This window comes from Variovorax sp. P2_H12 (assembly GCF_056403395.1).
The window spans coordinates 1-55553 of sequence record NZ_JBFUFO010000014.1 but is presented as its reverse complement, the minus strand read 5'-3'; the positions used below and the strand labels follow the sequence as shown (position 1 = coordinate 55553).

Genomic DNA, 55553 nt, shown 5'->3' with positions numbered 1-55553 from the left:
CGTCGCGATGTGCAGCCGCACACAGCGCTGGCCTTCGCGTTCGAATTTCTCGGCGATCCTGCCGGTGCAGGTGATGCGCTCGCCCACGCGGGTGATGGAGGCGAAGCGCACGTCCAGCGACCGGATGGCCGATTGCGCAACCCAGTGCGTCAGCAGCCGCCCCAGCCAGGCGGCCGACAGCATGCCGTGCGCGAAGACGTCCGGCATGCCCGCGGAACGTGCGAAGTCGGTGTCGACGTGAATCGGGTTGTGGTCGCCGGAGGCGCCGCAGTACAGCGCGAGCGCGAGCCGGCTGATCGCCGGCAGCTCCAGCGCAGGCAGCATGTCGCCCGGCTCCAGCGCGTTCCAATCCGGCAGGGTCGTGGTGGTCATGGGCAGGGTCTCTCTCATGTGTTGCGCACCACGGTCACGCAGCGCAGATCGGCCACCGGTTCGTCGCGCTGGTTGGTCACACGGGTCGTCCGCACGACGAATTCGAGCGCGCCGTTCTTCTTGTCGTAGATGTCTGCAATGCGCTGCTGGAAGGTCAACGTATCGCCGGCATAAGCCATCGCGTGATAGGTGAAGCCCTGCTCACCGTGCAGCAGGCTGCGGTAGTCCATGCCCAGCAGCTCGCGGATGGCGGCGGGATCGGGCGCCTCCATCTCCAGGCAGAACAGGAAGGTCGGCGGCACCGGCAGGCCGGGATGTCCCGCCGCGCGCGCGGCGGCTTCGTCGATGTAGACGGGGTCGGTCTGGCCCGTGGCCTTGGCGAAGAAGCGCAGGCGGCCCTTTTCGACCTCCACCTGGAAAGGCGGGAGCGTGTGGCCGATGTGGCGGCGATCGATCATTGGTCTCAAGCTGCCTGATAGAGCGTGATGACGCAAGCGCCGCCGAGGCCCAGGTTGTGCTGCAGCGCAAGGCGCGCGCCTTCCACCTGCCGTTGCCCGGCCTGGCCGCGCAGTTGCCACACCAGTTCGGCGCATTGCGCGAGCCCGGTGGCGCCCAGCGGATGGCCCTTGGACAGCAAGCCGCCGGAAGGATTGGTCACCACGCGGCCGCCGTAGGTGTTGTCGCCCTCGACGATGAAGCGCTCCGCCGTGCCCTCGGGCGTGAGGCCCAGCGCCTCATAGGTGATCAGCTCGTTGGCGGTGAAGCAGTCGTGCAGTTCCACGACGTCCAGTTCTTCCGGGCCGATGCCCGAGTCGTCGTACACCTGCCGGGCCGCGGCGGCGGTCATGTCGTAGCCGACCAGCTTGCGCATGTCCTTGCTGTCGAAGGTGGTCGAGGTGTCGGTGGTCATCGCCTGCGCCGCGATCACGACGCGCATGTCCAGTCCGTGCTTCTTCGCGAAGTCGGCCGAGCAGACGATCGCCGCGGCCGCGCCGCAGGTGGGTGGGCAGCACTGGAAGCGCGTGAGCGGGTCGAACACGGGCGCCGAGGCCATCACCTCGTCCAGCGTCAGCGTCTGGCGGAACACCGCCAGCGGATTGCGCGCCGCATGCTGCCGCGCCTTCACCGCGATGCGGCCGAAGGTGTCGCGACGGATGCCGTGCTGCGCCATGTAGTCGCGGCCGGCGCCACCGAAGAACTGCGCCGCACGGGGCGCTTCGGGGACGAAGCCCTGCTTCTGCGTCATCACGTCGGCGAATCGCGCCATGGGCGACGGCCGGTCGTCGTAGGCGCCCTTGAGCGCGCCGGGCTGCATCTGCTCGAAGCCGAGCGCGATGGCGCATTCGACCATCCCGCTTTCGACCGCCTGGCGCGCGAGGAACAATGCGCTGGACCCGGTGGAGCAGTTGTTGTTGAGATTGAAGACCGGAATGCCGGTCAGGCCGACGCCGTAGATGGCCGCCTGGCCGGCGGTCGAATCGCCGTAGACGTAGCCGACGTAGGCCTGCTGCACCAGGCTGTAGTCGACACCTGCGTCGTCGAGCGCGAGTTGCGCGGCGCGCGCACCCATCACGGTGTACGGGTCGCTGGCACCTGGCTTGGTGAAGGGGATCATGCCCACGCCGACCACGTGGACGGGGCGATGCATACGCGTCATGGAAACTCCTGTGGGTACTCGTTGCGATGGAATCAAGTCTCGGCCGGGGCCGGCGCTTCAACAATCGCGGATTGGGCCAAAACGATTGGCCGAAACGCTCACGCGGGATCGCGGTAGCGGAAGGTGCCCATCGCGCGCGCCGCCACCTCGCCGCTGACGTCGGTGACGGTCGCCTCGCAGAAGCACACCGAGCGCCCGCCGCCCGTGGCACGCCCGTCCGCGAGCAGGCGCCCGCTGGTGGGCCGCATGAAGGCGATGTGCATGTCGACCGTGACGACCTCCCGGGCATAGGCCACGCGCGAGAGCGCGGCATGCGCCATCGCGCTGTCGAGCAGCGTCATCAGCACGCCGCCGTGGCCGCTGTCGTGGTTGTTCAGCAGTTCGGGTCGCAGTTCCACCGACACCACGGATTCGCCTGCGTCGGCGCGCTCGACACGCAGGCCGATGTGCTCGGAGAAAGGGACGTAGCGCTGCGGGCCGCTGCGCGGCTTGTCCCTTTCCTGCGTTGTCGTGCTGGCGAGATGCAGGCTCATGCCGTCTCCCGCTTCGATGCGGCCGCCGCCGCGGTGAAGTCGCGCGGGCCGGTCAACGCGAGTCCGCCGTCGACCGGAATGATCGCGCCGGTGATGTACGAGCCCCAGTCGCTCGCCAGCAGCATCGCCATGCGGCTGATGTCTTCGATGCGGCCCAGCCGCTTCAGCGGCACGCGCTGCGCCATCGCCTGCATCGTTTCGTCGGTGGGCGCGAGGCGCTTCAATCCCTCGGTGTCCGCGATCGGTCCGGGGACGATGGAGTTGATGCGGATGCCCTGCGAACCCCACTCCAGCGCGAGCACCTTCGTCAGCATGTCGACACCCGCCTTGGCCGCGCAGACGTGGGCCTGGAAGGGCGTGGGGATGAAAGCCTGCCCGGCGGAAATCTGCACCACGCACGCGCCCGGCTTGCGCAGGTGCGTGTGCGCCAGACGCGCCACGTTGAAGCTGCCCAGCAGGTCGATGTCGACCACCGTCTTGAAGGCGTTGGGCGACATGTCGAGCGCAGCGGCGAGGAAGTTGCCCGCTGCGCCCGAGACCAGCACGTCGATGGGGCCGAAGCGTTCGGTGGCCTGCCCGAAGGCGCGTTGCAGCGCCTCTGGCTGGCGCACATCCGCCGGGATGCCCATGGCCTCGGTCCCGAGGGATTCGAGCTGCTGCGCAGCCGTCGCCACCTTGTCGGGCGACCGGCTCAGCACCGTGATGCGGGCACCGGCGCGGGCGAAGGCCTGCGCGATGCCGAAGTTGATGCCGCTGGAACCACCGGCCACGAACAGGTGGCGGCCCTTGAAGTCGAAAGCTGAGAAGTCCATGGTGTTCATCACTCCGGTTTGAAGCCGAGTTCGCCCAGCATCCGGGCGTCGCGCTCGAACTGCGCCTTCGCGTAGGCGGCGTAGGCGTGGCCGTCGATCCACTTCGGCTGCATGTCGAACTGCTCGAGCTGGTTGAGGTAGGCCGGGTCGGCCGATGCCTTGCGAAAGGCCGCGGCCAGGCGCGCGGCGATCTTCGGGTCGAGGTTCTTCGGCGCCACGAGGCCGACGGGCGACTCGATGACGAGGTCGTGGCCGAGCTCCTTCACGGTCGGCACGCCGGGGTAGCGCTTCAGGCGCTCGGCGGTGAAGGTGGCCAGGAGCTTCACCTTGCCGCCTTGCACCTGCGGGCCGAAGCCGGGGTCGCCGTACACGTCGAGGTGGTGGCCGATCAGCGCCGTGAAGGCTTCGCCGCCGCCCTTGAAGGGCACCATGTTGAAGGTCGTGCCGTTCATGCGCGCGAGCCGTTCGCCATAGATGCGGTTGATGCTGGTGGCGCCCACGGTGCCCCAGCTGATCGCGCCGGGGCGCTTGCGCGCATCGGCGAGCAGTTCGTCGAGCGTCCTCCACGGTGCGTCGCTCGCCACCGCGACGCCGGTGGCCATGCCGAAGAGGCCGGCCAGGTAGGTGAAGTCGCGCAGCGGGTCCCAGTTGACCTTGTGCAGCAGCGGCGCGCGGATCACCGAGTTGTGCATCACGGCCAGCGTGTAGCCGTCGGATTCGTTCATCAGCGCCACCGAGCCCGGGCCGGTGATGCCGCCGGCGCCCGGCCTGTGCATCAGCACGATCGGTTGCCCGAGATCGCGCGAAGCCACGTCGGCCAGCGCGCGGAACATCGGATCGAAGGAGCCGCCCGCCGGAAAAGGCATCACCAGCGTGATCGGCTTGCTGGGGAACGGCTCGGCCGCGAAAGCGGCGCCTGCTGCCGCGGCGGCGCCGAGCGCGAGCAGCGCGCCGACGGCGGTGCGCCGCTGCAATGAGCGGATGGGTGGTTTCATGTCGTCTCCTGGAGTTCGGGTTGGCGGTTCAAGGGACCTGCGGCAGCGGCAGGTAGCGGAAGGAGCCCTGGGCCTGCGCGACGACGCGCCCGCCCGCATCCGTGACCGAGGCGCGGCACCACGCGACGCTCGCGTCGTGCTGCACGACTTCACCGTCCGCGGTGAGCCGGCCGCGGCCCGGTTCGATGAAGCTCGTGTTGAGATTGAGCGTGACAGCCGTGCGCGCGAAGTCGAACAGCGACACGGCGGCACTGGCCATGACCACATCGAGCAGCGTGACCACCACGCCGCCGTGCACCGCGCCGATGACGTTGCCGAGTTCCGGCCGCTCGTCGATGACGAGCCTGGCGCGGCCGGCCTCGGAGAACTCGCGGCGAGCCTCCAGAAGCCGCATGAAGGGCACTCGGCCGAACAGTTGGCGGCGGTCTTCGCCCGTGACCGGCGTCACGCGCGCACCCGCTCGCGCAGCACGTTCTTCAGCACCTTGCCGGCCGCCGACATCGGCAGCTCGCGCAGGAAGGTGATGGCGCGCGGACACTTGTAGCCCGCCAGGCGCTCGCGGCACCAGGCGCGGAGCTCGTCGGCGGCGGCCGTGGCGTCGTCGCGCATCACCACCGCCGCATGCACCGCCTCGCCCCAACGCGCATCGGGCACGCCGACCACCGCTGCCTGCACGACCTGGGGATGGCTGCGCAGGGCGGCCTCCACCTCGGCGCAGTACACGTTCTCGCCGCCGGTGATGATCATGTCCTTGAGGCGGTCGACGATGAAGAGATGGCCGTCGGGCAGCATGCGGCCCGCATCGCCGGTGTTCAGCCAGCCGTCGCGCAAGGCCGAGGCGGTCGCTTCGGGCTGGCGCCAGTAGCCTTGCATGACCATCGGTCCTCGCACGAGGACCTCGCCCACTTCGCCGCGCGGCAGTTCGTGCCCGCTCTCGTCGGCGACGATGATCTCGGCGCCGAGGCCTGCGCGGCCGACGGCATTCAGCAGGCCGAGCGCACGCGCCTCCGGGCGGTGGTTCGCCGGCAGGTTGATGCACACGGCGCCCGCGGTTTCGGTGAGCCCGTAGGCCTGGAAGAACTCGGCATGCGCCCAAGCGGCCAGCGCGCGATCCAGAAGATCCGGCGGCATCGGGGCCGCACCGAAGGCAACGCGGTCCAGGCTGCGCACGCGCTCGGGCGTGAACGAGGGATCGTCGAGCAGCGACTGCAGCATGCTCGGCACGACGATGATGTCGCTGATGCGGTGCTCCTCGATCGCGTCGATCACCGCTGCGGGACGGAACTGCGCCATCGTCACGCAACTGCCGCCGACGATCATCTGGCCCACCAGGCGGCCCAGCCCGGCCACATGGAACAGCGGCGCCACCAGGAGCGACACCGAGTCCGGCGCGTTGTTGAGCTCTGCGCCCCGTGTCATCGACGCGGTCCAGAAGTTCGCATGGCTGAGCATCACCCCCTTGGAACGGCCGGTGGTTCCGCCGGTGTAGAGGATGGCGGCCAACGCGTCGCCACCGGTGCGCGTGTCGGGCATCGGATCGAGGCCGGCGCCCTCTTCTTCCAACGCGTGCAGGCGCACCGGCGCGAGCCCGTCGGTGGGCGCGAGCGACGCCAGCGATTCATCGACGAGCAGCAGCGACGCTCCGCTGTCCTGCAGTGCGTGCGCCAGTTCGGGCGTGCTCCAGCGGATGTTCAGCGGGCAGGCGACGGCGCCCATCCACCAGCACGCGAGCATGGCCCGCACCAGCAGGTCGCCGTTGGGCGCGAGCAGCGCCACGCGGTCGCCGGGATGGATGCCGCGCTTCGCCAACGCCGCGGCCAGACGGGCCACGCCGTCCACGACCTGCGCATGCGAATGGCGGCGCACCGTGGTGTCGCCGACGTGGGTGAGCGCCGTCCTGGCGGGGTTGCGCTGCAGCGCACGATGCAAGCCTTGGGTGAGGTACATGCGCCACAGCTTAGGCCGCGACACCCCGCGGATGAATGGCGGGAAGCGCCAAAGGGCTTGGCGAAACCGCTCAGCGTTCCGGGCCGTGCGAGAGGCGGTACTCGCCCGGGGCCACGCCGGTCCACTGCTTGAAGGCGCGATGGAAGGTGCTGGCTTCCGAGAAGCCGACGCGGTTGGCGATATCGAGCAGCGGCAGCGGCGTGTGCAGCAGGTATTCGATGGCGGCATCGCGCCGCAGCTCGTCCTTGATCTGCTGGAAGCCGCGCCCTTCGTCGCGCAGCCGGCGGCGCAGCGTCTGCGGCGTCACCGCGAGTGCCTCGCCCACTTCTTCCAGCGAAGGCAGGTCATCGCCCAGCCGCTTGCGCAGCAGCCGGCGAATGCGCTCGGTGAGGCTGCTCGTGTCGCGGTACTTCACGATCAGGTTAGCGGGCGAACCGGCGAGGAATTCGCGCAGGCTCTGCGGCGATTGCACCACCGGCAGCGCCAGCCAGCCCGCATCGAAGGACAGGCCGACGTGAGGCTGGCCGTGGCGGACCGGCACCTGGTACACGCGCGATATGTCGGTGGCCGTCTGCTGCGCCGTGTAGTCCACCGCCAGCACCGGGATGCGGCGCGCCACCAGCCAGGAAAAGGCATTGAAGGCCAGCAACATGAAGGCCTTCACCGCATAGTCCAGCCGCGCATCCGAGGCCCGCTGCAGCACGAACTGGACGTGCGCGCTGCCCTCGCGCAGCGACAGGCGCGGCACGAAGTCATGCAGGAACAGGTGGTACCAGGCGAAGCCTTCGCGCAGCGCCTCGCCGAGCGTGGCGCAGCGCACCAGTTGGCGCATGCACTGGCCGAAACTGCCGGGCGGCAGCGGATGGCTCAGCAGGCCCCACATCTCGTCGCGCAGCTCGCGCCGGAGGGCGCGGATCAGCATGGCGTACTGGCGCTGCGAGATGCGCGCCAGCGGCGACTCCAGCAGCGAGGCAGCGATGCCTGCCCGTGCCAGCACCGGGGCCACCTCGCGCTCGCGATGCCGCATCCCCATCAGGATGCTGTGGACTTGCTGGATGGCAATGGTGTGGTGGGTGAGCGTCATCGGTATCGGCAGCCGCAGGCCGGCCGATGATCAGCCGACGACTCCTGCGTCCCGGAGTATCGCCACGGCTGACGCGTCGAGTCCAGCCTGTCGCAGGATTTCGTCGGTGTGCTCGCCGGCGTGTGGTGCGGGCCGCGGCGCGGCTGGCTCGAAGCCGGTCATCTTGAAGGGGCAGCCGAGTTGCACCGGCGCCGCACCGTCGGCAGCGACGCGCATGCCGCGCGCGCGAAAGTGGGCGTGCTCCAGCGCCTCGTCGACGCGCAGCACCGGCGTCACGCATCCGACGCCATCGCGAAACAGGCTGCGCCAGTGCGCGAGCGGCCGTGCGCCGAAGATGGCGGCCAGCTCCGCGCGCAGTGCCGCCTCGGTGGCCGGGTCGCCACTGCGATGCAGGGGCGCGAGGTCCGGGCGCTCCAGCGTGCGGCACAGGTCGTGCCAGAACTTCGGCTCCAGCGCGCCGACCGAGACCTCGCGACCGTCCGCAGTGCGATAGAAGCCGTAGCAAGCGAGTGCACCGGTCAGCGCGCTGCCGCCGGTCCTCGGGACCTGGCCGTGCTCGTGCAGCGCGGCCAGCGGCAGCACCGCATGCGCGAGCACGCCGTCGGCCATGGCGATGTCCACGTGCCGCCCGCGGCCGGTGCGCGAGGCGTCGAACAGCGCTGCGAGGATGCCCGCCACCGCCGTCATGGTGCCGCCCAGCAGATCGGCCACGGGCAGGTTCGACAGGGCCGGGCCGGCGGCGTTGCCGATCTGGTCGGCGACGCCCGCGAGCGACGCATAGTTCAGGTCATGCCCCGGCGTGTCGCGCAGCGGTCCGGTCTGGCCGAAGCCACTGATGCTGCAATAGATGATGCGGGGATTGACGGCCGCCACTGCTTCGTAGCCAGCCCCCAGCCGCTGCATCACGCCGGGCCTGAAGCCCTCGACCAGCACATCGGCCTCGCGGCACAGGCGCAGCAGCGTGGCAACGCCTTCAGCCTGCTTGAGGTCGATGCGGATCGCGCGCTTGTTTCGATTGACGAGCGTACGCACGGCGGGGCTCGCGTAGTCGCCGGCGCCGGTGTCCTCGATCTTGATGACGCTGGCGCCGAGGTCGGCGAGATGCATCGTGCCGAGGGGCCCCGGCAGCAGCCGGGTCAGGTCCAGCACGCGCACGCCTTCAAGCGGTGCGCCGGCGGGCGTGGTGGGTGGGGAGTCGATACGGGGTGTCGTCATGAGGCCCCCAATCTAGTCAGCGCGGCATGGTGCGGCAATGGCGTCAGCGGTCGCATCGATTGGCGAAAAGCGTCAGCGCCCGCGCGAAGAGCCCACGGCGCAGGCAGCACGCATCAGGCTTTTGTAGCGCCGCGGCCCGTCAAGCCCCGTTCCCACGCGCGCAGGCCCCGGCTCCATGCGCGAAGGCGGGCGTCCGAGCTTTGCGCACCGCCCGAGGTCGTGGCCAGAAGCTGGTCGAGCAGGATCTGCTGGTCCGTGCTGAGCGAATCCGGGAATATCGGCAAGAGCGTGATCAACTGGTCGCCGCGCGCACCGCGACGCGTCGCCGGGAAGCCCTGGCCCTTCAGGCAGTAGGACATTTGCTCCCGGTCCAACTGCAGCGCGTGCAGGCCGGTCACGGTCGGCACCTGGATCGACCGGTTGGCGATCCACGCGAAGCCATCGACCGGGACCTCGCACCGAATCGTTCCGTCCGCGTCGAGTCGGAAGAATGCGTGCTCCGTCACCTCGACGCGGATCTCGAGGTCGGCGGGAGGGCTGTCCGGGCGCGAGCGCCGTCCGTCGACATGCAGCAGGTCGCCATGGCGCACGCCATGCGGAATGCGGACCTTGACCTTGTAAGTGCGCGCATCCAGCTTTCCGCTGCCGACGCAGGTCGGGCACGGCTGCCTCGCGATGCCGCCACCCAGGCAGGCATCACACTCGAAATAGCCACTGGGCCATCCGAAGAAGGAACGCTTCGGAATCGCGCCCGAGCCCCCGCACTGCGCACAGTTTCCGCCGAGCACCTGGTGCCCCGCCCCCGCGCAGGTCGAGCAGACGTGGGTGACCTTGCCGCGCAGCACCTTGATGCAACCGACGGCCGCCTCCTCCAGCGTCAACTTGACCTTGCGGGAGATGGGCCGGCGCTGCCGATGCGCGCCGTCGTCGTCGTCGAAACCACGGGCGCTTGCCTGCGCCGCGGGCGGCGTCGCGCTGTCCGTGGCCGATTCATCCGTGCGCACACGCGTTCCGGCGCGGCGGATTTCCTCGAACGCCTGATTGATGCGCTGCATCTTGGCCACCGCATCGGAACTGTCGTTGCGGTCCGGATGCCACTGCGAGACGAGCCGGCGCCATGCCGCCTTCACCTCGCTGTCGGTCGCGTCAGGTGCCAAGCCCAGTTCGGCGAAAGCGTTCTCGGTGCCCAAATCAGTGTCCTCGTCCAGGCACGGCGTTCGGAACGAAGTCCCGATGAACGCGATGGCCAGCCAGTGCGAATGTTAATCGAGGGCCGAGACCGCCATCGACGTCTTTCAGCACCCAGAGGCCCTACTTCGACGCTTCCCCCGCAGCCGGCGCAGTCGCAGGCGCGTGCATCGAGTCCCCGCCATGCTGCTCCCCCGACATATCCACCTTGTCCCCCGCCTTCATCAGCACGAACAACGCGACAGCCGCAAAGATGGCAAACCCAACCCCGATCTTCCACACGACCAATCTCCTGAACTGAAAAGAAAAAGGCCCCGCACCGCAAAGGCGCGAGGCCCAGGAACGCCACCCACCCCATCCGGGAAATACCGCGGAACCGGCTTCGCCGGGCCGCAGGTATTGCCCCCTGCAAGGGGTGGGCGTCTACACGAAGTGAAAAAACCTGGGGGTGTGCCTAGTCATTGGCGTAGATGTCCACGTCCTTCGTCTCGCGAATGAAGATCGTGCCGACCACCAGCGTCATGGCGGCGATGATGATCGGGTACCAGAGGCCGTTGTACATGTTGCCGGTGCTGGCCACGATCGCGAAGGCGGTGGTCGGCAGCAGGCCGCCGAACCAGCCGTTGCCGATGTGGTAGGGCAGGCTCATCGAGGTGTAGCGGATGCGGGTCGGGAACAGTTCGACCAGCATGGCGGCGATCGGGCCGTAGACCATCGTCACCAGCAGCACCAGCCAGAACAGCAGCACCACGGTCATGACCTTGTTGATCTTGGCCGGGTCGGCCTTGGTCGGATAGCCCGCGGTCTTCAACTGTTCGGCCACGCTCTTCTTGAAAGCCGCGATCTCCTTGGCCGAACCCTCGTCGAACTTGTGGTTGACCACCTTGCCCTGGGGTGCCGTGATCGCCACCTCGCCGATCTTGACGACGGCGGGCGAGCCGGCCGGGCCGTCGGCGCGCTCGTAGCTCACGGAGTTCTGCACCAGGTAGCGCTTGGCGATGTCGCAGGAGCTGCTGAAGTCGATCTCGCGTGCCACCGGGTTGCCCTGGAACGAGCAGGAACGCGGATCGGCGGTCACGACGACGCCGGCCGTGGCCTGGGCCCGGGCGAGGTCCGGATTGGCGCTCTCGGTCAGCATCTTGAAGACCGGGAAGTAGGTCACCACGGCCAGCAGGCAGCCGGCCATGATGATCGGCTTGCGGCCGATCTTGTCGGACAGCGTGCCGAAGACGACGAAGAAAGGCGTGCCGATCAGCAGCGCGGCGGCGATCATCAGGTTGGCGGTGGTCGCATCGACCTTGAGCTGCTGCGTCAGGAAGAACAGCGCGTAGAACTGGCCCGAATACCAGACCACGGCCTGGCCGGCGGTGAGGCCGACCAGCGCCAGGATCACGATCTTCAGGTTCTTCCACTGGCCGAAGGATTCGGACAGCGGCGCCTTCGAGGTCTTGCCCTCGGCCTTCATCTTCTGAAACGCGGGAGACTCCGACAGCGACAGCCGGATCCAGACCGAGATGCCGAGCAGCAGGATCGACACCAGGAACGGAAGCCGCCAGGCCCAATCGGCGAAGGCGGCCTCGCCCACGCCTTCGCGCACACCCAGGATCACCAGCAAGCTCAGGAACAGGCCCAGCGTGGCCGTGGTCTGGATCCACGAGGTGTAGGCGCCGCGCTTGCCATGGGGCGAATGCTCGGCCACGTAGGTGGCTGCACCGCCGTACTCGCCGCCGAGCGCGAGGCCCTGCAGCATGCGCAGCGCGATCAGGATCACCGGCGCCGCGACGCCGATGGTCGCGTAGCTGGGCAACAGGCCGACGATGAAGGTCGACAGGCCCATGATCAGGATGGTGACCAGGAAGGTGTACTTGCGGCCGATCATGTCGCCGAGCCGGCCGAACACGATGGCACCGAAGGGGCGCACCAGGAAGCCGGCGGCAAAGGCCAGCAGCGCGAAGATGAAGGCCGCGCCGGCATCGAGGCCGCTGAAGAACTGGCGCGCGATCACGGGCGCCAGCGAGCCGTACAGATAGAAGTCGTACCACTCGAACACGGTCCCCAGCGACGAGGCGAAGATGACCTTCTTCTCCTCCTTGCTCATGGGCCGGGGAGCGTTTGCCGCTCCTCGCGAATCTAGTGTGGCTGCCATGTCGTCTCCTGTAGAAATATCCGCCCACGGCGTGGGACGTGACGCATTCTTGGAGTGGCGACTGACCCGAGGCTGTCGCGAAACTGAACCGTCGCTGACGGTTTAAGGTCAAACCCGCGGCCGACGTTTCAGATCGCAGGAAATCTACCGATTGCTGCGCAGCAGCATGGGCCGCTGGTCGGCGGCGTCCCAGTCCGGGCCGTCGAACCAGGCCTCGCCGTGCAGGCAGGCGCGCAGCATCGCCAGACCGTCGAAGCCCCAGAACAGGCGGCCGTCGACCTCGAAGGCCGGCACCCCGAACACGCCGCGCGCGATCGCTTCGTCGGTGTTGGTCTTGAGCTGTGCCTTGACTTCGTCGCTGCCCGTTTCGCGCAGCAGCCGCAGCGACGCTGCGAGCGCAGCCAGGCGCGCGGGGTCGCCGGGCTCCTCGCCCGTGCGCCAGACGTCCCGGAACACGGTCTCGGCCGCATGGCGATTGATGTCTGCGCCGGTGCTGGTCGCCAGCGCCAGCCGCAGGTGCGGCAACGGGTTGTAGGGATGCGTGGCGGGCATCCGGATCGGAATGCCGTGCGCCTGGCCCAGCCACAGCACATGGCGGTAGGTCCAGCTGCGCTTGGCCGGGATCTCGGCCGGCCCGAGCTGGCCGTGGTGCTTGAGCAGCGCGCCGAGCAGCACCGGCCGGTAGGCGACGCTATAGCTCAGGCCCTCGAGCGCCTGCGGCAGATGCTCGAACGCGAGATAGGCATAGGGCGAGATGAAATCGAGATGGAAGGTGATGTGCTTCATGGCGTGTCTCCGTCGGCCAGCCCGAAGCCGGCTCCGGCGCGCAGCTCGATGGCGCGCCAGACGCCGCGCTTGCCCGCATCGTCCATGCAGCTCCAGGCGGCGATCTCCGGCAGCGTGCGCAGGCAGCCTTCGCAGAAGCCGCTGGCCGGGTCCATGCGGCAGATCGAGATGCAGGGCGACGGCAGGTCACGGGCCATGGCACATGCGGCCGCTGCGCGCTCGGGCAACGACGCCAGCGTGTCGGCGCTCACCAGGAAGCCTCCGTGCTGCGCACTGCGGCGCGAGCTTGCCTGGGGCGGCCCGGCACTGCGCTCACACCACATCCGCGACCGGCGCGCCGGTCAGGCCTTCGAGGTCCTGCGGACGCAGGCGCACCACCGCATGCGGATGGCCGGCCGCGGCCCAGACATCCTCGAAGCGGAACAGTTCGCGGTCGATCAGCATGACCGGTGCCGTGGCATGCGCGAAGGGCGAGACGCCGCCGATCGAGAAACCGGTGCGCGACTTGACGAAGTCGGCATCCGCGCGGCCCAGCTTGCCGACCAGGGCCTCGACCTTCTTCTCGTCCACGCGCTTGTCGCCCGAGGTCACGACCAGCACCGCGCTGTCGTCGGACTTGCGGCGGAACACGATGCTCTTGGCGATCTGGCCCACGGCGATGCCCAGCGCATCGGCCGCCTGCTGCGCGGTGCGCGCGGCGTCGTCGAGCATCTGCGGCGCGTGGGGATGGCCCTTGTCCTGCAACAGGCGGGCGACGCGCTGCACGCCCTCCGGCAGGGAAGTCAGTTCGGCACCGCACATGTCAGGCAGACCTCTTGTTGCGGATCGCCTTGGAGGCGCGCGAATTCGGCTCGCGCCCGAGCGCCTCGCTGATGTAGACGCCGGCGTCGATCAGCAGGTCGAGGTCGATGCCGGTCTCGATGCCCATGCCGTGCAGCATGTAGACCACGTCCTCGGTCGCGACGTTGCCGGTCGCGCCCTTGGCATACGGGCAGCCGCCAAGCCCGGCGGAAGAGGTGTCGTACTGCCACACGCCCATCTCCAGGCTGGCCAGCGTGTTGCCCAGCGCCTGGCCGTAGGTGTCGTGGTAGTGGCCCGAGATGTCGTCGATGCCGTAGTGCTTGAGGGTCGCCTCGATGGCGCGCTGCACCTTCAGCGGCGTGCCGACGCCGATGGTGTCGGCCACGCCCACGTGCTGCACGCCGATCTCCTTCATGAGGCCGGCCAGCAGCTCGACGCGCGTGGGCGCGATCTCGCCCTCATAGGGGCAACCCACGGCGCAAGACATCGCGCCGCGCACGTAGATGCCGTGCTCGCGCGCCGCCGCGACCACCGGCCGGAAGCGCTCGATGCTCTCGGCGATCGAGCAGTTGATGTTGCGCTGGCTGAAGGCCTCGCTGGCGGCGCCGAAGACCACGATCTCGTCGGGCCATTCTTCGCGCGGCGCGGCGATCGCGGCCTCGAAGCCCTTCATGTTCGGCGTCAGGACCGAGTAGCGCACGCCGGGCTTGCGCCGGATGCCGTGCATGACTTCGGCGTTGTCGGCCATCTGCGGCACCCACTTGGGCGAGACGAAGCTGGTGACCTCGATCTCCCTGACGCCGGCCTCCTGCAGGCGGTGCACGAGGCCGATCTTGATCTCGGCCGACACCGGTTGCTTCTCGTTCTGGAGGCCGTCGCGCGGGCCGACGTCGACGATCTTGACTCTGGAGGGAAGTTTCATGGGGCGCTCGTGGTCGATGAAGAAGATGCAGCCGCTATTTTCTACCGCATCTGATCCGTTGAGGACAGAGCAAGAATTGCTGCGCAATTTCTGGGTCTGTCCCGCCATGTCTCAGTAGGACTTGGGCAGGCCCAGGGCCTTTTCGGCAATGAAGTTGAGGATCATCTGCGGGCTGACCGGCGCGATGCGCGGAATGTAGCTCTCGCGCAGCAGGCGCTCGACATGGTATTCCTTCGCGTAGCCCATCCCGCCGAGCGTGAGGATGGCGTTCTGGCAGGCATCGTGCGCGGCTTCGGCCGCCAGGTATTTGGCCGTGTTGGCCTCGATGCCGCAAGGCTCGCCGGCGTCGTACAGCGCGGCCGCCTTGAAGACCATCAGGTCGGCCGCCTCCACGTTGGCCCAGGCGCGCGCGAGCGGATGGGCCACGCCCTGGTTCTGGCCAATCGGCCGGCCGAACACCACCCGCTCCCTGGCGTACTGCGCCGCAATGCGCAGCGCCGCGCGGCCCAGGCCCACGGCTTCGGCCGCGATCAGGATGCGCTCGGGATTCAGGCCGTGCAGGATGTACTCGAAGCCCCTGCCCTCTTCGCCGATGCGGTCGGCCTCGGGCACTTCGAGCCCGTCGATGAACAGCATGTTGGAGTCGACCGCGGCGCGGCCGAGCTTGTGGATCTCGCGCACCTCGACCCGGCTGCGGTCCAGTGAGGTGTAGAACAGCGTCAGGCCCTGGGTTGGCTTCTTCACTTCTTCGAGCGGCGTGGTGCGCGCCAGGATCAACATCCGGTCGGCGACCTGCGCGGTCGAGATCCAGATCTTGCGGCCATGCAGCAGATAGCCGCCATCGGCTTGCCGCAGGGCCTGGGTCTTGAGTCGCGTGGTGTCGAGGCCGGCGTCGGGCTCGGTCACCGCGAAGCAGGCCTTCTGCTCACCCGAAATCAGCGGCGGCAGGAAGCGCTGGCGCTGCTCTTCGCTGCCGAACACCACCACCGGGTTGAGTCCGAAGATGTTCATGTGGATCGCCGAGGCGCCCGACATGCCGGCGCCCGAGGCGCTGATGGCGCGCATCATCAGCGCCGCCTCGGTGATGCCCAGTCCGGCCCCGCCCTGCGCCTCGGGCATCGCGATGCCGAGCCAGCCGCTGGCGGCCACGGCGCGGTGGAATTCATGCGGGAAGGTGGCGCTGTCGTCATGCTCGCGCCAGTAGTCGGCGGGGAAGTCCTGGCACAGCCGTTCGATGGCCGCCACCAGCACGCGCTGGTCGTCGTTCAGGAAGAAATTCATGTCGGGTTTTCGGTGGGATGAGGAACTGCTCGCGCCTGCGGCCGTTGTGTTTTCTGCGCTCATTCGGGCTGGATGCCCGCGGCCTGGATCAGCTTCTTCCACTTGCCCAACTCGGCCAGCGTGAAGCTGCCCAGTTCCTCGGGCGTACTGCCGAAGGCGTCGAAGCCGAGCTTGCCGACGCGCTCGCGAAAGGCCGCACTGTTGGCCATGCCGGCCAGCGCCTGGTTGAGCTTCGCGACGATCTCCTTCGGCATGCCGGCCGGCCCATAGACGCCGTTCCAGGAGGTGATGTCGAAACCCCTGAGCTCGGGCGTGTCGGCCAGCGGCGGCAGCTCGGGGAACAGCTTCGTGCGCTCCTGCGTCGTGACCGCGATGGCGCGCATGCGGCCGGCGTTGACCGTCGCGAGGCCGGCCGCGAGGTCGACCACCATCATCGACACCTGCCCGCCGATCAGGTCGGCGATGGCCGGCGGCGTGCTCTTGTAGGGAACGTGCAGCATCGGGATGCCGCTCATGCGCGACAGCGTGGCGCCGCTCACGATGCCGGTGCTGTTGCCGCTGGCGTAGCTGAGCTTGCCCGGATTCGCGCGGCCCCAGGCCAGCAGTTCTTCCACGCTCTTGACCGGCAGGTCGTTGTTGACCACCAGCATGAAAGGCAGGTTGCCCATGCGGCTGACTGGCGTGAAATCCCTGACCGGGTCGTAGGGCAGGCGCTTGAACAGGCTCGGATTGGCCGAGTGCGTGGTGTTGGTCGTCATGAACAGCGTGTAGCCATCGGGCGCCGCCTTGGCCACCGCCTCGGCCGCGATCACGCCGTTGGCGCCGGCCCGGTTGTCGACGATCACGGAGCCCTTGAGCGCCTCGCCGAGCAGCTGCGCCGTGATGCGCGCCACCGCGTCGGTGCCGCTGCCGGCCGCGAACGGCACCACCAGCCGGATCGGCTGCTTCGGGTAGCCGGCCTCCTGCGCGAAGGCCCATGGCACCGCGACGCCCAGGCCGGCCCCGGCGCCGAGGGCGACGAAGCGGCGGCGCAAACGCCTTGCCGAGTCCTTGTCGATCGTCTGCATGCCTGCCTCCGGTCGGCCTCAGGGCGTCGCCTTGAAGTTGCTGTCCTTCACGAGCCGCGCCCAGCGCGCCGAGTCCTCGGCGATGGTGGCCGCGAACTGCGCGGGGCTGCTGCCGACGGGCTCGTAGTCGATCCGCGCCAGTTGCTCGCGGACCTCCGGCAGCGCCAGGATCCGGACCACTTCGGCGTGCAGGCGCTGGACGATCGCCGGCGGCGTGCCGGCCGGGGCCAGCAAGCCGGCCCACGAGCTGAAGTTCATGCCCTCGACGCCGGCCTCCTGCATCGTCGGCACCTGCGGCAGCGTCGGCGAGCGCTGCGGCGACAGCACGGCCAGCGGGCGCAGCTTGCCGGCACGGATCATCTGCACCGCATTGAAAGGGTCGATCGTCATGTCGACCTCGCCGGCCACCACGGCCTGCATCTGCGGCCCGGTGCCCTTGTACGGCACGTTGACCATGCCGGGCACGCCGATGCTGGCCTTGAACTGCTCGCCGATCAATCCGATCATGCTGCTGCCGGCCGAGAAGCTCATCGGCCGCGTGCCTGTGCGGGCCAGCGCGATGAACTCCTGCAGCGTCGAGGCCGGCACCGAGGGATGCACCACCATCACGAGGCCGATGTTGCTGATCAGGCTGATCGGCGCGAAGCTCGCGAGGGGTTCATAGGGCGCCTTGTAGAGCACCGGGCTCAGCACCTGGGCGCCGGCCGTGTTCAGCAGCAGGGTGTAGCCGTCGGGCGCGGCGCGCGCGACCAGGTCGGTGCCGATGATGCCGTTGGCGCCCGGCTTGTTGTCGATCACCACCGGCTGCTTGAGCCCTTCGGACAATTTCTGCGACAGCATGCGCGCCACGATGTCGCTGGCGCCGCCCGGCGCGAACGGCACCACCAGGCGGATCGATCGGCTCGGATAGGCCTCGTTGCCCCAGGCGGCCGGGCCGGCCAGGCAACCCAGCACGGCCAGGCCCAGCATCAGCCGGCGCCGTGAAAAGCTCTTTTTCATGTTGACTCCCCCTGAAAAGACCGCAGCGGGCGGTCACCGTGTCCTTGACGGCTGCGTGGCGGCGTCGCGGTGCGGGTCCTCGATCGAGCGGCAGGCGGCACGCAGCATCGCGGCGATCTCTTCGATGCGCGGCTCCACGCGGTAGCGCGGGCCGGCGACGGACACCGCATAAGCCTGGCCGCCGATGTGCACCGGCCAGGCAATGCCCGCGAGGTCAGGAATGCTCTCGCCCAGGTTGCCGTACCAGCCACGGGCGGCCGAGCCTTCTATTTCCTTGGCGAGGGCGGCGGCAGAACTCAGCGTCGAGTCGGTGAGGCGCGCGAGCTTCATGCCTTTCAGGGTCTTGCTGCGCGCTTCGGCGGACAGGGTGGACAGCAGCGCGCGGCCCAGCGAGTTCGCATAGGCCGCCCGGGTCTCGCCGGCCGCGGCCGTGTAGCGGATGCTCTGCGGCGCATCGACCACTTCGAGATAGACCACCTGCCCGCCTTCGCGCAGCTTGCCGAACACCACCGTCTCGCGCGCCGCGTCGCGCAGTTCCTGCAGGGCCGGCTTGACGCGGTCGAGCACCGGGTCGTGCGCCGAGATCACCTGTGCCATCGCCAGCAACCGGCTGGTCGGGTAGTAGCCCTGGCGCCGACCGGTTTCGTAGAGATAGCCGCGCTCCTCGAGCGTGCGGAGCAGGCCCAGGCAACTTGACATCGGCATCTCGAGCAGCCGCGCCATCTCCGACAGCGCGAGCGGCTGCTTCTCCTGCGCGAAGGCTTCGATGATCTCGAACACGCGCAATGCCGTCTTCACACCCATGAAGTTATTTTCACGAGCATGAATTCATGGCGTCAACGGGTTTTCCCGCGGCCGAGGGTTCGGCCATGTCGCAAAACCCGCGCGGCCACGTCCTTGGAGAATTTTCCGACGTGCATTCGGATGCGTCCGAGCGACAAGCGAGCGCCTGGTTCGTAGAGTCGACGCGTCGCATCCCTTCGCGCATTTCCGCTCCGCCGAGGTCGAACAGAAGCCAATGAACAGCTACAAGGAAGCGTTTTCGCGGCTCACGTCGGAGTACCGAACAGACGCCGTCGATGCCACTGCGCCCATGATTGGCCCTATGGCCGGGTCGATCCCGCCAGCACCTGCTTCAACCGATCGGACTCCGCACGCGCCTCCGCGAGCAGGCGGTCCCAATCGTCGGGCGGATGGCCCGCCTCCAGCATCTTCCGGAATACGCGATAGGCATCGTCGCTGCTTTCGTAGGCACGCCGCGTGTCGTCGTCGTTCACCCACGCCAGGACGATCACCCGGGTCTGCGCGTGATACCTGAAGAACAGCCGGTACTGCTGGAAGAACTTCGCGCGAAACCAGTGCTTGTATTCGTCGCCGAGCGTGGCGCCTTGCCGGTACTCCGGCCGGGCCGGATCCTGGGGAATCACATCGAAGGCCAGCTTGGCGATCGCCGCCAGACGTTTCGTGGCGTTCTTCTTGAGGAACCCCGTGGCGTCCTTGCGCCGCAATTCATCGACTTGGTGAAGCAACGCCTCCAGCTGGGTCAGGAACAGCGGATGCGCGAAGAGCGTCCACCCGTTGACCACCAGCGCGGGACGTTCATTCATCGTCTGCCGACAGAGGGGCATCGAGGTCCAGATCGGCATCGCCGACCAGCGCTTGAATGCGCTGGACCAGCGCAACGCCCATCGCCTGCACCCGCTCGGGGTGTTCGGCAATGTCGCGCGCCAGAAAGCCCAGGAACCGACCCAGCACAGGGTCTTCTTCCTCGACGGCGGCAGCGCGCGTCAGTACCACCTCGCCATCCGGGCGGATCACGTAGTGGATCTTGTCGCGCTTGCCGAGGCGCAGCGCCCGGCGAACCGTTTCGGGGATCGTGGTTTGATAGCGGTCGGTGAGGGTCGATTCGACTTCAAGCGCGGCGGCCATGACGGACTCCAGGGGCAAAGCAGACCAAGGCGGCTGCAAGCCTCGGATGGTAATGCAATCGCATTACCAAGTCAACCAAGCCGCTTCAGTAGCCCCGCTGAACATCCACCACCCCCGCCACCGCTTCCCCCCGTTCCATCGCCCGGATCTTCCCCGCGATCTGCGCGATCGAAGCGTCGCGCTCGGTGCGTGCCGACCCATGCGGCGTCACCGTGATCTTCGGATGGCTCCAGAACGGATGCCCGGCCGGCAGCGGCTCGACCTCGAAAACATCGAGCGTGGCGCCGGCGAGCTGGCCGCCGTCGAGCAGCGGGATCAGGTCGTCGTCGACCAGGTGGGCGCCACGCGCCACGTTGATCAGGTAGCCACCCGGCCGCCCGCCATTGAGCTTCGAGAGCGTCTCGCGATTCAGGATGCCGCGCGTCCCGGGGGTCAGCGGCAGCAGGTTCACGAGCACGCGGCTGGCGCCGAGGAAGGCATCGAATCCGGCCTCGCCGGCGAAGCAGCGCACGCCGTCGGTGTGCTTGGGTGAACGGCTCCAGCCGTTCACCGGAAACTCGAACTGCGCCACCGCCCTGGCCACGCGTTCGCCGAGCACACCGAGCCCCATCACGCCGACCGCGAAATCGCGGCGCTCGCGCGGCTTGCGGTAGCTCCAGCGGCCCGCGCGGGCCTCGGCCTCGTAGGCGTCGAACTCGCGGAAATGCCGGATCAGCGCATGGCAGACGTACTCGGCCATCTGCACCGACATGCCGGCGTCGTCGAGCCGGACCACTTTCGTCTGCGGCGCCACCTTGAGCTTGAGCAGCGCGTCGACACCGGCGCCGATGTTGAACAGCCCGCGCAGGCCCGGCTGCTCGTCGAGGAACTGCTGCGGCGGCGCCCAGACCACGGCATGGTCGGCGGGCGCGGCGCCCGGCGCCCAGTTCTCCACCTCGGCTTCGGGCAGAGCGGCGCGCAGGCCCTCGATCCAGGGATCAGGGCGGTTGTCGGTCAGACAGACGGTGATTCGAATGGGAGAGGTCATTCCCCAAGCTTAAGCCGCGATGCGCAGCAACTCTGCCCCCTCCGTGACCTGATCGCCCGGCACATACAGCAGCTCTTCGACCGTTCCATCGGCCGGCGCCGCGATCGTGTGCTCCATCTTCATCGCCTCCATCACGGCCAGCGGCTGGCCGCGGCTGACCTTGTCGCCGGCCTTGACCGCGAAGGACACCACCTTGCCGGGCATCGGCGCCGTGAGGCGCCCGCCCTCGGCATGCGTCTCGCCGGCATGGGCCAGCCGGTCGATGGCGACGATCCTGGTCGCGCCCTGCGCGCCGAACACGTAGGCCGTGGCCTCGTCCGGGTAGACGTTGAGCGTGTGGCGCCGGCCGTCGAACTGCAGCTCGAGTTCGCCCGACGGAAAGCTGCCGATCACCAGCGGGCCCGAAACCTCGCCCACCTGCAGCGACAGCGCGCCATCGTGCAGGTAGCGCAGCGTGGCGCTCTTGAGCTCGCCGCGGAACTCGAACTCGAAGGGCCGCACCGCGACGCCGTGCGACTGCCAGCCGTCGCGGCGGCTGAACGGATCGGCGCTGGCCGTCGCGGCCTCGGCCAGCAGCGTGCGCGCGATCGATGCCGCGGCCGCCAGCGGCAGGCCCAGCGGTTCCTGGTCGAACAGCACCGCGCGCTCGCGCTCGATCAGCGCGGTGTCGAGCTTCGCATGCGCGAACGAGTCGGTGCGCAGGATGCCGCGCAGGAACTGCACGTTGGTCGCAACGCCCACGATGTGGGTCTGCGCCAGCGCCAGGTCGAGCCGCGCCAGGGCTTCCTCGCGCGTGGCACCGTGCACGATCAGCTTGGCGATCATCGAGTCGTAGAAGGGCGAGATCACGTCGCCCTCGCGCACCCCGTCGTCGATGCGCACGCGGCTGCGCTGGAAGGCGGTGGACTGCGGCTTGCGATAGACCCGCAGGGTGCCGGTGGCGGGCAGGAAGTTGTTGTCCGGGTTCTCGGCGCAGATGCGCGCCTCGATCGCATGGCCATGGATCTGCAATTGGTCCTGCTTCAGCGGCAGTGCTTCGCCCGAGGCCACGCGCAGCTGCCATTCGACCAGGTCCAGGCCGGTGATGGCCTCGGTCACGGGATGCTCCACCTGCAGCCGGGTGTTCATCTCCATGAAGAAGAAGTTCATCTCGCCGTTCGAACGCTGCTCGACGATGAATTCCACCGTGCCGGCGCCGACGTAGTTCACCGCCCGCGCCGCGGCCACCGCGGCCTCGCCCATCTGCTTGCGCATGGCGTCCGTCATGCCGGGTGCGGGCGCCTCCTCCAGCACCTTCTGGTGCCGCCGCTGCACCGAGCAGTCGCGCTCGAACAGGTAGACGTAGTTGCCGTGCGTGTCGCCGAACACCTGGATCTCGATGTGGCGCGGCCGCTGCACGTACTTCTCGATCAGCACCGCGTCGTCGCCGAAGCTGTTGATCGCCTCGCGCCGGCAGGAGGCCAGCGCGGCGGCGAAATCGCCCGTCTTCTCGACCACGCGCATCCCCTTGCCGCCGCCGCCCGCGCTGGCCTTGATCAGCACCGGATAGCCGATGCTGTCGGCTTCGCGCTGCAGCAGCGCCGGATCCTGGTCGCTGCCGTGGTAGCCGGGCACGAGCGGAACGCCGGCCTTCTCCATCAGCTGCTTCGATTCCGCCTTCAGCCCCATCGCCTTGATCGCCGACGGCGGCGGGCCGACGAAGACCAGGCCGGCATCGGCGCAGGCCTGCGCAAATTCCTCGTTCTCGCTCAGGAAGCCGTAGCCCGGATGCACCGCCTCGGCGCCCGTGGCCTTGGCGGCCTCGAGGATCTTCTCCCAGCGCAGGTAGCTCTCCCTGGGCGCGCTGCCGCCGAGGTACACCGATTCGTCGCAGGCACGCACGTGGTTGGCATGGGCATCGGCGTCGGAATACACGGCGACCGTGCGGATGGCCATGCGGCGCGCGGTCGCGGCCACCCGGCAGGCAATTTCACCGCGGTTGGCGATGAGGATCTTCTTAAACATGGTGCGTCTCCGCGGTGAAATCGCCTTCGCACGCTTCGCGTGCCATGCAATGTGGCTGCGCCGCTGCGCCGCTTCGCGGCTGGTCGCCCCGGTTCGCGATCAGGATCTTCTTAAACATTCGATGAGTCTCCAGGAGGTTTCTTCTTGAGCTGGAAGGCGGGCGCCACGCCGGGGTCGGACCGACCGCTGAAGATGCGCGCCACGCGGCCGAACAAGGATTTGAGGAAGCGCCAGCTCTTTCGGATCAGCCAGACGCTGAGCACCAGCACGACGATGAAGAGGAGGCCGAACACCAGCGGATGCGCGACCGCCAGCCAGAGGCCGGCCGGCACCATCGTGTCTTCGACCAGCGAGGCGCCGACATTGCTGAAGGGTTCGGGCGAAGTGTTGATCGCGGCCCGCGTGGTCGCCTTGGCCGCATGCGCCGTGGCCGCGAAACCGCCGCCGAGCAGAGCCGCCACCAGCGCCATCGCCGCGTGATCGGCGCCGAACACGCCGGCCGCGAGCGCGGCCCCCGCGGGAATGCGGATCGCGGTGTGGACCATGTCCCAGATCGAATCGAGGCCCGGGATCTTGTCGACGAAGAACTCGACGAAGACCATGAAGCCGCTGGCGGCGATCACGACCGGATGCGCCAGCAGCTGAAGGCCGCTCGGCAGCGGCAGCCACCCGAGGTAGCCGGCCAACCCGGTCAGCAGCACGACCAGATAGAGCCGCACGCCGCTGGCCCAGCCCAGCGCGGCGGCCAGCGCGAGCAGTTGCGGCATGTCAAGCGAGGTCATGAGACGATCCGTATCAACCGTTCAACCACGAAGGCTTGCGCTTTTGCAGGAACGACTGGACGCCCTCGCGGCCTTCCTCACTCGCGCGGATGTCGGCGATGCCCTGCACGGTCTTCGCCACCAGCGCATCGTCGATCTCGCGTCCCGCCACGTCGGCGATCAGGGTCTTGCAGGCGCGCACCGCGGCCGGGCTGGCGCTGGTGAGCGCCTTGACGACCTCGGCGACCTTGGCATCGAGCGCATCGGCCGCCACCACCTCGTGCACGAGGCCGATGCGATGCGCCTCGGCCGCCGCGAAGCGCTCGGCCGTGAGGAACCAGCGCTGCGCCGCGCGGGTGCCCATCGCGCGCAGCACGTAGGGGCTGATGGTCGCCGGCACCAGGCCGATCTTGACCTCGCTCAGGCAGTACCAGGCGGTGTCGACGCTGACCGCGATGTCGCAGGCCGCCACCAGGCCCATGCCGCCGGCATAGACGTCGCCCTGTACGCGCGCGATGGTGGGCTTGGGGCACTCGGCGATGGTGCGCAGCATCGCAGCCAGCTTGCCCGCGTCGGCGATGTTCTCGTCGCGCGTGTAGTCGGCCATGCGCCGCATCCAGTTCAGGTTGGCGCCCGCACAGAAGGCCGGGCCGTTCGCGCCGAGCACGATGGCCCTGACCTGCGGCGAAGCGCCGGCTTCGGTGAAGGCCTGCGTCAGCTCGGCGATCACGACGTCGTCGAAGGCATTGCGCGCATCGGGCTGGTCGAGCCAGATGCGCGCGATCGCGCCTTCGATCGACAGGCCGAGCTTGGTGAAGGACGTGCTCATGACGTTCTCGCTTCCTGTTGCAGCAGATAGACCCAGTCCAGCTCGGGCCCGGGTTGGACCATCGCGGTCAGCGCGGCGGTGAGCTGGCCGCGGTGATGGGTCGCATGGTTGAAGACATGGCCGAGCGCCGGCGCGAACGGAATGCGCACCTCCTCGCCGTTGTTGCGCGTGTAGGCCAGATCGCCATCGAAGCGCTCCGGCGCCAGGGTCGAGAGCCAGGGGCTCCAGCGCGTGACGGCCTCGCCGAGCGCCTCGCAGACCTCGACGCGGTCCGTGTGCAGTTCGGTGTCGAGCGGCAGGCGCAGCGACTTGCCTTCGGCGAAGCGCGCGAACCAGATCGTGTCGGTCAGCAGCAGGTGGTTGACCGTGCGGTGCACCGAGCGAAAGTAGAGGCCGCAGTCGCGGTGCCAGTCCGCATCGGACAGGCCCGCGAGGTTCGAAGCGATCAGCTTCTGCGTGGCCCAGACGTGGTAGCGCGCGAGGCTGGAGAAGTAGTTCGGCAGCGTCATGGCGCTCACATGCGGAAGATGCCGAACTTCGGCTCGGGGATCGGCGCATTGCGCGACGCAGCCAGGCCCAGCGCCAGCACGCGGCGCGTGTCGGCCGGGTCGATGATGCCGTCGTCCCACAGCCGCGCGGTGGCGTAGTAGGGATGGCCCTGGACCTCGTACTGCTGGCGGATGGGCGACTTGAAGGCTTCTTCCTCCTCCGCGCTCCACTGCCCGCCCTTGGCCTCGATGCCGTCGCGCTTGACGGTGGCGAGCACGCTCGCGGCCTGCTCGCCGCCCATCACGCTGATGCGCGCGTTGGGCCACATCCAGAGAAAGCGCGGCGAGTACGCGCGGCCGCACATACCGTAGTTGCCGGCGCCGAAGCTGCCGCCGATGATGATGGTGAACTTGGGCACGTTGGCCGTGGCCACCGCGGTCACCATCTTGGCGCCGTGGCGCGCGATGCCCTCGTTCTCGTACTTGCGCCCGACCATGAAGCCCGTGATGTTCTGCAGGAACACCAGCGGCGTCTTGCGCTGGCAGCACAGCTCGATGAAGTGAGCGCCCTTCTGCGCCGACTCGCTGAAGAGAATGCCGTTGTTGGCGACGATGCCCACCGGCATGCCCTCGATCTCGGCGAAGCCGCAGACCAGCGTGCTGCCGAAGCGCGACTTGAACTCGTGGAACTCGCTGTCGTCGACGATGCGGGCAATGATCTCGCGCACATCGAAAGGCTTGCGGGTGTCGGTCGGGATCACGCCATACAGTTCCTCCGCAGGGTAAGCGGGGGCACGGGCCACGGAAGGCCCGGGCGCCTGCGCCCGGTTGTCGCCTAGATTTTTCACGGCCGAGCGCGCCAGCGCCAGAGCATGGAGGTCGTTCTGCGCCAGGTGATCGGCCACGCCCGACAGCCGCGTGTGGACATCGCCGCCGCCCAGGTCCTCGGCGGTGACGACCTCGCCGGTGGCCGCCTTCACCAGCGGCGGGCCGCCCAGGAAGATGGTGCCCTGGTTCTTGACGATGATGCTCTCGTCGCTCATCGCCGGCACGTAGGCGCCGCCGGCGGTGCAGGAACCCATCACGACCGCGATCTGGGCGATGCCCTGCGCGCTCATCTGGGCCTGGTTGTAGAAGATGCGGCCGAAGTGGTCGCGGTCCGGAAACACCTCGTCCTGGTTCGGCAGGTTGGCGCCGCCGGAGTCGACCAGGTAGATGCAGGGCAGGCGGTTCTGCTCGGCGATCTCCTGCGCGCGCAGGTGCTTCTTGACCGTGACCGGGTAGTAGGTGCCGCCCTTCACCGTGGCGTCGTTGCAGACGATCATGCAGTCGACGCCGCTGACCCGGCCGATGCCCGCGATCAGGCCCGCGCCTGGCGCCGCGCCGTGGTACATCGCATGCGCGGCGAGCGGGGCCACTTCGAGGAAGGGCGTGCCCGGGTCGAGCAGTTGCGCCACGCGATCACGCGGCAGCAGCTTGCCGCGCGCCGTGTGCTTGCTGCGCGCGGCCTCGCCGCCGCCGGCCTCGACCTTGGCGAACTGGGCGTGCAGGTCGTCGACCAGCGCGCGCATGGCGCTCGCGTTGGCCTGGAATTCCGCCGAGCGGGCATTGAGTTTCGTGTCCAGCTTCATGCGGTCTTGTCCTCGTCCAGTCCCAGTTGGTGCTTCATTGCTTCGCGAATCTTGAACTTCTGGATCTTGCCCGTGACCGTCATCGGAAACTCGGTCACGAACTCGATGTACCTCGGCACCTTGTAGTGCGCGATCTGCCCCTTGCAGAACTCGCGCACCTCGTCGGCGCTCAGGCTCTGGCCCGGCTTGGCGATGATCCAGGCGCAGAGCTCCTCGCCGTATTTCCTGTCGGGCAGGCCGACCACCTGCACGTCCTGCACCTTTGGGTGGCGGTACAGGAACTCCTCGATCTCGCGCGGGTAGATGTTCTCGCCGCCGCGGATCACCAGGTCCTTGATGCGGCCGACGATGTTGACGTAGCCCTCGGCGTCCATGGTGGCGAGGTCGCCGGTGTGCATCCAGCCGTCTGCATCGATGGCTTCGCGAGTCTTCTCCTCGTCTTCCCAGTAGCCGTGCATGACCGAGTAGCCGCGCGTGCAGAACTCGCCCGTCTCGCCCGGCGCGACGATCTCGCCCGTCACCGGATCGATGACCTTGATTTCCAGATGCGGCTGCACCGTGCCCACGGTCGACACGCGCTTGGCGAGCGGCGTGTCGGTCGAGCTCTGGCAGCTCACCGGACTGGTCTCGGTCATGCCGTAGGCGATGGTGATGTCGCGCAGGTGCATCTGGTCGACCACCCGCTTCATGACCTCGGTCGGACACGGCGATCCGGCCATGATGCCGGTGCGCAAGGTCGAGAAGTCGAACTCCTTGAAGCGCGGGTGGTCGAGTTCGGCGATGAACATGGTCGGCACGCCGTGCAGCCCGGTGCACTTCTCGGCCTGCACCGTCCGCATCACCGCCAGCGGGTCGAAGCCGTCGTTCGGGTAGACGATGGTCGCGCCGTGCGTGAGGCAGGCCAGGTTGCCCAGCACCATGCCGAAGCAGTGGTAGAGCGGCACCGGGATGCAGAGGCGATCGACCGGCGTGAGCTTCATGCACTCGCCGATGAAGAAGCCGTTGTTCAGGATGTTGCGGTGCGTCAGCGTGGCGCCCTTCGGGAAGCCGGTGGTGCCGCTGGTGAACTGGATGTTGATCGGGTCGGTGGCCTTGAGCGTCTTCGCGATCGCGTCGACCTGCGGGTCGTCGGCGCGGCCGCTGTCGTGCAGCGCCGAGAAGCGCAGCAGCCCCGGCAGCTCGCCTTCTTCGCCGGCCGCATCGATCCAGGCCACCGTGCGCAGGTGCGGCAGCCGGGCGGCCTTCAATGCGCCGGGCGCCGCCGCAGCCAGCTCGGGCGCCAGCTCGCGCAGCATGCCGACGTAGTCGCTGGTCTTGAAGCTCTTCATCGTCACCAGCGCCTTGCACGCGACCTTGTTGAGCGCGTACTCGAGCTCCGAGGTGCGATAGGCCGGGTTGATGTTGACCAGGATGATGCCGACCTTGGCGGTGGCCAGCTGCATCAGCACCCAGGGCGCGTTGTTGTGCGACCAGATGCCGACGCGGTCGCCGGGCGCCAGCCCCAGCCCGAGCAGGGCGCTGGCCAGCCGGTCGACCTCGCGCTGCAGCTCGCGGTAGCTGTAGCGCTTGCCCTCGTGCACGCTGACCAACGCCTCGTGGTCGCCCTGCCGCGCGGCCATGTCGTCGAAGAAGTCGCCGAGGGTCTGTTCGATCAACGGCACGTCGGTGGCGCCTTGCGCCAGGCTGCGCGTCAAGGTCATGGCAACTCCTTCAGGCGGTTTCGGCGAACAGCTCGCGGCCGATCAGCATGCGCCGGATCTCGCTGGTGCCGGCGCCGATCTCGTACAGCTTGGCGTCGCGCCACAGCCGGCCGACCGGAAACTCATTGGTGTAGCCCACGCCGCCCAGCGCCTGGATCGCCTCGCCGGCCATCCAGGTCGCCTTCTCGGCCGAATAGAGGATGGCGCCGGCCGCGTCCTTGCGGAAGGTGCGCGCATGGTCGCTGCGGTCGCAGGCCTTGCCGACGGCATAGACGTAGGCGCGCGTGGCCTGCCAGGTCGAATACATGTCGGCCAGCTTGCCCTGCATCAACTGGAATTCGCCGATGCTCTGGCCGAACTGCTGGCGCTCGTGGACGAAAGGCAGCACCGCGTCCATGCAGGCCGCCATGATGCCCAGCGGACCGCCCGACAGCACGGCGCGCTCGAAGTCGAGGCCGCTCATCAGCACCTTGGCGCCCAGGCCCTCGCCACCCAGCACGTTCTCCTCCGGCACCTCGCAGTTGTCGAAGTAGAGCGGGAAGGTGTTGGAGCCACGCATGCCGAGCTTGTCGAGCTTGGTGCCGGCCGAGAAGCCCTTGAAGCCCTTCTCGACGATGAAGGCGGTCATGCCGCGGGCGCCCATCTCGGGCTCGGTCTTGGCGTAGATCACCAGCGTGTCGGCGTCGCCGCCGTTGGTGATCCACATCTTGCCGCCGTTGAGCACGTAGCGGTCGCCCTTCTTCTCGGCGCGCAGCTTCATGCTCACCACGTCGGAGCCGGCATTGGGTTCGCTCATCGCCAGTGCGCCCACGTGCTCGCCGCTCACCAGCTTGGGCAGGTACTTCTTCTTCTGCGCCGCGCTGCCGTTGCGGTGGATCTGGTTGACGCAGAGATTGGAGTGGGCGCCGTAGGAAAGCCCGACCGAGGCCGAGGCGCGCGAGACTTCTTCCATCGCGACGATGTGCGCGAGGTAGCCGAGCTCGGTGCCGCCGTACTCTTCCTTGACGGTCATGCCGTGCAGGCCGAGGTCGCCGAGCTTCTTCCAGAGGTCGGCCGGGAACTGGTTGTCGCGGTCGATGTCCGCCGCACGCGGTGCAATCTCGTCGGCGGCGAAGTTCTGGATCGCGTCGCGCAGGGAATCGATGGTGTCGCCCAGGTCGAAGTTCAGGCCGGGATCGTGCATGGTTTGTCTCCTTGGTCGGTCGGGCCCGCGCGCAACTGTCGCGCGGAAAGGCGCAGCTTACGCCGTGTGCCGGTGCATTTGGCGCCACAATGGTTGCAAATCGCGCCACCTCGACCGCACGCCAGCATGCCTTCGTCACCGCTCCAGAGTATCCGCCGCGCGGCCACGCCGATGGCCTTCGTGCAAGCGATCGTACGGGGCTACGAGCGCTATGGCGTCGACCCTTCGGCGGCCTTGGCCGAGGCACAGATCGCGCCGCATGAAGTCGCCGATCCGGCCGCCCGCGTGACCGCGGCGCAATTCGAGGCGCTGTCCGGCTTCGCGATGCAGCAGCTCGACGACGAGGCGCTCGGCTGGTTCCAGCGCAAGCTGCCCTGGGGCAGCTACGGCATGCTGTGCCGGGCGTCGCTGGGCGCGCCCGACCTGGGCGTGGCGATCAAGCGCTGGTGCCGGCACCTGCGGCTGCTGACCGACGACATCACGCTCGACCTGTCGCTGGCCGGCGGCCTGGCGACGGTGTCGATCACCGAGCACCGATCGCTGGGCGATTTCCGCGAGTTCTGCCTGGTGTCGAACCTGCGCTTCCTCCACGGCTACGCCTGCTGGGCCATCGATTCGCGGGTGTCGCTCGGCGCCACCACCTTTCCGTTCGAGGCGCCGCCGCACCGCGAGGCCTATCCCCTGATGTTCGGCGGCAGCCTGCGCTTCGGGGCCGCCAAGGCCGGCTACAGCTTCGACCCCCGCTACCTGGCGCTGCCGCTGCGGCGCGACGAGGCGGCGCTGCGCACCATGCTGCGGCGCGCCCTGCCGCTCACGGTGCTGCAATACCGCCGCGACCGACTGCTCGGGCAGCGGGTGCGCGAACTGTTGCGCAGCCGCGCCGCCGAAGCCGCCACCGCCGACGCCCTGGCGGCCCTGCTGAACCTGTCGAGCCGCACCCTGCACCGCCAGCTGATGGAAGAGGGCCTGTCGCTGCAGGCGCTCAAGGACGAGATCCGGCACGAAACAGCGGCCGACCAGTTGCGGCGGACCGACCGCCCGATCAAGCAGATCGCGCTGGCGGTCGGATTTCGCAATGAGAAAAGCTTCTCTCGCGCATTCCGTGGCTGGGCCGGCGTCGCCCCCGGCACGTTCCGGCGGCACGGCCTGCCGCCGCGCAGCGGGGCCGGGAATCCGTGAAATAGTGCGCCCGGGAAGGCCAGAAAGGGCAGCGTCCGACGCGCAAGCGGCCCGCCGCAGCCTACGATCGCCGCATGCAGCAGATTCCAGACACCGACAGCTCGGCTTTCGCCGACCTGATGGACTTCATCGCCACCTCGGGGCGGACCCGCAACCAGGGCTTCGTGACCGAAAACGCGGACCAGCTGGTGTCGCGCATGTGGGCCGACCGGGCCCAGGCGATGACGCTCTCGCTCACCACGATGGCCAAGGCCTCGCTGCCGCGCGGCAACGCCTGAGTCTTCAGTCCCGGGCCGAGCCCAGCGATCTCTTCAATGCCTGGAATTCGGGCGAGCGTTGCAGCACGCTGCGCCCCGCCGCGATCAGCCGCGTCACCTCTTCATCGGTGATCGAGAACGCGGTCGGCACCTGCAGCAGCCGCTGACGCAGCTCGCCATCCGCGGCATCGCGCAGGTTGACCTGCACCACGTGGATCTCGGCGTCGGGCGCGAAGGCATCCGAAGCTTCGGGGCTGCGCGACTTGAGGTCTTCACGCCATTGGCGCGCGGTGTCGAGCAGGAACTCCTGCGTTTCGAGGGTCGCGCGCGCGCCGGCACCGAACAACAGGGTGTCGGCCACCGCCCGGAAACCCGGCACGGTATCGCTCTGGTCGATGTTGTTGGCCGGGTCGCGCGCCGAATTCACGCTGATCACGACCAGCTTGCGCACGCTGCCGCGCGGAATGCCGACTTCCTCGAAGCTCTCGCGCAAGCCGCCGCCGACCAGCGCGCGATCGAGCAGCCGCCGCACCGCGAGGTTGTCGGCCACGCCCCCATCGACCAGGTGGATGAAGGGCCGGCTCTGGGCGTCGAGGTAGCTGTTGGCCTGCATGCGGAACATGCGAGCCCGGTAGTTGCCGCCGCCCCGGACGGCCAGCCGCGGCACGATGCCGCGATCGCGGCAGACCTGCGAATGGTTCTTCAGCGTCAGCGGACTCAGCAGGATCGGCACCGCCGACGAGGCCGCGACCGCAAAGGACAACGGCACGCTCTGCAGGTCCGAGCAGATCAGCGCGAACTGGTCGGCGGTGAACTCGAAGGGCGTGCCCAGCGACATGTCGGTGGCGGCGATCACCAGTTGCGGATGGCGCGGGCTGCTCTCGACGTCGGCGTAGGTCTTGCCCTCGTAGATCTCGTCGAGCCGGCGCATCAGCAGATGGCTGCGCCCGTACCAGGGCGAGGTCAGGTCGTACAGGCTGCGGGGCCTCAGCGCCTGCAGGATCAGGCTGTTCTGGAAGTTCTGGCGCAGGAAATCGCGTTCGAAATCGGGCAGCTTCTCGGCGCCGAAGGCCGCATAGTAGGCCGCGAGGATGCTGCCGCCCGAGACGCCGCTGATCACGTCGGTGGCGTCGAGCAGGTCGCTGTGCCGGCCGTTCAGATCGAACTTGGTGCGTCGCAGCTCGGCCAGTACGCCATAGCCGAACGCAGCGGCGCGCGCACCGCCGCCGGACAGCGTGACGGCCACCAGGATCGTCGGATCCCGGCCCGACTCCGGCGCCATGATGACGGACAGCGACGGCGGCCGGTCGGCCAGGGGGTCGTTGAGCCACGGCCTCAACGATGAACAGCCCGCCACGCAGGCAGCGATCAGCAGACCACAGAGCGCGCGCAGGCCGTGCATCGGGGGTTCAGGCGAACGCGGGGCGCCAGTCGGCCAGCAGCGACGGCAGTTGTTCCATGTCCGTGAAGACATGCGCCACGCCGACGGCACGCAGCGCTTCGGGCCCGCTGTGGCCCAGGTCGGTCGGGCTGTAGCCGAACACGGTGGCGCCGGCGGCGATGCCGGCCATCGCCCCGGTCACCGTGTCCTCGACCACGGCGCAACGCGCCGGGTCGATGCCGAGCGCGGCCGCGGCGGCCAGGTAGACGTCGGGGGCGGGCTTGGAACGCGGGGTTTCGTGGCCGCTGAAGATGCGGCCCTCGAAGCAATCGAGCAGCCCGATCTTCTCGAGCTGCAATTCCACCTTGTGGCGATCGGCACCCGAAGCGCAGGCGATGCGGCCGTCCAGCGCCGCATGCAGGGCGCGCACGGCCCGTGCGGCGTTGGGAATGGCCAGCAGGTCGCGCTCGAGCGCCTCGTTGCGGCGGCCGCGGAAGCCGTGCAGCCACTCGGGCGTGATCGCGAAGCCGGTGTTCGCCTCGATCAGCGCGGCCTCGTCCTTGACCGCCTTGCCGGTGAAGATCCGCATCGACTCCTCGGTGCTGAGCTTCCAGCCAAGTTCGCCGAGCATCTCGGCGAGCACGCGGTTGGTGATGGGTTCGGAGTCGACCAGGACGCCGTCGCAGTCGAACAGGACGGCGTCGAAGGGAATGGGATTCATGGCGCCGATCGTAACCAAACACCTCCCGTTCCCGATGTCAAACTCAGGCCGGCTGGATCGGAATGTAGATCTCGCCGCCCGCGGCCTTGAACTCCGCCGACTTGCCGGCCATGCCGTCCAGGGCCGCGTCGCTCGCCTCGATGCCGCGCTGGGCCGCGTACTCGCGCACCTCCTGCGTGATCTTCATCGAGCAGAACTTGGGGCCGCACATCGAGCAGAAGTGCGCCACCTTGCTGCTGTCCTTGGGCAAGGTCTCGTCGTGGAACTCGCGCGCGGTGTCGGGGTCCAGGCCGAGGTTGAACTGGTCCTGCCAGCGGAACTCGAAGCGCGCTTTCGAGAGCGCATCGTCGCGCGAGCGCGCACCGGGGTGCCCCTTGGCCACGTCGGCCGCATGGGCCGCGATCTTGTACGCGATGATGCCCTGCTTGACGTCGTCGCGGTCCGGCAGGCCCAGGTGCTCCTTGGGCGTCACGTAGCACAGCATCGCGGTGCCGGCCCAGCCGATCATCGCGGCGCCGATCGCGCTGGCGATGTGGTCGTAGCCCGGCGCGATATCGATCGTCAGCGGGCCCAGCGTGTAGAACGGCGCCTCGTGACAGTGCTTGAGCTGCTCGTCCATGTTGGCCTGGATCAGGTGCATCGGCACATGGCCCGGACCTTCGATCATGGTCTGGACGTCGTGCTTCCAGGCGATCTGCGTCAGCTCGCCCAGCGTGCGCAGTTCGGCGAACTGGGCCTCGTCGTTGGCGTCCGAGGCGCAGCCGGGGCGCAGGCCGTCGCCCAGCGAGAAGCTCACGTCGTAGGCCTTCATGATCTCGCAGATGTCCTCGAAGTGCGTGTACAGGAAGCTCTCCCTGTGGTGCGAGATGCACCACTTGGCCATGATCGATCCGCCGCGCGAGACGATGCCGGTGCGCCGGTCGGCCGTCAGGTGGATGAAGGGCAGCCGCAGCCCCGCATGGATGGTGAAGTAGTCGACGCCCTGCTCGGCCTGCTCGATCAGCGTGTCGCGGTAGATCTCCCAGGTCAGGTCTTCCGCCACGCCGCCGACCTTCTCCAGCGCCTGGTAGATCGGAACCGTGCCGATCGGCACCGGGCTGTTGCGCACGATCCAGTCGCGCGTGGTGTGGATGTTGCGGCCGGTGGAGAGGTCCATCACGTTGTCGGCGCCCCAGCGGATCGCCCAGACCAGCTTCTCGACCTCTTCCTCGATGCTCGAGGTGACGGCCGAGTTGCCGATGTTGGCGTTGATCTTGACCTTGAAGTTGCGCCCGATCGCCATCGGCTCGACTTCCGGGTGGTTGATGTTGGCCGGGATGATCGCGCGGCCGCGCGCCACTTCCTCGCGCACGAACTCGGGCGTGATGATCTTCGGGATGCGGGCACCCATCGGGTTGCCGGCCAGCCGCTTCTCGCGCGCCTCGTCGGCCATGTACTCGGCCATCCATTCGCGGCGGCCGTTCTCGCGCAGCGCCACGTACTCCATCTCGGGCGTGACGATGCCGCGCCGCGCGTAATGCATCTGCGTCACGTTGGCGCCGGGCTTGGCGCGCCGCGGCGTGCGCTGCAGTGCGGCGGCGCCGGCGCGCAGTTCGGCGATGCGCCGGGCGTCGCGGTCCGCGTGCGTCGCGCCGTCGTCAAGCGCCAGGTGCAGCCGGCCTTCGTAGCTCTCGGTGTCGCCGCGCTCGGCGATCCAGGCGTCGCGCACGCCAGGCAATCCGCGACGCACATCGATGTCGGCGGCCGGATCGGTGTACGGGCCGGAAGTGTCGTAGAGCGAAACCTGTTCGCCGTTGGACAGAGCAACCTCGCGCACCGGCACCCGCAGGTCGGGCCGGCTGCCGGCGATGGCGCCCTTGGTCGAGGCGGGAAAGGGCTCGCGCGTGAGCGTGAGGAGGGAGGCGAACTTGTCGTTGGCATTCATGCGGGGCACTCCGGGTTGTGGATCAACGGGTGCTCCGCGATGCCTCCTTGCGGCACCGCTCGTTCAGGGACGAGAGGGCGCCGGGGAGTCGCAGCTCTTCTTACGCTGGTATGAACCAGATCAAGTTCGCGGGTTTGGCCGCTTGGCCATCTCAGCACGCGTCTGCGTGCACCCCGGAGCGGGGCCGATTCTAGGCCGCCTGCGGCCGCCGGATCAAGCGGTGTGTGCAACCGCCAGCGGAACGACCACCCGCTTCGGCTCGGCGGCGCCGGACGCGTCGGCCGCACTCATCGCCACCCAGGCGTCCAGCCCGCCTGCCAGCACGCGCACCCGCGGCTGGCCGGCGGCCATCAGCACGCGCGCCGCCGCAATCGCCGAGGCGTCGTCGGGGCAGTCGCAGAAAACCACCAGCTCGCGCCCATCGGCGAAGGTGCCCAGCCGCTTCGGCAACTGCTTGAGCCCGATGCCGATCGCGCCGGGGATCGCCCGCGCATCGAGGGCGCGCGCCTCGTCGGAGCGGACATCGATCACCATCGGGCCGGCGCCCGCCGCCAGGGCTTCGCGCAAGGCCTCGACCTGGATGTGCTCGATATCGTCGGCCTGCTGCTGCGCCAGCCGGCGTTGGCGATAGCGCCAGGCGACGAATGCCGCCAGCGCCAGCACGCCGAGCACCAGTGCGGTCAGGCCGATGTTGGAAATCACGGTCAGCACGTCCTGGATCGCGGCGTGGAAGATCCGGCCGACGAACAGGAAGCCCAGCGTCCAGATCAGCGCCGCCACGGTTTCATAGGACAGGAAGCGCAGGTTCGACATGCCGAGCGCACCCGCCATCGGCGGCGCCACCACCGACACCCCCGGCACGAACTTGGCCGCGATCAGCGACAGTCCGCCCCAGCGGCCGAGGATCGATTCGCTGCGCCTGACGCAGGAGTCGGGTGACAGCGAGATGCGGCAGAGCAGCCGCATCACGCGGTATCCCCAGCGGCGCCCGGCCAGGAACCAGACGCCATCGCCGAGGATGTTGCCGAGCACTGCCGCCACCACCACCGCGACGAAGGACACCTGCCCGCCGACCGTCAGCCCGCCGGCGACGATCAGGAAGGGCACCGCCGGCACCGGCGCGCCGAGGCGCGTCGCCAGCGTGGAGGCGAAGACCAGGGCGGCGCCCTGGCTGGCAAGGAGTGCGACAAAGTCGTTCATGGCTTTCGGGACATTGACAGTCGATGAGATGCTGCGCTGTTATTGGCCCTGCGTCGGAGGACGCTCGGCGGGGGCCGGCGCGGCAACCTGGGTCGCCAGGGCGCCGCGCAGGTCCAGGTCTGAAAAATAGGCGAGGCCGTGGCCGTGCGTGTTGTCGGCGTCGGCCGAGATGGCGACCGCCGTCACGTCGGGCAGGAGGTCACCGGCCTCGTCGCCGAAGGCGCGCTTGTAGTCGGTCAGCAGGTTGCGCCGTTCGGCGATCCAGCTGCCCGGCTTGGGCGCCGCGCCCGATTCGAGCACGACCATGCGGATGCGCTTCGTGAACGCGTTGTCGAACGCGTTGCCCTTGGCTTCCTTGTTGTCCCAGACGTAACACAGGGTCTCGGTCGGCACCGCCTCGCCGGTCGCGCGGCGCGCCAGCGACAGACGGGCGCGCTCGCCGACGGACAGCCGGTCGGCCGGAAAATCGAAGAAGACGCAGACCTTGGCGGCGCCATCGTCACCCGAGCGCGTGCGCAGGTCGGCGCCCTCGACGAACGCCTCGACCCGCCAGCGCCAGGCCAGCGTGGCCTGACTGTTGAGCTCCACCCTGACGGGGTGGACCAGGTTGCCGTAGGAGCCATTGGCGTCGACCTTGAGCACGCGCTGGCCCTCGAGTTGCTCGACCTCGAACCGGGTCGGAACCTTGTTGGGCAAGGTGGTGAAGTGCCACGGCGCCGGCGCCTGGGCGCCGGTCGCGCTCGAGAAGGGCGTGAGCAAGGGCTTGTCTTGCGCGCGCGCGTGCGGCGCGGCCATCCAGAGCAGCGCGGCCAGGGCCGGCAGGGCCATCGCGGTGCACGGCCGCCGCCAGTCTCCCGTGCGAAGAAGCGTCCTGCTGCCCATGATTCACCTCTTGGCCCCGTGGCCGGTTGAACGCGCTCACGCTGCGCTTTCGACGCAGCGATCACAAGCTGCGAAGTGTGGAGCAGGAGCGGCGCAAGATAAATAGCCCAAAAGGAATTGGTCTGTCTCCCTGCGGGACACAATCCGCCTCGGACGCTATGAAATCCATAGCAAACATCCAAGGCTGCGCAACAGTCAGTGGCTATTCCTGACTGGATCGGTCAGTGAAGGTCGCCGTCGAGGTAATACCAACGATTTTGCAACGCGTCGTCCTCCTGGCGGACGAAACGGCTGCGCTCGTGCAGCCGGGTCGCCACGCCGGCGCTGCTGCGCTGGCGGGCGACGAACTCGACTTCTGCATGGTCGGCGTCCAGCACGGAGCGCGAGCGCACGTCGAGGCCCAGCCATTTCACGCCGGCTTCGAAGTCCAGGCTGGCCGGGCGGGTCGAGGGATGCCAGGTCGCGAGCAGGTAATCCGCCCTCTCGAGCACGAAGGCCGTGTAGCGCGAGCGCATGAGCGACTCGGCATCGGGTGCCGGCGTGTGGGCGAAATCGTCGATGTAGCGCCCGCAGCACTGGGCGAAAACCAGTGGCAGCTCTCGCCGGTCACGACGCCCGCAAGGACAGGGAACACGGGCGGGGCTGGGGGAGGATGCGGACATTGAGGGGGGCGTGAAAGGGGGAAGTTCCAGGGCGTATTGTGCAGACCCCCGGAAATCACCCCCGGACGCCGCGGCGGGCTCAGGCCAGGGCGCGCTGGATCAACAGCTTCTGGATGTCCGAAGTGCCCTCGTAGATCTGGCACACGCGGACGTCGCGATAGATGCGCTCGAGCGGAAAATCGTTGACGTAGCCATAGCCGCCCAGCGTCTGGATCGCCGCGCTGCAGACGCGCTCGGCCATCTCGCTGGCGAACAGCTTGGCCATGGCGGCTTCCTTGAGGCAGGGCCGCCCGGCATCGCGCAGGCTGGCCGCATGCCAGATCAGCTGGCGCGCGGCTTCGAGCTGAGTCGCGCAGTCGGCCAGCCTGAAGCCCACCGCCTGCTGGTCGAAGATGCTGCCGCCGAAGGCCTGGCGCTCCTTGGCGTAGGCCAGAGCCACCTCGAAGGCGCTGCGCGCCATGCCCACGCTCTGCGCCGCGATGCCGATGCGTCCGCCTTCCAGCGCGCCGAGCGCGATCTTGTAGCCCTCGCCCTCCTGGCCGATCAGGTTTTCAAGCGGAACGCGACAGCCGTCGAAGTTGATCTGCGCGGTGTCGCTCGAATGCTGGCCCAACTTGTCCTCGAGCCGCGCCACGGTGTAGCCGGGTGCATCGGTCGGCACGATGAAGGCGCTCATGCCGCGCTTGCCCGCGCCCTTGTCGGTGACCGCGATCACGATCGCCACCTGGCCGTTCCTGCCGCTGGTGATGAACTGCTTGACGCCGTCGATCACCCAGCCGTCGCCGTCCTTGCGCGCCGTGGTGCGCAGGGACGATGCATCGCTGCCGGCCTGCGGCTCGGTCAGGCAGAAGGCTCCCAGCATGCGGCCCTGCGCCAGCGGCTGCAGCCACTGCTTCTTCTGCTGCGCATTGCCGTAGCGCATCAGGATGGCGTTGACCGGACAGTTGGTCACGCTGATCGCGGTGCTGGTGCCGCCATCGCCGGCCGCGATCTCCTCGAGCACCAGCGCCAGCGTCAGGTAGTCCAGCCCGGCGCCGCCGTCTTCCTCGGGCACGCAGATGCCGTAGGCGCCGAGCGCCGCCAGGCCGGCATGGGCGTCCTTCGGAAAGCTGTGCTCACGGTCCCACAGCGGTGCGTGGGGCCAGAGCTCGGCCTGGGCAAAGGCGCGCACCGCATCGCGGATCGCTTCCTGGTCGGCGCTGAGCAGCATGGCGTGTTCCTTACTTCGATTGACCGAGGTCCATGATCAGCTTGCTGGCCATGTAGAGCCGGCGCGGGATCGCGCTGGTGTCGACGTACTCGGCCTTGTCGCTGTGATAGCCGAAGCCGGGCAGGCCCAGGCTCTCGATGACCGGCTTGCCCGCCAGCGCGGCGTAGGCCGCATCGGTGCCGCCGCCGGTGCGTTCGACGATGCCGAGCTCGCCGCCGGCTTCCTTGTAGTAGGCCACGGCCTTGTCGACCAGCTTGCGGCCTCCCTCGCCCGCGTTGAAGGCCGGACGCCCGCGCGTGATGAGCACCTTGACCTCGGCGTCGGGCAGCTTCTTCTGCTGAGCCTTGGCTTCGAGCGTCTTCATCGCGGCCTCGAAATCCTCGTTCTTCGCATAGCGCACATCGGCGTTCAGCGTCGCGCTGGCCGGAATGATGTTGGAGACCGCGCCGGCCTTGGCGATGGTCCAGTTGAAGCGCAGCCCCTTGGCCTTGTCGTCGATGTCCATGGTACGCAGCACCAGGTCGGACGCCTCGACCAGCGCATTCACGCCGAGCTCGGGTGCGGCGCCCGCATGCGAGGCCTTGCCCGTGATGTTGACCTGCACGTAGGCGATGCCCGAAGTGCCCAGCGACAGGTCTTCCTTGCCGGCGCCGGTCGGCTCGAACGAGAGCACGTAGTCGGCCTTGGCGGCCTCTTCCTGGATCAGGTCGCGCGAGCCGAAGGAGCCCTTTTCCTCGTCGGTGTTGAACAGCACCGTGATGCTGCCGAAGTCCTCGAAGCCGCGCGCCTTGAGCAGGTTGAGCGCATGCAGGATGACCGCATTGCCGCCCTTGTCGTCGGCGATGCCGGGGCCGTAGGCGCGGTCGCCCTCGACCTTGAACGGCGCCTTGGCGAGGATGCCCTTGAGGTAGACGGTGTCCATGTGCGAGAGCAGCAGCAGGTTCTTGCCGCCCTTGCCCTTGAGCTTGCCGACGATGTTGTCGCCGACCACGAGGCCGGCCGACTTGCTGCGCGTGACCGTGAAGCCCAGCGACTTGAGCTGCGCCTCGAGGTAGTTGCCGGCCGACGCGAGGCCCTCGGCGTCACCGGTGCCGGTCTCGATATTGACCAGCGCCTCGAGCGTCTTGATGACGGCGGGCTTCTCGGCGGTGGCGGCGGCGAACAGGGCCTGGTCGCGCGTCTGGCTCCAGGCGGCGGGTGCCATGAAAGCGGTGGCGAGCAGCGCGGCCAGCGCGCTGCGGGGGAAAGCCGAATGAATCAAGGACAACTCCAATGGGGACAATATTTCGATTCTAGGCAGCGCCTCACAGCAGCTCGATCGCCACCGCCGTGCCTTCGCCGCCGCCGATGCACAGCGTCGCAACGCCGCGCTTCTTGCCGCGCTGCTGCAGCGCATGGATCAGCGTGACCATGATGCGCGCACCGCTGGCGCCGATCGGATGGCCCAGCGCGCAGGCGCCGCCATGCACGTTGACGATGTCGTGCGACACCGAGAGCTCGTGCATCAGCGCCATCGGCACCACCGCGAAGGCTTCGTTGACTTCCCAGAGATCGACGTCCTTCACGGTCCAGCCGGTCTTCTTGAACAGCTTGGCGACCGCGCCCACCGGCGCGGTGGAGAACCACTCGGGCTGCTGCGCGTGGGTGGCATGGGCGACGATGCGGGCGATCGGCTTCGCACCGTACTTCTTCGCGCTGCCCTCGGTCATCATGACCAGCGCCGCGGCGCCGTCGTTGATCGACGAGCTCGATGCCGCGGTGATGGTGCCGCCGTCCTTCTTGAACGCCGGCTTGAGCGTCGGGATCTTGTCGAGCTTGACCTTGCCCGGGCCTTCGTCGATCTCGATCACGGTGTCGCCGCCGCGGCCCTTGACCGTGACCGCCGCGATCTCGGCCTTGAAGGCACCCGACGAGGTCGCGGCCTTGGCGCGCTCGACGCTGGCGATCGCGAAGGCGTCTTGCTGCTCGCGCGTGAACTTGTACTTGGCGGCGCAGTCCTCGCCGAAGGTGCCCATCGAGCGGCCCGGCTGGTAGGCGTCCTCGAGGCCGTCGAGCATCATGTGGTCGAAGATCCGGTCGTGGCCCATGCGGTAGCCGCCGCGGCCCTTGAGCATCAGGTAGGGGGCGTTGGTCATGCTCTCCATGCCGCCGGCCACCATCACCTCGTGCGTGCCCGCCAGCAGCATGTCGTGCGCCAGCATCGCGGCCTTCATGGCCGAGCCGCACATCTTGCTGAGCGTGACCGCGCCCGCGCTGTCGGGCAGGCCGCCCTTGTAGGCCGCCTGGCGCGCCGGCGCCTGACCCTGGCCGGCCATCAGGCAGTTGCCGAACAGCACCTCGCCGACGCTGTCGGCGGGGATCCCTGCGCGCTCGACCGCCGCCTTGATGGCGACGCCGCCCAGGTCGTGCGCCGAGAGGGAAGAAAAGTCGCCCTGGAAGCCGCCCATCGGGGTGCGGGCGGCGCCGACGATCACGATCGATTCGCTCATGGAAATTGCTCCTTCAGTGGTTGTCAGAAATACGGCGCGTGGCCGTCGTGCTTGAAGCGCTGGGCCTCGTCATAGGGAAAAACATCGAGCATCTGGCCGGCCTGGATCCGCTGCTTGTGGCTCTGCCAGAAGGCGGCGTCGAGCAGGTCGGCGTGGTGGGCCATGAAGGCCTCGCGCACCGAGGGGTTGCCCAGCAGGAAGGGCTCGAAAGTCTCGGGGAAGACGTCCTTCGGACCGACCGAATACCAGACCTCGCCGCTCATCTCGTCCTCCTCGTTGCGCGGCGTCGGCACCTTGCGGAAATTGCAGTCGGTGAGGTATTCGATCTCGTCATAGTCGTAGAACACCACCTTGCCGCCGCGCGTGACGCCGAAGTTCTTCCACAGCATGTCGCCCGGGAAGATGTTCGCCGCCACCATGTCCTTGATCGCATTGCCGTACTCGATCACCGCATGCTCCAGCTGCTTGCCCGCCCGCTTGGCATGCTCGGGCTGCTCGAGCAGGTCGAAGGACTCCTGCAGGAAGATGTTCAGCGGGATCATGCGGCGCTCGATGTAGACGTGCTTGACCACCACTTCCATCTCCCCGTTGCCGTCGCGGTCGCCGATCTCGAGCTGGCTCGGGGCGAACTTGCGGATCTCCTCGATCAGCTCGGGTTCGAAGCGGTCGAGCGGAAAACCGACATCGCTGTACTCGAGCGTGTCGGCCATCCGGCCCACGCGGTCGTGCTGCTTCACCAGCATGTACTTGCTCTTGATCTGCTCGCGCGTCGTCTCCTTCTGCGGCGGATAGAAGTCCTTGATGACCTTGAACACATAGGGGAACGACGGCAGGTCGAACACCAGCATCACCATGCCCTTGATGCCCGGCGCGATGCGGAACTTGTCGGTCGAGTAGTTCAGGTGGTACAGGAAGTCGCGGTAGAACAGCGTCTTGCCCTGCTTGGCGAGCCCGAGCGCGTTGTAGATCTCGGCCCGGGGCTTGCGCGGCATGAGCGAGCGCAGGAACTGCACATAGGCCGACGGCACCTCCATGTCGACCATGAAATAGGCGCGCGCGAAGCTGAACAGCATCTGCAGGTCGTCCTCGCCGAACAGCGCCGCGTCGACATAGAACTTGCCCGCGGCATCGTGCAGGATCGGCAGCGCGAACGGCAGCTCGACGAAGCCGTTGTTGACCTTGCCGACCACATAGGCGCCCTTGTTGCGGTAGAACAGGCCCGACAGCACCTGCAGCTGGAAGTTGGCGCGCAGCTTGATCTGGTGGAAGCGCCCGAGGATCGCGGCCGCCACCCGCTCGGCATCGCGGCGGCGGTCGGCATAGCCGCCCTGCAGCGCGTAGTCCTCGAGCATCCGCTCGACCGTGTCGGCCAGCGTTTCGCGCTCCGGGTAGTAGGCGCGGTAGGTGGGCGCGTCGCGCGGCTCGATGTATTCGGTGCTGATCGCCGGCCGCACGAAGATGAAGTCGTTCTGGAAGTAGGCGCGGTGCAGGATCTTGGTGGTGACCGAGTTGAAGAAGCTCTCGGCCAGTTCCGGCTGGTGGTGGTCGACCAGAAGGCCGATGAAGTGCAGCTTGATCTGGTGCCAGACGTCCATCGGCTGCTCGCCGGCCTTGAACTCCTTCTCGAGCCGGGCCACCGCCTCGCTGACCCGCAGGTCGTAGAACTCGATGCGCTCGCGCTGCGCGCGCTGCTGGCCATGCCAGTCGGCGGTCTCGAAGCGATGCTTGGCGCGCGCCGACTCGGCGCGGAAGAGCCGGTAGTGCCGATCGAAGCCGTCGCGCATCGCACGCGCGATGTCATAGGCGAGCGGTGAATCGAGGCGCTGCGGAAACATGGTTCAGTCGGCCAGGCCGATCGCATCCGGCAGGCTGGGGGTGCTCTCCGACGGCTTGCTCCACTTGTAGCGGATTCGCTGCACGGCGGCGCGGTACTGCGTCTCGAGCGGCTTGGAGCCGTCGATGGTCATGCCCAGGTCCTGCAGCAGGCCGTCGTTGACGCCGAAGGCCCAGCCGTGGATGGTCACCTCCTGGCCGCGGCTCCAGGCGTCGACCATCACCGTGCTGACGCTGACGTTGACGACCTGCTCGGCCACGTTGAGCTCGCACAGCGCATCGGCGCGCACGGCTTCGGGCAGGCTTTCGAGCATCACGCGGTGCCGGTCGCGCACGTCCTGGATGTGGCGGATCCAGTTGTCGGCGATACCGATGCGCGCGCCCTCGAGCGCCGCCTGCACGCCCGAGCAGCCATAGTGGCCGACCACCATGATGTGCCGCACCTTGAGCCGCTCGACGGCGAACTGGATGGCCGACAGCGCGTTGAGGTCGGAGTGCACCACGATGTTGGCCACGTTGCGATGCACGAAGACCTCGCCCGGCTCGAGGCCGGTGATCTGGTTCGCGGGCACCCGGCTGTCGGAGCAACCGATCCACATGTACTTGGGCGTCTGCTGCTTCACCAGGCTGGTGAAGAAGCCGGGACGATCGCGCTCCATGCGCGCCGACCAGGCGCGGTTGTGGGCGAACAGGTCCTCGAGAGGGTCGGGTGTGTTGTCCATGGGTCTTTCGTGGTGTGTGTTGGGGTGCTGCGGCGGTCGCTCAACGCGTCTTCGGCTTCGTGGTGCGCGCCAGCGCGGCGCGCGCCTGCTTTTCCTGGGCCCGGACTTCCGCCAGGTTGGCCTGCAGCTCGACCAGCTGGCTTTCGAGCTGCTCGCGGTGGCCGCCGAGCACGCCGAGGAAGCGCTCGAGCTGCACCGCGGTGTCGCGCGGACTGTCGTACATGTCGAGTATCTCGCGGGCCTCGGTCAGCTTCAGGCCGAGCCGCTTGGCGCGCAGCGTGAGCGTGAGGCGGGCGCGGTCGCGCGCGGTGTAGATGCGCTGCAGCCCGTCGCGACGCGGCGCCAGCAGTCCCATGTCCTCATAGAAGCGGATCGCCCGCGTGGTGAGGTCGAACTCCTTGGCGAGCTCGCCGATGGTGAAGGTCTGCGAAGGCATGTGGGGGCCGGAAAGCGTGTGCGACAGCAGGTTTGAGCGGCTCTGCATACAATGATGGGTCAAAGCCATGACGTTTACGTTAACGTCAATCGTACATGAACATCCTCGAACGCGAACTCCACTACCCCCTCGGCGACACCCTGCCGGCCCCCGGCGAAACCCTCGAAGTGGCGCCCGGCGTACGCTGGATCCGCATGGCGCTGCCCTTCGCGCTCGACCACATCAACCTCTGGCTGCTGCGCGACACCCTCGACGGCGTCGAGGGCTGGACCGTGGTCGACTGCTGCATCGCGCACGATGCCGCGCGCGCGCAGTGGGAGCAGATCTTCGAGACGCAGCTGCAGGGACTGCCGATCCTGCGCGTCATCGTGACCCACATGCACCCCGACCACATCGGCCTCGCGCACTGGCTGTGCGATCGCTGGAAGGCGCCGCTGTGGATCAGCTCGACCGACTACCACGTGGCGCGCGTGCTCACCTCCGCCGGCGACACGCTGGCCGGCGGCGACGCGGCGGCCGACTTCTTCGCCTCGCACGGACTCACCGACCCCGAGTCGGTCGCCAAGATCCGATCGCGCACCAGCTACTACGCCAACATGGTGCCCTCGGTGCCGGCGAACTTCGTGCGCATGATGGACGGCGACACGGTCGACATCGGCGGCCGCGGCTGGCGCTGCATCAGCGGCTACGGCCACGCGCCGGAACACATCGCGCTGTACTGCGAGGAACTCAACGCGCTGCTGGGCGGCGACATGATGCTGCCGCGCATCTCGACCAATGTGAGCGTGCATGCCGGCGAGCCCGAGGCCAATTCGCTGCGTCTCTTCCTCGACAGCATCGAGCGCTTCAAGGCGCTGCCGGTCGACGCGCTGGGCCTGCCCTCGCACGGCAAGCCGTTCACCGGCATCCACCGCCGTGTCGAGCAGCTCAAGGAGCACCATCGCGACCGCCTGGCCGAACTGCTGGAGGCCTGCACCGCGCGCCCGCACAGCGCGGCCGAGGGCCTGCCGATCCTGTTCAAGCGCCAGCTCGACCTGCACCAGATGACCTTCGCGATGGGCGAGACCGTGGCCCACCTGCACCTGCTGTGGTTCTCGGGGCAGGTACAGCGCCGGCTGGGCGAGGACGGCATTTACCGGTTCGGCGCCTTCTCGTGACGACATTGAGCCGCCTGCGCGCGGGCGAACTGGCCGGGGCGCAGCGGCTCGACCTGTCTGCCGGCCTGAGCGAGTTTCCACGCGAGATCTTCGATCTGGCGGACTCGCTCGAGGTGCTCAACCTTGCGGGCAATGCGCTGAGCGACCTGCCGGACGACCTGCACCGGCTGCACCGCCTGCGCGTGCTCTTCTGCTCCGACAACCAGTTCACCGAGTTGCCCGAGGCGGTCGGGCGATGCGGCCGGCTCGAGATGGTCGCCTTCAAGGCCAACCGCATCGAGCGGGTGCCCGCGCCCGCGTTGCCGCCTGCGCTGCGCTGGCTGATCCTCACGGACAACCGGATCGACGCGCTGCCGGATGCGCTCGGCCAGCGTGCGCGGCTGCAAAAGCTGATGCTCGCGGGCAACCGGCTGCGGGCACTGCCGGAGTCCATGGCCGCCTGCCGCGCGCTCGAACTGCTGCGCATCTCGGCGAATCGCTTCGAGGCGCTGCCGGGCTGGCTCCCGTCGCTGCCGCGCCTGTCGTGGCTCGCCTTTGCGGGCAATCCCCTCGACGAAGCAGCCGAAGCGCAGGCGATGGATGCCCAGCCGACGCCGACCATCGACTGGCATCGGCTCTCGCTGAAGCAGCAACTCGGAGAAGGCGCCTCGGGCGTGATCCACCAGGCCGACTGGCTGCAGCCCGACGGCCGCCCTCGGCCGGTTGCGGTGAAGCTGTTCAAGGGCGCCGTGACCAGCGACGGCTGGCCGCACAGCGAGATGGCGGCCTGCATCGCGGCCGGAACGCATCCCGGCCTGATCCCGGTGCTGGGGCGGATCGAGAACCATCCGGCAGCGAGCGCCGGCCTGGTGCTCGAATTGGTCGACACGACCTTCCGCAACCTGGCCGGGCCGCCGAGCCTGCAATCCTGCACGCGCGACGTCTATGCCGACGACGCCCGCTGGTCGACGGACACCGCGCTGCGCATGGCCCGGGGTATCGCCTCGGCCGTCGCCCGTCTGCACGCGCGCGGCATCCTCCACGGCGATCTCTACGGCCACAACATCCTCTGGAACGGCCAGGGCGACGGCCTGCTCGGCGACTTCGGAGCGGCTTCGTTCCTGCCGCGCGACGATGCCGCGCAGTCGCGGGCACTGCAGCGCATCGAGTCCCGCGCCTTTGGTTGCCTGATCGAAGAACTGCTCGATCGCTGTGCCCCGGCCGATGCGGCCACGCAGGCATTGCTGGGCGGCATCCGGTCGCGCTGTCTCGACGACGACCCCGCCGCGCGCCCGCTGTTCGCCGAGATCGCCGCCGCGCTGGCTGCGCAATGAACGCCCTGCCGCTGCCCGTGCGAGACGGCGTCGGCCCGAGCTGCGCCGCGCTGCCGGTCGGCGACTGGCCGACGATCGCGGAGTTCCTGGTGCAGCGCTTCGCGGCGATTCCGCGCGCGACCTGGGAGGCCCGCATCGAGGCCGGCGACGTGGTCGACGAGCATGGCGTGCGCGTCACCCGCACGCGGCCTTACCAGCCGCGGCTGCGGGTCTACTACTACCGTGCGCTCGACTCGGAGCCCGTCATCCCGTTCGACGAACAGGTCCTGCACCGCGACGCGCACCTGCTGGTGGTCGACAAGCCGCACTTCCTGCCGGTCACGCCGGTCGGCAAGTACGTGCAGCAGAGCCTGCTGGTGCGCCTCAAGCGCAAGCTGGGCCTCGAACACCTGGCGCCGCTGCACCGCATCGACCGCGAAACCGCGGGCATCGTGCTGTTCTCGGTGTTGCCGGCCAGCCGCGGCCCCTACAGCGCGCTGTTCGCCGATCGCGCCATCCACAAGCGCTACGAGGCGATCGTTCCCTGGCAGCCCGGCGGCACGCTGCCGGCCACGCGCCGCAGCCGGCTCGCGCCCGACGACCATTTCATGCGCATGACCGAGGTCGCCGGCGAGCCCAACGCCGAGACGCACTTCGAGCTGCTGGAAGCGCACGAAGGCTGGGCGCGGCTGGGCCTGTCGCCGGTCACCGGCCGCCGGCACCAGCTGCGGGTGCATTGCGCCGCGCTCGGCATGCCGATCCGGAACGACGCGATCTACCCGGCGCTCCTGCCCGAAGGCAGCGACGACTTCGACCGGCCGCTGCAGCTGCTGGCCCGGGAAGTCGCCTTCCTGGATCCGCTGACCGGCGCCGAACGGCGCTTTGCGAGCCTGCGCTCGCTGGCCTGGCCAACCTGAATGGCCCCCACGCTCCCCCACTTCGTGTGGGTCGCTGGCACCAAGGTGACCCCCTCCAGAGGCCGTGCGCACTAAGCTCCGGCAAGCCGCTCGGCCGGCGAAACGCACCGCATACCCAGGAGACACACCGCATGGACACCACCCGACTCTTCTCGCTCAAGGGGCGCACCGCGCTCATCACCGGCGGCTCGCGCGGCATCGGCCGCATGATCGCCGAGGGCTTTCTGGCGCAGGGCGCCCGCGTCTACATCTCGGCGCGCAAGGCCGCGGCCTGCGACCAGACCGCGAAGGAGCTTTCGGCCTTCGGCCACTGCGTCTCGCTGCCGGCCGACGTGTCCACGCTGCAGGGCGCGCAGGGGCTGGTCGACGCCTATGCGAAGCACGAAGGCGCGCTCGACATCCTGGTCAACAACGCCGGCGCGGCCTGGGGCGCACCCTATGACGAGTTCCCCGAAAGCGGCTGGGACAAGGTGGTCGACCTGAACCTCAAGACGCCCTTCTTCCTGACCCAGGCACTGACGCCGATGCTCAGGAAGGCGGCCACCGACCACCTGGCCAAGGTCATCAACATCGCCTCGATCGACGGCATCTCGGTCAACCCGCAGGAAACCTATTCGTATGCGGCGAGCAAGGCCGGGCTGATCCAGCTGACGCGCCGGATGGCGCTGCGGCTGGCACAGGACCGCATCGTGGTCAGCGCGATCGCGCCGGGCGCCTTCGCGTCGGACATGAACAAGGACGCGCGCGATCACGGCGAAGAGGTGAAAGAGCGCATCCCGGCCGGCCGCATCGGCACGCCGGAAGACATGGCGGGCGCCGCGATCTACCTGGCTTCGCGCGCTGGCGACTACGTGATGGGCTCGACGCTGGTGGTCGACGGCGGCGTGACGCACGCGAGGTAGCAGACCGGGCGGCCCGGCGCCGGCCTGGATGGCCCCCACGCTCCTCACTTCGTGTGTCGCTGCCCCCCGAGGGGGCCGCAGGCCGCCTTGGGGCGGCCCGGCGCCGGCCTGAGCGCATCTACCAGCGCGGCACCGGCTCGTCCTTGAGCTGCCTGCGCAACTGCTGGTAGTCGGGCAGCACGCTTTCCACGGTCTCCCAGAAGCGCGGGCTGTGGTCCATCACGCGCAGGTGGCTCAGCTCGTGGGCGACCACGTAGTCGATCACCGACATCCGGAAGTGCACCAGTCGCCAGTGCAGGCGAATGGCACCGTCGGCGCTGGCGCTGCCCCAGCGCGTGGAGGCGTTCGACAGCGACAGCTTGTTCCAGGCGACGCCCAGGCGCGGCGCGAAATGGTCGAGCCGCTCGATGAAGATGCGGCGCGCCTGGCGCATCAGCCAGGCCTGGGCGGCATCGCGGATCTGCGCCGCGCTCGCATTCCTCGCCAGCGCCAGGCGCAGGACAGGGGCCTCGCCGCCGTGGCCCGTACCGGCGTCGAGCACCGCGCCGACGCCATCGAAGGCGTGATGCGGATCGAGCCGCACGCTCACCTGCTGGCCGAGGAAAGGAAAGACGACACCGTCCGCCCACTCGATGCGCGCCGACTCCAGCCGCGCGTGGCGCTGCTGCGTCTCGGCCAGCTTGCGCAGGATCCAGTCGCCCTTCTCCTTCACCGCGGCATCGACGTCGCGCAGCGCCACCCAGCGCGGCGCCCGCACCGACAAGCCTTCGGCCCCGACCACGAAGCCGATGGTGCGGCGCTTGCCGCGCGTGAATTCGTAGGCCACGCGGGCGTCGGCCAGCAGGATCTCGCGCGTGGCACGCGGGTGGATGAAGCTCGCCGGACTCAGCGCGTCGGCCAGCGGGATCGCCGGCACGCGCGGTCCCTCGGTCGGCGGCGGACTCGGCTCGGCCGCAGGCGCGTCGAACAGATCGAGCGTGAACTGCAGCAGGCCGCGCATGGTCGGGATCTCAGGCGGCGGTGGATGCGGCGGCGGCGGCCGGCGCATAGGCCTCGGGATCGAGCCGGCGCATCTCGGCCTCGATCCACGCCTCGACCTCGCGCATCAGCTCGTCGGGCTTGCGGCCGACACTCGAAATGGCCGGCCCGATCGAGACGTCGACCACGCCCGGGCGCTTGATGAAGGCCTTGCGCGGCCAGACCTTGGCCGAAGTCACGGCGATCGGGACCACCGGCACGCCGGTCTCGCAGGCGAGCCGCGAGCCGCCGCTCTTGTAGTTGCCCTTCTGGCCGCGCGGGATGCGCGTGCCTTCGGGAAACATGATGATCCAGATGCCCTGCTCGAGCAGCTTGCGGCCCTGCGCCACGACCTTGTTGAAAGCCTGCGTCTTCTGGCTGCGATCGATGTGGATCATGTCGAGGCGGGCCATGGCCCAGCCGAAGAACGGCACGTAGATCAATTCCTTCTTGAACACGTAGGCCAGCGGATGCGGCATCAGCGTGGGCATCAGGAAGGTCTCGTAGGTCGACTGGTGCTTCACCAGCAGCACGCAACCCGCGAGCTTGTCGGTCGGCAGGTTCTCCATGCCGGAGACGCGGGTGCGGATGCCGAGCAGCACCCGTGCGCCGCCGATGGCCCAGCCGAGCCAGGTCGCGGCCATCCAGTACAGCGGGATGCCGCGCTTCCAGAGCGAGCTGACGCACATGATGATCCCCCACGGGATCACGGTGACGAGCATCCACAGCGCGTGGAGGACGGAACGGACGAAATCCATCAGACAGCTACTTTCAGCGTGGCGCGCTCTTCGCGCTCCAGCAGGAAATCGACGAAGGCCGCGAGGTCCTCGTGGACCTGGGTGTTCGGCGGGTATTCGGGGGGCAGCGGCACGCCGCGCAGAGCCTGGCCCATGCCGGTCAGCAGCAGGTGCGGCTCGCAGCCCGCGGCCGCGCCGGCCTGCAGGTCGCGCAGGCTGTCGCCCGCGGTCGGCACGTGGGACAGATCGACGCCGTAGCGCTCGCCGATCTGCAGGAACAGGCCGGGCTTGGGCTTGCGGCAGTCGCAGCCCTCGTCGGGGCTGTGCGGGCAATAGAACACGGCATCCACCCGGCCACCCACGGCCGCCAGCATCTTGTGCATCTTGGCGTGCATCGCATTGAGCGAGACGACATCGAACAGCCCGCGCCCGAGGCCCGACTGGTTCGAGGCGATGACCACGTGCCAGCCCGCATGGTTGAGCCGCGCCACGGCCTCCAGCGCGCCCGGCAGCGGCGTCCACTCGATGTCGCTCTTGACGAAGTCCTCGCGGTGCGCGTTGAGCGTGCCATTGCGGTCGAGGATGACGAGTTTCATGGTGTCTCTTTTCAGGCGGCCAGCCGTTCGAGCTGCGCCACCCGGTTCATCGCGGCGTGCAGCAGCATCAGCAGCCCGAGGCGGTTGAGACGCAGGTCGGCCTGCTCGGCATTGACCATCACGCCGTCGAAGAAGGCATCGACCGGCTCGCGCAGCGCGGCCAGCGTCTGCAGCGAGGCGGTGTAGTCGCCCTTGTCGAACTGCGCGTCCGCGACCGGCACCACCTGCCGCATCGCGGCATGCAGCGCCTTCTCGGCCGGCTCCTGCAGCAGCAGCTCGCTGACGTGCGCATCGGCCTCGGGCGACTTCTTGAGGATGTTGCCGATGCGCTTGTTGGCCGCGGCCAGCGCGGGCGCCTCGGGCAGCGCGGTGAAGGCGCGGACAGCGTCGAGCCGCCTCGGGATCGTCGCCCACACCCCCAGCTTGCGCACATAGACGGCCGCGTCGATCTCGACCGCCGAGTAGCCTTCGTCCTTGAAATAGCTCTTGAGACGCTCGATGAGGAACTCATCGAGTTCGACGCTCCGGTCCTCCAGAAGGCCCGGCGCAAAGACACCGAACGCCTGTCGCGTGAGCTCATGGAACTGCAGCGGCAACGAACGCTCGATGAGCATGCGCACCACACCCAGGGCATGACGCCGCAGCGCGAACGGGTCACGATCGCCCGTGGGCAGATTTCCAATGCCAAACATGCCGACCAGCGTTTCGAGCTTGTCGGCAAGCGCAACGGCGACGCCCACCATGTCGCGCGGCAAGGCGTCCCCGGCGAAGCGAGGCTTGTAGTGGTCCTCGATGGCATCGGCAACCGTCGCATCGAGCCCGTCGTGCAGCGCGTAGTAGCGGCCCATCGTGCCTTGCAGCTCGGGGAATTCGCCAACCATGTCCGTCACGAGGTCGGCCTTGGCGAGTTGTGCCGCCTGCACAGCATGCGCGGCCAGCTTGGTATCGCCGGACGCAGCGCCCAACTGCTCGCCGATGAGGTGGGCGATCTGCATCACTCGCCGCACCCGCTCGCCCTGGGTGCCGAGCTTGTTGTGATAGACCACCTTGGCCAGCGCCTCGACCCGCGAGGCCAGCGACTTCTTGCGGTCCTGGTCGAAGAAGAACTTGGCGTCGGCCAGCCGCGGGCGCACCACGCGTTCGTTGCCGCCGACGACCGCGCTGGCATCGTCGGGGCTGATGTTGCTGACCACCAGGAACTTGTTGGTGAGCTTGCCCGCCGCGTCGAGCAGCGGGAAGTACTTCTGGTTGGCCTTCATCGTGAGGATCAGGCATTCCTGGGGCACGTCGAGGAACTCGCGCTCGAACTCGCACACCAGCACGTTCGGCCGCTCGACCAGGGCCGTGACCTCGTCCAGCAGCGCGTCGTCATGGATCGGCTGCGTGCCGCCACCGATGTTCACGGCCGCTTCGGCGAGCTGCCGCGCGATCTCGTGGCGGCGGGCCTCGAAGCCGGGGATGACGGCGCCCTGCTCGCTCATCTGGCCGGCATAGCTGTTGGCGTCGCGCAGTTCGATCGGATCGACCGCGGCCTCGAAACGGTGGCCGTGCGTCTGCCGACCGGCCGTGAGTCCGAGCGCTCCGACCGGCACGATCGCGTCGCCGTGCAGCGCCACCAGGCCATGGGCCGGCCGCACGAAGCTCACGCTGCTCCAGCCCGGCAGCTCGCAATTCGTCTCGAGCTGATAGCTCATGACCTTGGGGATCGGCAGCTTCGCGATCGCCTCGGCCAGCGCCTTCTGCAGGCCTTCGGCCAGCGTTGCGCCCTTGGCGGTGCTCTGGAAGAACAGCGCCTCGGCCTTGCCGTCCATCGCGCGCTGCAGCCCCGGCACCGCGCTGGCATCGGCGCCCAGCGCCGCCAGCCGCTTGAGCAACGCGGGCGTGGCCTGGCCCGCGCCATCGAGGCCCACCGTCACGGGCATGAGCTTCTGCGACACATCCTTGTCGGCGGCCTGCGCCAGCACGTCGGTCAGGTGGGCGGCCAGCCGCCGCGGCGAGGCATAGGCCGTGAGCACCGAGCCGGCATCCGCCAGGCCCAGGGCGACCAGTTGGTCGCGCAGTTGCGAGGCAAAGGCGTCGCCGAGCTTCTTCAGCGCCTTCGGCGGCAGTTCCTCGACGAACAGTTCGACGAGCAGGTTGTTCTTGGTGGTCATATCGCTCAGGCCGCCTTCTTCGTCATCTGTGCGACCCACTCGCGCGGCGCCATCGGGAATCCGAGCCGCTCGCGGCTCTCGTAGTAGCTTTGCGCGACGCTGCGCGCGAGGTTGCGGATGCGGCCGATGTAGGCCGCGCGCTCGGTCACGCTGATCGCGCCGCGCGCGTCGAGCAGGTTGAAGCTGTGGGCCGCCTTGAGCACCTGCTCGTAGGCCGGCAGCGCGAGTTGCGCCTCCATCAGCACCTTGGCCTGCTTTTCATGCGCGGCGAAGGCCGTGAACAGGAACTCGGCGTCGCTGTGCTCGAAGTTGTAGGTCGACTGCTCGACCTCGTTCTGCTTGAAGACATCGCCGTAGCTCAGGCCCTCGGTCCACTTCAGGTTGTAGACGTTGTCCACGCCCTGCAGGTACATCGCCAGGCGCTCCAGCCCGTAGGTGATCTCGCCGGTGATCGGGCGGCAGTCGATGCCGCCGACCTGCTGGAAGTACGTGAACTGCGTCACCTCCATCCCGTTGAGCCAGACCTCCCAGCCCAGGCCCCAGGCGCCGAGCGTGGGGTTCTCCCAGTCGTCCTCGACGAAGCGGATGTCGTTCTTCCTGAGGTCGAAGCCGAGCGCCTCGAGCGAGCCCAGGTAGAGCTCCAGGATGTTGCTCGGTGCCGGCTTCAGCACCACCTGGTACTGGTAGTAGTGCTGCAGCCGGTTCGGGTTCTCGCCATAGCGGCCATCCTTGGGGCGGCGGCTCGGCTGCACGTAGGCGGCCTTCCAGGGCTCGGGGCCGAGCGCGCGCAGGAAAGTGGCGGTGTGCGAAGTGCCGGCGCCGACCTCCATGTCGTAGGGCTGCAGGAGCGCGCAGCCCTGGGCATCCCAGTAGGCTTGGAGCTTGAGAATGATTTGTTGGAAAGTCAGCATGTTGAGCCTGGTGGCCGCAAGGAAGCGAAACGCCCCCGACGCGGCGAACCGGCCATTTTAAGAGCCAGAACCGCACCCCACGAGCCGCCCCGCGCCAGCCGGGGCGTGTTCCGGAAATACCGCGGATCCGGCTCAGCCGGTCCGCCGGTATTGCCCCCCGGCAGGGGGGTGGGCGGCTACACGCAGTGAGCCAACCTGGGGGGCGAGTCAATACTCCCAGAAAATCCGCTGCAATTCCTTCGTATCCTTGGTCTTGGTGAGGGCCACCATCGCCAGGATCCGCGCCTTCTGCGGCCGCAGGTCGTGCGCCACCACCCAGTCGTACTTGTCGTCGGGCTGTTCGGCGTTGCGGATCACGAAGCCGTCCGGCACCCGCGAGCTGCGGATCACCAGGATGCCGTCGGCGCGCACCTTCTGCAGGACCGGCACGATGCGGTCAGCCACCGAGCCGTTGCCGGTGCCGGCATGAACGAGCGCCTTGATGCCGCTCTTGGCCAGCGCGTCGATAGCCGTCGGCGGCACGCTCTGGTAGCCATAGGCGATCTCAACCGGCGGCAATGCATCGATCTTGTCGATGTCGAACTCCGACTGCATCGTGTGGCGCTTTGCCGGCAGGCGGAACCAGTAGTTGCGGCCCTCGACGATCATCCCGAGCGGCCCCCATTGGCTCTTGAATGCCTCGGTCTTGACGTTGACCGTCTTGTTGACGTCACGCCCGGTATGGATCTCGTCGTTCATCGTCACGAGCACGCCCTTGCCGGCGGCATCCTTGCTGGCCGCCACGTTCACCGCGTCGTACAGGTTCAGCGCGCCGTCGGCCGACAGCGCGGTGCCCGGACGCATCGAGCCGACCACGACGATCGGCTTGGGGGTGTGCACCGTGAGCGTCAGGAAGTAGGCGGTTTCCTCGATCGTGTCGGTCCCATGCGTGATCACGATGCCGTCGACGTCGGCCTGCTTCGAGAGCGCCGAGACGCGCTTGGCGAGGACCAGCAGGTTGTCGTTGGTCAGGCTTTCGGAAGCGACCTGGAACACCTGCTCGCCACGGACGTTGGCCACCTTCGACAGTTCGGGCAGCCCCGCGATCAGCTTGTCGACCGGCACCTTGGCCGCCGAATAGGTGGCGCTGTTGACGGCCGTGGCGCCGGCGCCGGCGATGGTGCCGCCGGTCGCGAGGATCACCACGTTAGGCAGGCCCTGGGCATGCGCGAGGGCAGCGGCGGCGAGCAGCACGGCGGCGGCCGCGAAGGCTCGGGTTCGAGAGGCGAGGGTCATGGCAGCTCCTTCGAATGTGATGAGACGGAAGGAACGTTAGCGGAAAGCACACCGGCGCGGCAAGCGCGGCGCGAGCCACCCTCGCGGGCCAGCCGAGAATGCCTGCGCTCAGGCGATGTAGAGCCGGTCGGAATCCAGCCGCCGCAGTGCCGACAGTTCGCGCACGCTCGGTGCCTCGGTGGTCGCGATGTGCCTGTCGTGCAGCAGCGTGAAGCCGGTGTTGTCCTGCACCTGCTCCAGCGTGACGCCCGGGTGCAGCGCGACGATCTTCATGTGCCTGGTCTTGTCGTCGAAGCCGAAGATGCCCAGGTCGGTCACCACCCGGAACATGCCGCCGGCCAGC

At 68.4% G+C, this 55553-nt stretch carries 54 protein-coding genes, 1 pseudogene and 1 riboswitch (1 of these 56 running past the window's edge); of the genes and pseudogenes, 6 read left to right on the top strand and 49 right to left on the bottom strand.

The genetic code is table 11. The annotated features are described in order from the left end of the window. From AC1DYK_RS11920 to AC1DYK_RS11775, 30 genes are all read right to left on the bottom strand, one after another. On the bottom strand, positions 1-372 hold the 5' portion of the coding sequence (locus AC1DYK_RS11920) for a MaoC family dehydratase (RefSeq protein ID WP_478166492.1). It extends 57 nt beyond the left edge of the window; the window shows 372 of its 429 coding nt (coding positions 1-372); it begins with the start codon at positions 370-372; its stop codon lies off the left edge, out of view. 14 nt (positions 373-386) lie between these two features. Further along, the gene (locus AC1DYK_RS11915) at positions 387-830 is read right to left on the bottom strand and encodes a MaoC family dehydratase N-terminal domain-containing protein (protein WP_478086281.1); all 444 of its coding nucleotides are present in this window, start codon (positions 828-830) and stop codon (positions 387-389) included. 5 nt (positions 831-835) lie between these two features. After that, complete coding sequence (locus AC1DYK_RS11910; RefSeq protein WP_478166557.1) at positions 836-2020, bottom strand: lipid-transfer protein; 1185 nt, start codon at positions 2018-2020, stop codon at positions 836-838. 107 nt (positions 2021-2127) lie between these two features. After that, the gene (locus AC1DYK_RS11905; RefSeq protein ID WP_478166491.1) at positions 2128-2562 is read right to left on the bottom strand and encodes a PaaI family thioesterase; all 435 of its coding nucleotides are present in this window, start codon (positions 2560-2562) and stop codon (positions 2128-2130) included. Further along, complete coding sequence (locus AC1DYK_RS11900) at positions 2559-3374, bottom strand: SDR family oxidoreductase (RefSeq protein WP_478166490.1); 816 nt, start codon at positions 3372-3374, stop codon at positions 2559-2561. The genes AC1DYK_RS11905 and AC1DYK_RS11900 overlap by 4 nt, the downstream gene beginning before the upstream one ends. An 8-nt stretch (positions 3375-3382) precedes the next feature. Next, positions 3383-4369, bottom strand: coding sequence for a tripartite tricarboxylate transporter substrate binding protein (locus AC1DYK_RS11895; RefSeq protein ID WP_478166489.1), 987 nt, complete (start codon positions 4367-4369; stop codon positions 3383-3385). A gap of 28 nt (positions 4370-4397) precedes the next feature. Then, on the bottom strand, positions 4398-4817 hold the full coding sequence (locus tag AC1DYK_RS11890; RefSeq protein ID WP_478166488.1) for a PaaI family thioesterase: 420 nt from the start codon (positions 4815-4817) through the stop codon (positions 4398-4400). After that, positions 4814-6316, bottom strand: coding sequence for a class I adenylate-forming enzyme family protein (locus AC1DYK_RS11885; RefSeq protein ID WP_478166487.1), 1503 nt, complete (start codon positions 6314-6316; stop codon positions 4814-4816). The genes AC1DYK_RS11890 and AC1DYK_RS11885 overlap by 4 nt, the downstream gene beginning before the upstream one ends. 70 nt (positions 6317-6386) lie before the next feature. After that, complete coding sequence (locus AC1DYK_RS11880; protein ID WP_478166486.1) at positions 6387-7400, bottom strand: AraC family transcriptional regulator; 1014 nt, start codon at positions 7398-7400, stop codon at positions 6387-6389. A 30-nt stretch (positions 7401-7430) separates the two neighbouring features. Then, positions 7431-8615, bottom strand: coding sequence for a CaiB/BaiF CoA transferase family protein (locus tag AC1DYK_RS11875; RefSeq protein ID WP_478166485.1), 1185 nt, complete (start codon positions 8613-8615; stop codon positions 7431-7433). A 113-nt stretch (positions 8616-8728) separates the two neighbouring features. After that, positions 8729-9805, bottom strand: a complete 1077-nt coding sequence (locus tag AC1DYK_RS11870; RefSeq protein ID WP_478166484.1) for a DnaJ C-terminal domain-containing protein — start codon at positions 9803-9805, stop codon at positions 8729-8731. A gap of 452 nt (positions 9806-10257) precedes the next feature. Beyond that, positions 10258-11949: an MFS transporter gene (locus AC1DYK_RS11865; RefSeq protein ID WP_478166483.1), complete on the bottom strand. Its 1692-nt coding sequence runs from the start codon at positions 11947-11949 to the stop codon at positions 10258-10260. 144 nt (positions 11950-12093) lie between these two features. Then, entirely contained in the window at positions 12094-12735 is a 642-nt protein-coding gene (locus AC1DYK_RS11860) for a 2-hydroxychromene-2-carboxylate isomerase (RefSeq protein WP_478166482.1), read from the bottom strand. Next, a complete protein-coding gene (locus AC1DYK_RS11855; protein WP_478166481.1) occupies positions 12732-12986 on the bottom strand; it encodes a DUF1289 domain-containing protein in 255 nt (84 codons plus the stop codon). The genes AC1DYK_RS11860 and AC1DYK_RS11855 overlap by 4 nt, the downstream gene beginning before the upstream one ends. 61 nt (positions 12987-13047) lie before the next feature. Next, a complete protein-coding gene (locus AC1DYK_RS11850) occupies positions 13048-13536 on the bottom strand; it encodes a YbaK/EbsC family protein (RefSeq protein ID WP_478166480.1) in 489 nt (162 codons plus the stop codon). A 1-nt stretch (position 13537) separates the two neighbouring features. Beyond that, a complete protein-coding gene (locus AC1DYK_RS11845; RefSeq protein WP_478166479.1) occupies positions 13538-14458 on the bottom strand; it encodes a hydroxymethylglutaryl-CoA lyase in 921 nt (306 codons plus the stop codon). Between the two features lie 111 nt (positions 14459-14569). Next, the gene (locus AC1DYK_RS11840; RefSeq protein WP_478166478.1) at positions 14570-15739 is read right to left on the bottom strand and encodes an acyl-CoA dehydrogenase family protein; all 1170 of its coding nucleotides are present in this window, start codon (positions 15737-15739) and stop codon (positions 14570-14572) included. A 59-nt stretch (positions 15740-15798) separates the two neighbouring features. Beyond that, a complete protein-coding gene (locus AC1DYK_RS11835; RefSeq protein ID WP_478166477.1) occupies positions 15799-16806 on the bottom strand; it encodes a Bug family tripartite tricarboxylate transporter substrate binding protein in 1008 nt (335 codons plus the stop codon). Between the two features lie 18 nt (positions 16807-16824). Then, positions 16825-17805, bottom strand: a complete 981-nt coding sequence (locus AC1DYK_RS11830; protein ID WP_478166476.1) for a Bug family tripartite tricarboxylate transporter substrate binding protein — start codon at positions 17803-17805, stop codon at positions 16825-16827. Between the two features lie 33 nt (positions 17806-17838). Continuing rightward, complete coding sequence (locus AC1DYK_RS11825; protein WP_478166475.1) at positions 17839-18609, bottom strand: IclR family transcriptional regulator; 771 nt, start codon at positions 18607-18609, stop codon at positions 17839-17841. Between the two features lie 299 nt (positions 18610-18908). Continuing rightward, complete coding sequence (locus AC1DYK_RS11820; RefSeq protein WP_478166474.1) at positions 18909-19451, bottom strand: type II toxin-antitoxin system YhaV family toxin; 543 nt, start codon at positions 19449-19451, stop codon at positions 18909-18911. Beyond that, complete coding sequence (locus AC1DYK_RS11815; RefSeq protein WP_478166473.1) at positions 19405-19734, bottom strand: type II toxin-antitoxin system PrlF family antitoxin; 330 nt, start codon at positions 19732-19734, stop codon at positions 19405-19407. Before AC1DYK_RS11815 ends, AC1DYK_RS11820 begins: the two co-directional genes overlap by 47 nt. Before the next feature lie 85 nt (positions 19735-19819). After that, positions 19820-20749: a 2-hydroxyacid dehydrogenase gene (locus AC1DYK_RS11810; protein ID WP_478166556.1), complete on the bottom strand. Its 930-nt coding sequence runs from the start codon at positions 20747-20749 to the stop codon at positions 19820-19822. A gap of 21 nt (positions 20750-20770) precedes the next feature. Further along, the gene (locus AC1DYK_RS11805) at positions 20771-22765 is read right to left on the bottom strand and encodes an acetyl/propionyl/methylcrotonyl-CoA carboxylase subunit alpha (RefSeq protein ID WP_478166472.1); all 1995 of its coding nucleotides are present in this window, start codon (positions 22763-22765) and stop codon (positions 20771-20773) included. A 110-nt stretch (positions 22766-22875) separates the two neighbouring features. Then, positions 22876-23547, bottom strand: coding sequence for a DUF4126 domain-containing protein (locus AC1DYK_RS11800; RefSeq protein WP_478166471.1), 672 nt, complete (start codon positions 23545-23547; stop codon positions 22876-22878). A gap of 13 nt (positions 23548-23560) precedes the next feature. Beyond that, positions 23561-24355 carry an enoyl-CoA hydratase/isomerase family protein gene (locus AC1DYK_RS11795; protein WP_478166470.1) on the bottom strand — a complete coding sequence of 265 codons (795 nt, stop codon included), beginning with the start codon at positions 24353-24355 and terminating at the stop codon, positions 23561-23563. Then, complete coding sequence (locus AC1DYK_RS11790; RefSeq protein ID WP_478166469.1) at positions 24352-24864, bottom strand: DinB family protein; 513 nt, start codon at positions 24862-24864, stop codon at positions 24352-24354. Before AC1DYK_RS11790 ends, AC1DYK_RS11795 begins: the two co-directional genes overlap by 4 nt. Positions 24865-24869: 5 nt before the next feature. Further along, positions 24870-26474 carry a carboxyl transferase domain-containing protein gene (locus tag AC1DYK_RS11785; RefSeq protein ID WP_478166468.1) on the bottom strand — a complete coding sequence of 535 codons (1605 nt, stop codon included), beginning with the start codon at positions 26472-26474 and terminating at the stop codon, positions 24870-24872. Further along, the gene (locus tag AC1DYK_RS11780) at positions 26471-28174 is read right to left on the bottom strand and encodes an AMP-binding protein (RefSeq protein WP_478166467.1); all 1704 of its coding nucleotides are present in this window, start codon (positions 28172-28174) and stop codon (positions 26471-26473) included. Before AC1DYK_RS11780 ends, AC1DYK_RS11785 begins: the two co-directional genes overlap by 4 nt. 10 nt (positions 28175-28184) lie before the next feature. After that, a complete protein-coding gene (locus AC1DYK_RS11775) occupies positions 28185-29357 on the bottom strand; it encodes an isovaleryl-CoA dehydrogenase (RefSeq protein WP_478156963.1) in 1173 nt (390 codons plus the stop codon). Positions 29358-29483: 126 nt separating this feature from the next. Here AC1DYK_RS11775 and AC1DYK_RS11770 point away from each other — a divergent pair, with 126 nt between their 5' ends. Together AC1DYK_RS11770 and AC1DYK_RS11765 are read left to right on the top strand one after the other, a co-directional pair. Then, positions 29484-30536 (top strand): AraC family transcriptional regulator, encoded by a 1053-nt coding sequence (locus tag AC1DYK_RS11770; protein ID WP_478166466.1) that lies wholly within the window; start codon positions 29484-29486, stop codon positions 30534-30536. Between the two features lie 74 nt (positions 30537-30610). Then, on the top strand, positions 30611-30814 hold the full coding sequence (locus AC1DYK_RS11765) for a hypothetical protein (protein WP_478166465.1): 204 nt from the start codon (positions 30611-30613) through the stop codon (positions 30812-30814). 4 nt (positions 30815-30818) lie between these two features. On the opposite strand, the gene AC1DYK_RS11760 is transcribed toward AC1DYK_RS11765, so the two are convergent. The 12 genes from AC1DYK_RS11760 to AC1DYK_RS11705 form a co-directional block, all read right to left on the bottom strand. Further along, positions 30819-32195 carry a patatin-like phospholipase family protein gene (locus tag AC1DYK_RS11760; protein ID WP_478166464.1) on the bottom strand — a complete coding sequence of 459 codons (1377 nt, stop codon included), beginning with the start codon at positions 32193-32195 and terminating at the stop codon, positions 30819-30821. 7 nt (positions 32196-32202) lie between these two features. Next, on the bottom strand, positions 32203-32895 hold the full coding sequence (locus AC1DYK_RS11755; protein WP_478166463.1) for an HAD family hydrolase: 693 nt from the start codon (positions 32893-32895) through the stop codon (positions 32203-32205). A 43-nt stretch (positions 32896-32938) separates the two neighbouring features. Beyond that, positions 32939-34819 (bottom strand): phosphomethylpyrimidine synthase ThiC, encoded by a 1881-nt coding sequence (gene thiC / locus AC1DYK_RS11750; RefSeq protein ID WP_478166462.1) that lies wholly within the window; start codon positions 34817-34819, stop codon positions 32939-32941. Positions 34820-34899: 80 nt separating this feature from the next. Further along, positions 34900-35005: riboswitch (TPP riboswitch) on the bottom strand. A gap of 27 nt (positions 35006-35032) precedes the next feature. Then, complete coding sequence (locus AC1DYK_RS11745) at positions 35033-36019, bottom strand: VTT domain-containing protein (RefSeq protein ID WP_478166461.1); 987 nt, start codon at positions 36017-36019, stop codon at positions 35033-35035. A gap of 39 nt (positions 36020-36058) precedes the next feature. Further along, complete coding sequence (locus tag AC1DYK_RS11740; RefSeq protein WP_478166460.1) at positions 36059-36847, bottom strand: DUF3047 domain-containing protein; 789 nt, start codon at positions 36845-36847, stop codon at positions 36059-36061. Positions 36848-37122: 275 nt separating this feature from the next. Beyond that, the gene (locus AC1DYK_RS11735) at positions 37123-37563 is read right to left on the bottom strand and encodes a YchJ family protein (RefSeq protein WP_478166459.1); all 441 of its coding nucleotides are present in this window, start codon (positions 37561-37563) and stop codon (positions 37123-37125) included. Positions 37564-37642: 79 nt separating this feature from the next. Beyond that, positions 37643-38773 carry an acyl-CoA dehydrogenase family protein gene (locus AC1DYK_RS11730; RefSeq protein ID WP_478166458.1) on the bottom strand — a complete coding sequence of 377 codons (1131 nt, stop codon included), beginning with the start codon at positions 38771-38773 and terminating at the stop codon, positions 37643-37645. Positions 38774-38783: 10 nt separating this feature from the next. Next, positions 38784-40031, bottom strand: a complete 1248-nt coding sequence (locus tag AC1DYK_RS11725) for a glutamate carboxypeptidase (protein WP_478166555.1) — start codon at positions 40029-40031, stop codon at positions 38784-38786. Between the two features lie 46 nt (positions 40032-40077). Next, positions 40078-41262: an acetyl-CoA C-acyltransferase gene (locus tag AC1DYK_RS11720; RefSeq protein ID WP_478156957.1), complete on the bottom strand. Its 1185-nt coding sequence runs from the start codon at positions 41260-41262 to the stop codon at positions 40078-40080. 23 nt (positions 41263-41285) lie between these two features. Then, entirely contained in the window at positions 41286-43097 is a 1812-nt protein-coding gene (aceK, locus tag AC1DYK_RS11715; protein WP_478166457.1) for a bifunctional isocitrate dehydrogenase kinase/phosphatase, read from the bottom strand. Between the two features lie 3 nt (positions 43098-43100). Further along, positions 43101-43817 carry a carbonate dehydratase gene (gene can, locus AC1DYK_RS11710; protein ID WP_478089999.1) on the bottom strand — a complete coding sequence of 239 codons (717 nt, stop codon included), beginning with the start codon at positions 43815-43817 and terminating at the stop codon, positions 43101-43103. Positions 43818-43857: 40 nt separating this feature from the next. Next, the gene (locus AC1DYK_RS11705; protein WP_478166554.1) at positions 43858-44253 is read right to left on the bottom strand and encodes a MerR family transcriptional regulator; all 396 of its coding nucleotides are present in this window, start codon (positions 44251-44253) and stop codon (positions 43858-43860) included. 95 nt (positions 44254-44348) lie between these two features. Between AC1DYK_RS11705 and AC1DYK_RS11700 the strand changes: the two genes are divergently transcribed. The 4 genes from AC1DYK_RS11700 (at position 44349) to AC1DYK_RS11685 (ending at position 48521) form a co-directional block, all read left to right on the top strand. After that, positions 44349-45410 carry an MBL fold metallo-hydrolase gene (locus AC1DYK_RS11700; protein WP_478166456.1) on the top strand — a complete coding sequence of 354 codons (1062 nt, stop codon included), beginning with the start codon at positions 44349-44351 and terminating at the stop codon, positions 45408-45410. Further along, on the top strand, positions 45407-46723 hold the full coding sequence (locus tag AC1DYK_RS11695) for a leucine-rich repeat-containing protein kinase family protein (protein WP_478166455.1): 1317 nt from the start codon (positions 45407-45409) through the stop codon (positions 46721-46723). Before AC1DYK_RS11700 ends, AC1DYK_RS11695 begins: the two co-directional genes overlap by 4 nt. Next, the gene (locus tag AC1DYK_RS11690; RefSeq protein WP_478166454.1) at positions 46720-47619 is read left to right on the top strand and encodes a pseudouridine synthase; all 900 of its coding nucleotides are present in this window, start codon (positions 46720-46722) and stop codon (positions 47617-47619) included. Before AC1DYK_RS11695 ends, AC1DYK_RS11690 begins: the two co-directional genes overlap by 4 nt. Positions 47620-47750: 131 nt before the next feature. Next, positions 47751-48521 carry an SDR family oxidoreductase gene (locus AC1DYK_RS11685; RefSeq protein WP_478166453.1) on the top strand — a complete coding sequence of 257 codons (771 nt, stop codon included), beginning with the start codon at positions 47751-47753 and terminating at the stop codon, positions 48519-48521. Between the two features lie 118 nt (positions 48522-48639). Here the strand turns inward: AC1DYK_RS11685 and AC1DYK_RS11680 are convergent, their stop codons facing one another. The 7 genes and pseudogenes from AC1DYK_RS11680 to AC1DYK_RS11650 form a co-directional block, all read right to left on the bottom strand. Then, on the bottom strand, positions 48640-49521 hold the full coding sequence (locus AC1DYK_RS11680) for a M48 family metallopeptidase (RefSeq protein WP_478166452.1): 882 nt from the start codon (positions 49519-49521) through the stop codon (positions 48640-48642). Positions 49522-49531: 10 nt separating this feature from the next. After that, positions 49532-50296 carry a lysophospholipid acyltransferase family protein gene (locus AC1DYK_RS11675; RefSeq protein ID WP_478166451.1) on the bottom strand — a complete coding sequence of 255 codons (765 nt, stop codon included), beginning with the start codon at positions 50294-50296 and terminating at the stop codon, positions 49532-49534. Continuing rightward, complete coding sequence (gene gmhB / locus AC1DYK_RS11670) at positions 50296-50871, bottom strand: D-glycero-beta-D-manno-heptose 1,7-bisphosphate 7-phosphatase (protein WP_478089992.1); 576 nt, start codon at positions 50869-50871, stop codon at positions 50296-50298. Before gmhB ends, AC1DYK_RS11675 begins: the two co-directional genes overlap by 1 nt. 11 nt (positions 50872-50882) lie before the next feature. Then, positions 50883-53024 (bottom strand): glycine--tRNA ligase subunit beta, encoded by a 2142-nt coding sequence (gene glyS, locus AC1DYK_RS11665; protein ID WP_478166450.1) that lies wholly within the window; start codon positions 53022-53024, stop codon positions 50883-50885. Between the two features lie 5 nt (positions 53025-53029). Further along, positions 53030-53935: a glycine--tRNA ligase subunit alpha gene (glyQ, locus tag AC1DYK_RS11660; RefSeq protein ID WP_478089990.1), complete on the bottom strand. Its 906-nt coding sequence runs from the start codon at positions 53933-53935 to the stop codon at positions 53030-53032. Between the two features lie 207 nt (positions 53936-54142). Continuing rightward, a complete protein-coding gene (locus AC1DYK_RS11655; protein WP_478166449.1) occupies positions 54143-55210 on the bottom strand; it encodes an asparaginase in 1068 nt (355 codons plus the stop codon). A 108-nt stretch (positions 55211-55318) separates the two neighbouring features. Next, positions 55319-55553, bottom strand: a pseudogene (locus AC1DYK_RS11650) (CoA-transferase subunit beta); the annotation flags it as partial.

What these genes read in the sequence shown, in the direction of transcription:
- AC1DYK_RS11785 (WP_478166468.1), bottom strand. Translation starts at nt 26,474, where the DNA reads ATGAAGCTGGACACGAAACTCAATGCCCGCTCGGCGGAATTCCAGGCC.
- AC1DYK_RS11760 (WP_478166464.1), bottom strand. Translation starts at nt 32,195, where the DNA reads ATGCACGGCCTGCGCGCGCTCTGTGGTCTGCTGATCGCTGCCTGCGTG.
- glyQ (WP_478089990.1), bottom strand. Translation starts at nt 53,935, where the DNA reads ATGCTGACTTTCCAACAAATCATTCTCAAGCTCCAAGCCTACTGGGAT.
- can (WP_478089999.1), bottom strand. Translation starts at nt 43,817, where the DNA reads ATGGACAACACACCCGACCCTCTCGAGGACCTGTTCGCCCACAACCGC.
- AC1DYK_RS11775 (WP_478156963.1), bottom strand. Translation starts at nt 29,357, where the DNA reads ATGCACGATCCCGGCCTGAACTTCGACCTGGGCGACACCATCGATTCC.
- AC1DYK_RS11815 (WP_478166473.1), bottom strand. Translation starts at nt 19,734, where the DNA reads ATGGCCGCCGCGCTTGAAGTCGAATCGACCCTCACCGACCGCTATCAA.
- AC1DYK_RS11860 (WP_478166482.1), bottom strand. Translation starts at nt 12,735, where the DNA reads ATGAAGCACATCACCTTCCATCTCGATTTCATCTCGCCCTATGCCTAT.
- AC1DYK_RS11765 (WP_478166465.1), top strand. Translation starts at nt 30,611, where the DNA reads ATGCAGCAGATTCCAGACACCGACAGCTCGGCTTTCGCCGACCTGATG.
- AC1DYK_RS11720 (WP_478156957.1), bottom strand. Translation starts at nt 41,262, where the DNA reads ATGAGCGAATCGATCGTGATCGTCGGCGCCGCCCGCACCCCGATGGGC.
- AC1DYK_RS11680 (WP_478166452.1), bottom strand. Translation starts at nt 49,521, where the DNA reads ATGCGCGGCCTGCTGCAGTTCACGCTCGATCTGTTCGACGCGCCTGCG.
- AC1DYK_RS11655 (WP_478166449.1), bottom strand. Translation starts at nt 55,210, where the DNA reads ATGACCCTCGCCTCTCGAACCCGAGCCTTCGCGGCCGCCGCCGTGCTG.
- AC1DYK_RS11900 (WP_478166490.1), bottom strand. Translation starts at nt 3,374, where the DNA reads ATGGACTTCTCAGCTTTCGACTTCAAGGGCCGCCACCTGTTCGTGGCC.
- AC1DYK_RS11895 (WP_478166489.1), bottom strand. Translation starts at nt 4,369, where the DNA reads ATGAAACCACCCATCCGCTCATTGCAGCGGCGCACCGCCGTCGGCGCG.
- gmhB (WP_478089992.1), bottom strand. Translation starts at nt 50,871, where the DNA reads ATGAAACTCGTCATCCTCGACCGCAATGGCACGCTCAACGCGCACCGC.
- AC1DYK_RS11705 (WP_478166554.1), bottom strand. Translation starts at nt 44,253, where the DNA reads ATGCCTTCGCAGACCTTCACCATCGGCGAGCTCGCCAAGGAGTTCGAC.
- AC1DYK_RS11780 (WP_478166467.1), bottom strand. Translation starts at nt 28,174, where the DNA reads ATGACCTTGACGCGCAGCCTGGCGCAAGGCGCCACCGACGTGCCGTTG.
- AC1DYK_RS11805 (WP_478166472.1), bottom strand. Translation starts at nt 22,765, where the DNA reads ATGTTTAAGAAGATCCTCATCGCCAACCGCGGTGAAATTGCCTGCCGG.
- AC1DYK_RS11690 (WP_478166454.1), top strand. Translation starts at nt 46,720, where the DNA reads ATGAACGCCCTGCCGCTGCCCGTGCGAGACGGCGTCGGCCCGAGCTGC.
- AC1DYK_RS11850 (WP_478166480.1), bottom strand. Translation starts at nt 13,536, where the DNA reads ATGTGCGGTGCCGAACTGACTTCCCTGCCGGAGGGCGTGCAGCGCGTC.
- aceK (WP_478166457.1), bottom strand. Translation starts at nt 43,097, where the DNA reads ATGTTTCCGCAGCGCCTCGATTCACCGCTCGCCTATGACATCGCGCGT.
- AC1DYK_RS11685 (WP_478166453.1), top strand. Translation starts at nt 47,751, where the DNA reads ATGGACACCACCCGACTCTTCTCGCTCAAGGGGCGCACCGCGCTCATC.
- thiC (WP_478166462.1), bottom strand. Translation starts at nt 34,819, where the DNA reads ATGAATGCCAACGACAAGTTCGCCTCCCTCCTCACGCTCACGCGCGAG.
- AC1DYK_RS11735 (WP_478166459.1), bottom strand. Translation starts at nt 37,563, where the DNA reads ATGTCCGCATCCTCCCCCAGCCCCGCCCGTGTTCCCTGTCCTTGCGGG.
- AC1DYK_RS11825 (WP_478166475.1), bottom strand. Translation starts at nt 18,609, where the DNA reads ATGGGTGTGAAGACGGCATTGCGCGTGTTCGAGATCATCGAAGCCTTC.
- AC1DYK_RS11840 (WP_478166478.1), bottom strand. Translation starts at nt 15,739, where the DNA reads ATGAATTTCTTCCTGAACGACGACCAGCGCGTGCTGGTGGCGGCCATC.
- AC1DYK_RS11905 (WP_478166491.1), bottom strand. Translation starts at nt 2,562, where the DNA reads ATGAGCCTGCATCTCGCCAGCACGACAACGCAGGAAAGGGACAAGCCG.
- AC1DYK_RS11915 (WP_478086281.1), bottom strand. Translation starts at nt 830, where the DNA reads ATGATCGATCGCCGCCACATCGGCCACACGCTCCCGCCTTTCCAGGTG.
- AC1DYK_RS11700 (WP_478166456.1), top strand. Translation starts at nt 44,349, where the DNA reads ATGAACATCCTCGAACGCGAACTCCACTACCCCCTCGGCGACACCCTG.
- AC1DYK_RS11675 (WP_478166451.1), bottom strand. Translation starts at nt 50,296, where the DNA reads ATGGATTTCGTCCGTTCCGTCCTCCACGCGCTGTGGATGCTCGTCACC.
- AC1DYK_RS11770 (WP_478166466.1), top strand. Translation starts at nt 29,484, where the DNA reads ATGCCTTCGTCACCGCTCCAGAGTATCCGCCGCGCGGCCACGCCGATG.
- AC1DYK_RS11820 (WP_478166474.1), bottom strand. Translation starts at nt 19,451, where the DNA reads ATGCCGATCTGGACCTCGATGCCCCTCTGTCGGCAGACGATGAATGAA.
- AC1DYK_RS11835 (WP_478166477.1), bottom strand. Translation starts at nt 16,806, where the DNA reads ATGCAGACGATCGACAAGGACTCGGCAAGGCGTTTGCGCCGCCGCTTC.
- AC1DYK_RS11755 (WP_478166463.1), bottom strand. Translation starts at nt 32,895, where the DNA reads ATGAATCCCATTCCCTTCGACGCCGTCCTGTTCGACTGCGACGGCGTC.
- AC1DYK_RS11910 (WP_478166557.1), bottom strand. Translation starts at nt 2,020, where the DNA reads ATGCATCGCCCCGTCCACGTGGTCGGCGTGGGCATGATCCCCTTCACC.
- AC1DYK_RS11795 (WP_478166470.1), bottom strand. Translation starts at nt 24,355, where the DNA reads ATGAGCACGTCCTTCACCAAGCTCGGCCTGTCGATCGAAGGCGCGATC.
- AC1DYK_RS11875 (WP_478166485.1), bottom strand. Translation starts at nt 8,615, where the DNA reads ATGACGACACCCCGTATCGACTCCCCACCCACCACGCCCGCCGGCGCA.
- AC1DYK_RS11740 (WP_478166460.1), bottom strand. Translation starts at nt 36,847, where the DNA reads ATGGCCCTGCCGGCCCTGGCCGCGCTGCTCTGGATGGCCGCGCCGCAC.
- AC1DYK_RS11745 (WP_478166461.1), bottom strand. Translation starts at nt 36,019, where the DNA reads ATGAACGACTTTGTCGCACTCCTTGCCAGCCAGGGCGCCGCCCTGGTC.
- AC1DYK_RS11730 (WP_478166458.1), bottom strand. Translation starts at nt 38,773, where the DNA reads ATGCTGCTCAGCGCCGACCAGGAAGCGATCCGCGATGCGGTGCGCGCC.
- AC1DYK_RS11885 (WP_478166487.1), bottom strand. Translation starts at nt 6,316, where the DNA reads ATGTACCTCACCCAAGGCTTGCATCGTGCGCTGCAGCGCAACCCCGCC.
- AC1DYK_RS11845 (WP_478166479.1), bottom strand. Translation starts at nt 14,458, where the DNA reads ATGAAACTTCCCTCCAGAGTCAAGATCGTCGACGTCGGCCCGCGCGAC.
- AC1DYK_RS11865 (WP_478166483.1), bottom strand. Translation starts at nt 11,949, where the DNA reads ATGGCAGCCACACTAGATTCGCGAGGAGCGGCAAACGCTCCCCGGCCC.
- AC1DYK_RS11880 (WP_478166486.1), bottom strand. Translation starts at nt 7,400, where the DNA reads ATGACGCTCACCCACCACACCATTGCCATCCAGCAAGTCCACAGCATC.
- AC1DYK_RS11800 (WP_478166471.1), bottom strand. Translation starts at nt 23,547, where the DNA reads ATGACCTCGCTTGACATGCCGCAACTGCTCGCGCTGGCCGCCGCGCTG.
- glyS (WP_478166450.1), bottom strand. Translation starts at nt 53,024, where the DNA reads ATGACCACCAAGAACAACCTGCTCGTCGAACTGTTCGTCGAGGAACTG.
- AC1DYK_RS11830 (WP_478166476.1), bottom strand. Translation starts at nt 17,805, where the DNA reads ATGAAAAAGAGCTTTTCACGGCGCCGGCTGATGCTGGGCCTGGCCGTG.
- AC1DYK_RS11790 (WP_478166469.1), bottom strand. Translation starts at nt 24,864, where the DNA reads ATGACGCTGCCGAACTACTTCTCCAGCCTCGCGCGCTACCACGTCTGG.